Annotated in this window: 50 protein-coding genes and 2 pseudogenes; 16 read left to right on the top strand and 36 right to left on the bottom strand. The window is 71.5% G+C overall.

Annotated elements, in window-relative coordinates; genetic code table 11:
- Positions 1-362: 362 nt before the first annotated feature.
- The 4 genes from J2S22_RS27865 to J2S22_RS27850 form a co-directional block, all read right to left on the bottom strand.
- A complete protein-coding gene (locus tag J2S22_RS27865; RefSeq protein WP_272779799.1) occupies positions 363-809 on the bottom strand; it encodes a biotin/lipoyl-containing protein in 447 nt (148 codons plus the stop codon).
- 28 nt (positions 810-837) lie between these two features.
- Positions 838-1,203 (bottom strand): hypothetical protein, encoded by a 366-nt coding sequence (locus tag J2S22_RS27860; RefSeq protein ID WP_272779798.1) that lies wholly within the window; start codon positions 1,201-1,203, stop codon positions 838-840.
- Between the two features lie 64 nt (positions 1,204-1,267).
- The gene (locus J2S22_RS27855) at positions 1,268-2,830 is read right to left on the bottom strand and encodes an acyl-CoA carboxylase subunit beta (RefSeq protein WP_370878256.1); all 1,563 of its coding nucleotides are present in this window, start codon (positions 2,828-2,830) and stop codon (positions 1,268-1,270) included.
- A 227-nt stretch (positions 2,831-3,057) separates the two neighbouring features.
- Positions 3,058-5,382 (bottom strand): xanthine dehydrogenase family protein molybdopterin-binding subunit, encoded by a 2,325-nt coding sequence (locus J2S22_RS27850; protein WP_272779797.1) that lies wholly within the window; start codon positions 5,380-5,382, stop codon positions 3,058-3,060.
- Between the two features lie 553 nt (positions 5,383-5,935).
- Here J2S22_RS27850 and J2S22_RS27845 point away from each other — a divergent pair.
- The 3 genes from J2S22_RS27845 (at position 5,936) to J2S22_RS27835 (ending at position 7,895) form a co-directional block, all read left to right on the top strand.
- Positions 5,936-6,505, top strand: a complete 570-nt coding sequence (locus J2S22_RS27845) for a sigma-70 family RNA polymerase sigma factor (protein WP_272779796.1) — start codon at positions 5,936-5,938, stop codon at positions 6,503-6,505.
- Complete coding sequence (locus J2S22_RS27840; protein ID WP_272779795.1) at positions 6,502-7,191, top strand: hypothetical protein; 690 nt, start codon at positions 6,502-6,504, stop codon at positions 7,189-7,191. The genes J2S22_RS27845 and J2S22_RS27840 overlap by 4 nt, the downstream gene beginning before the upstream one ends.
- A gap of 317 nt (positions 7,192-7,508) precedes the next feature.
- Positions 7,509-7,895, top strand: a complete 387-nt coding sequence (locus J2S22_RS27835) for a TIGR03809 family protein (protein WP_272779794.1) — start codon at positions 7,509-7,511, stop codon at positions 7,893-7,895.
- On the opposite strand, the gene J2S22_RS27830 is transcribed toward J2S22_RS27835, so the two are convergent.
- The 8 genes from J2S22_RS27830 to meaB all read right to left on the bottom strand — a co-directional run bounded on the left by J2S22_RS27830 (position 7,862) and on the right by meaB (position 13,826).
- Complete coding sequence (locus J2S22_RS27830; RefSeq protein WP_272779793.1) at positions 7,862-8,068, bottom strand: hypothetical protein; 207 nt, start codon at positions 8,066-8,068, stop codon at positions 7,862-7,864. The genes J2S22_RS27835 and J2S22_RS27830 overlap by 34 nt on opposite strands.
- A gap of 92 nt (positions 8,069-8,160) precedes the next feature.
- On the bottom strand, positions 8,161-8,823 hold the full coding sequence (locus J2S22_RS27825; RefSeq protein ID WP_272779792.1) for a TIGR04282 family arsenosugar biosynthesis glycosyltransferase: 663 nt from the start codon (positions 8,821-8,823) through the stop codon (positions 8,161-8,163).
- A complete protein-coding gene (locus tag J2S22_RS27820) occupies positions 8,816-9,511 on the bottom strand; it encodes a TIGR04283 family arsenosugar biosynthesis glycosyltransferase (RefSeq protein ID WP_272779791.1) in 696 nt (231 codons plus the stop codon). The genes J2S22_RS27825 and J2S22_RS27820 overlap by 8 nt, the downstream gene beginning before the upstream one ends.
- On the bottom strand, positions 9,508-10,518 hold the full coding sequence (gene arsS, locus J2S22_RS27815; RefSeq protein WP_272779790.1) for an arsenosugar biosynthesis radical SAM (seleno)protein ArsS: 1,011 nt from the start codon (positions 10,516-10,518) through the stop codon (positions 9,508-9,510). The genes J2S22_RS27820 and arsS overlap by 4 nt, the downstream gene beginning before the upstream one ends.
- Before the next feature lie 124 nt (positions 10,519-10,642).
- A complete protein-coding gene (locus J2S22_RS27810; RefSeq protein ID WP_272779789.1) occupies positions 10,643-11,392 on the bottom strand; it encodes a DUF3750 domain-containing protein in 750 nt (249 codons plus the stop codon).
- A gap of 231 nt (positions 11,393-11,623) precedes the next feature.
- Positions 11,624-11,824 (bottom strand): CsbD family protein, encoded by a 201-nt coding sequence (locus J2S22_RS27805; protein WP_272779788.1) that lies wholly within the window; start codon positions 11,822-11,824, stop codon positions 11,624-11,626.
- A gap of 261 nt (positions 11,825-12,085) precedes the next feature.
- Entirely contained in the window at positions 12,086-12,727 is a 642-nt protein-coding gene (locus J2S22_RS27800; RefSeq protein ID WP_272779787.1) for a pyroglutamyl-peptidase I, read from the bottom strand.
- Between the two features lie 94 nt (positions 12,728-12,821).
- Positions 12,822-13,826 carry a methylmalonyl Co-A mutase-associated GTPase MeaB gene (meaB, locus tag J2S22_RS27795; RefSeq protein WP_272779786.1) on the bottom strand — a complete coding sequence of 335 codons (1,005 nt, stop codon included), beginning with the start codon at positions 13,824-13,826 and terminating at the stop codon, positions 12,822-12,824.
- Between the two features lie 306 nt (positions 13,827-14,132).
- Here meaB and J2S22_RS27790 point away from each other — a divergent pair, with 306 nt between their 5' ends.
- Positions 14,133-16,379 carry an SGNH/GDSL hydrolase family protein gene (locus J2S22_RS27790; RefSeq protein ID WP_272779785.1) on the top strand — a complete coding sequence of 749 codons (2,247 nt, stop codon included), beginning with the start codon at positions 14,133-14,135 and terminating at the stop codon, positions 16,377-16,379.
- A gap of 87 nt (positions 16,380-16,466) precedes the next feature.
- On the opposite strand, the gene J2S22_RS27785 is transcribed toward J2S22_RS27790, so the two are convergent.
- The 6 genes from J2S22_RS27785 to pstS (J2S22_RS27760) form a co-directional block, all read right to left on the bottom strand.
- Positions 16,467-17,123, bottom strand: coding sequence for a hypothetical protein (locus tag J2S22_RS27785; RefSeq protein ID WP_272779784.1), 657 nt, complete (start codon positions 17,121-17,123; stop codon positions 16,467-16,469).
- A gap of 78 nt (positions 17,124-17,201) precedes the next feature.
- Entirely contained in the window at positions 17,202-18,263 is a 1,062-nt protein-coding gene (gene pstS / locus J2S22_RS27780) for a phosphate ABC transporter substrate-binding protein PstS (RefSeq protein WP_272779783.1), read from the bottom strand.
- 20 nt (positions 18,264-18,283) lie between these two features.
- Complete coding sequence (gene pstB, locus J2S22_RS27775; RefSeq protein WP_272779782.1) at positions 18,284-19,114, bottom strand: phosphate ABC transporter ATP-binding protein PstB; 831 nt, start codon at positions 19,112-19,114, stop codon at positions 18,284-18,286.
- A 9-nt stretch (positions 19,115-19,123) separates the two neighbouring features.
- Complete coding sequence (gene pstA / locus J2S22_RS27770; protein ID WP_272779781.1) at positions 19,124-20,032, bottom strand: phosphate ABC transporter permease PstA; 909 nt, start codon at positions 20,030-20,032, stop codon at positions 19,124-19,126.
- Complete coding sequence (pstC, locus tag J2S22_RS27765) at positions 20,029-21,006, bottom strand: phosphate ABC transporter permease subunit PstC (protein ID WP_272779780.1); 978 nt, start codon at positions 21,004-21,006, stop codon at positions 20,029-20,031. Before pstC ends, pstA begins: the two co-directional genes overlap by 4 nt.
- Before the next feature lie 99 nt (positions 21,007-21,105).
- On the bottom strand, positions 21,106-22,143 hold the full coding sequence (pstS, locus tag J2S22_RS27760) for a phosphate ABC transporter substrate-binding protein PstS (protein WP_272779779.1): 1,038 nt from the start codon (positions 22,141-22,143) through the stop codon (positions 21,106-21,108).
- 802 nt (positions 22,144-22,945) lie between these two features.
- On the opposite strand from pstS (J2S22_RS27760), the gene J2S22_RS27755 reads away from it, so the two are divergent.
- Together J2S22_RS27755 and J2S22_RS27750 are read left to right on the top strand one after the other, a co-directional pair.
- Positions 22,946-23,767, top strand: a complete 822-nt coding sequence (locus tag J2S22_RS27755) for a hypothetical protein (RefSeq protein WP_272779778.1) — start codon at positions 22,946-22,948, stop codon at positions 23,765-23,767.
- 61 nt (positions 23,768-23,828) lie between these two features.
- A complete protein-coding gene (locus J2S22_RS27750) occupies positions 23,829-24,416 on the top strand; it encodes a Uma2 family endonuclease (RefSeq protein ID WP_272779777.1) in 588 nt (195 codons plus the stop codon).
- Positions 24,417-24,420: 4 nt separating this feature from the next.
- On the opposite strand, the gene J2S22_RS27745 is transcribed toward J2S22_RS27750, so the two are convergent.
- The 10 genes and pseudogenes from J2S22_RS27745 to J2S22_RS27700 form a co-directional block, all read right to left on the bottom strand.
- A complete protein-coding gene (locus J2S22_RS27745) occupies positions 24,421-24,768 on the bottom strand; it encodes a HepT-like ribonuclease domain-containing protein (RefSeq protein ID WP_272779776.1) in 348 nt (115 codons plus the stop codon).
- Positions 24,769-24,956: 188 nt separating this feature from the next.
- A pseudogene (locus tag J2S22_RS27740) lies at positions 24,957-25,067 on the bottom strand (nucleotidyltransferase domain-containing protein); the annotation flags it as partial.
- 56 nt (positions 25,068-25,123) lie between these two features.
- The gene (locus J2S22_RS27735) at positions 25,124-25,900 is read right to left on the bottom strand and encodes a DUF3298 and DUF4163 domain-containing protein (protein ID WP_272779775.1); all 777 of its coding nucleotides are present in this window, start codon (positions 25,898-25,900) and stop codon (positions 25,124-25,126) included.
- A 321-nt stretch (positions 25,901-26,221) separates the two neighbouring features.
- Positions 26,222-26,785, bottom strand: a complete 564-nt coding sequence (locus J2S22_RS27730; protein WP_272779774.1) for a hypothetical protein — start codon at positions 26,783-26,785, stop codon at positions 26,222-26,224.
- A 4-nt stretch (positions 26,786-26,789) separates the two neighbouring features.
- Positions 26,790-28,958, bottom strand: coding sequence for a methylmalonyl-CoA mutase (gene scpA / locus J2S22_RS27725; protein WP_272779773.1), 2,169 nt, complete (start codon positions 28,956-28,958; stop codon positions 26,790-26,792).
- A gap of 259 nt (positions 28,959-29,217) precedes the next feature.
- Entirely contained in the window at positions 29,218-31,101 is a 1,884-nt protein-coding gene (locus J2S22_RS27720) for a methylmalonyl-CoA mutase family protein (protein WP_272779772.1), read from the bottom strand.
- A 173-nt stretch (positions 31,102-31,274) separates the two neighbouring features.
- Positions 31,275-31,775 carry a 2-amino-4-hydroxy-6-hydroxymethyldihydropteridine diphosphokinase gene (folK, locus tag J2S22_RS27715; RefSeq protein WP_272779771.1) on the bottom strand — a complete coding sequence of 167 codons (501 nt, stop codon included), beginning with the start codon at positions 31,773-31,775 and terminating at the stop codon, positions 31,275-31,277.
- Positions 31,768-32,145, bottom strand: coding sequence for a dihydroneopterin aldolase (folB, locus tag J2S22_RS27710; RefSeq protein WP_272779770.1), 378 nt, complete (start codon positions 32,143-32,145; stop codon positions 31,768-31,770). The genes folK and folB overlap by 8 nt, the downstream gene beginning before the upstream one ends.
- The gene (gene folP, locus J2S22_RS27705) at positions 32,142-32,981 is read right to left on the bottom strand and encodes a dihydropteroate synthase (RefSeq protein WP_370878255.1); all 840 of its coding nucleotides are present in this window, start codon (positions 32,979-32,981) and stop codon (positions 32,142-32,144) included. Before folP ends, folB begins: the two co-directional genes overlap by 4 nt.
- Positions 32,982-33,162: 181 nt before the next feature.
- Positions 33,163-33,570: a DUF4332 domain-containing protein gene (locus J2S22_RS27700; protein ID WP_272779769.1), complete on the bottom strand. Its 408-nt coding sequence runs from the start codon at positions 33,568-33,570 to the stop codon at positions 33,163-33,165.
- A gap of 423 nt (positions 33,571-33,993) precedes the next feature.
- Between J2S22_RS27700 and J2S22_RS27695 the strand changes: the two genes are divergently transcribed.
- Positions 33,994-35,673: a helicase HerA-like domain-containing protein gene (locus tag J2S22_RS27695; RefSeq protein ID WP_272779768.1), complete on the top strand. Its 1,680-nt coding sequence runs from the start codon at positions 33,994-33,996 to the stop codon at positions 35,671-35,673.
- 30 nt (positions 35,674-35,703) lie between these two features.
- The gene (locus tag J2S22_RS27690) at positions 35,704-37,086 is read left to right on the top strand and encodes a M20/M25/M40 family metallo-hydrolase (RefSeq protein WP_272779767.1); all 1,383 of its coding nucleotides are present in this window, start codon (positions 35,704-35,706) and stop codon (positions 37,084-37,086) included.
- A gap of 6 nt (positions 37,087-37,092) precedes the next feature.
- Here J2S22_RS27690 and J2S22_RS27685 read toward each other — a convergent pair.
- Together J2S22_RS27685 and J2S22_RS27680 are read right to left on the bottom strand one after the other, a co-directional pair.
- Positions 37,093-37,263: pseudogene (locus J2S22_RS27685) on the bottom strand (type II toxin-antitoxin system HicA family toxin); the annotation flags it as partial.
- Positions 37,264-37,297: 34 nt separating this feature from the next.
- Positions 37,298-37,483 carry a type II toxin-antitoxin system HicB family antitoxin gene (locus J2S22_RS27680; RefSeq protein ID WP_272779766.1) on the bottom strand — a complete coding sequence of 62 codons (186 nt, stop codon included), beginning with the start codon at positions 37,481-37,483 and terminating at the stop codon, positions 37,298-37,300.
- 227 nt (positions 37,484-37,710) lie between these two features.
- Here J2S22_RS27680 and J2S22_RS27675 point away from each other — a divergent pair, with 227 nt between their 5' ends.
- Both J2S22_RS27675 and J2S22_RS27670 read left to right on the top strand, forming a co-directional pair.
- A complete protein-coding gene (locus J2S22_RS27675) occupies positions 37,711-38,103 on the top strand; it encodes a CidA/LrgA family protein (RefSeq protein WP_272779765.1) in 393 nt (130 codons plus the stop codon).
- Positions 38,100-38,816, top strand: coding sequence for an LrgB family protein (locus J2S22_RS27670; RefSeq protein WP_272779764.1), 717 nt, complete (start codon positions 38,100-38,102; stop codon positions 38,814-38,816). The genes J2S22_RS27675 and J2S22_RS27670 overlap by 4 nt, the downstream gene beginning before the upstream one ends.
- A gap of 12 nt (positions 38,817-38,828) precedes the next feature.
- Here the strand turns inward: J2S22_RS27670 and J2S22_RS27665 are convergent, their stop codons facing one another.
- The 3 genes from J2S22_RS27665 to J2S22_RS27655 form a co-directional block, all read right to left on the bottom strand.
- Positions 38,829-39,500 (bottom strand): haloacid dehalogenase type II, encoded by a 672-nt coding sequence (locus tag J2S22_RS27665; protein WP_272779763.1) that lies wholly within the window; start codon positions 39,498-39,500, stop codon positions 38,829-38,831.
- A gap of 90 nt (positions 39,501-39,590) precedes the next feature.
- Complete coding sequence (locus tag J2S22_RS27660) at positions 39,591-41,108, bottom strand: ArnT family glycosyltransferase (protein ID WP_284701435.1); 1,518 nt, start codon at positions 41,106-41,108, stop codon at positions 39,591-39,593.
- A 266-nt stretch (positions 41,109-41,374) separates the two neighbouring features.
- On the bottom strand, positions 41,375-41,977 hold the full coding sequence (locus J2S22_RS27655) for a superoxide dismutase (RefSeq protein WP_272779761.1): 603 nt from the start codon (positions 41,975-41,977) through the stop codon (positions 41,375-41,377).
- Positions 41,978-42,339: 362 nt separating this feature from the next.
- On the opposite strand from J2S22_RS27655, the gene J2S22_RS27650 reads away from it, so the two are divergent.
- Positions 42,340-43,413: a hypothetical protein gene (locus tag J2S22_RS27650; RefSeq protein ID WP_307155899.1), complete on the top strand. Its 1,074-nt coding sequence runs from the start codon at positions 42,340-42,342 to the stop codon at positions 43,411-43,413.
- A 267-nt stretch (positions 43,414-43,680) separates the two neighbouring features.
- Here J2S22_RS27650 and J2S22_RS27645 read toward each other — a convergent pair whose 3' ends face one another.
- Positions 43,681-44,613 (bottom strand): lactate/malate family dehydrogenase, encoded by a 933-nt coding sequence (locus J2S22_RS27645; RefSeq protein ID WP_272780737.1) that lies wholly within the window; start codon positions 44,611-44,613, stop codon positions 43,681-43,683.
- A 395-nt stretch (positions 44,614-45,008) separates the two neighbouring features.
- Between J2S22_RS27645 and J2S22_RS27640 the strand changes: the two genes are divergently transcribed.
- Positions 45,009-45,971: a YheT family hydrolase gene (locus J2S22_RS27640; RefSeq protein WP_307155898.1), complete on the top strand. Its 963-nt coding sequence runs from the start codon at positions 45,009-45,011 to the stop codon at positions 45,969-45,971.
- A gap of 865 nt (positions 45,972-46,836) precedes the next feature.
- Entirely contained in the window at positions 46,837-48,987 is a 2,151-nt protein-coding gene (locus J2S22_RS27635; protein WP_272780735.1) for a methyl-accepting chemotaxis protein, read from the top strand.
- 187 nt (positions 48,988-49,174) lie between these two features.
- On the opposite strand, the gene J2S22_RS27630 is transcribed toward J2S22_RS27635, so the two are convergent.
- Entirely contained in the window at positions 49,175-50,098 is a 924-nt protein-coding gene (locus tag J2S22_RS27630) for a TRAP transporter substrate-binding protein (protein WP_272780734.1), read from the bottom strand.
- 247 nt (positions 50,099-50,345) lie between these two features.
- Between J2S22_RS27630 and J2S22_RS27625 the strand changes: the two genes are divergently transcribed.
- On the top strand, positions 50,346-51,350 hold the full coding sequence (locus tag J2S22_RS27625) for a tripartite tricarboxylate transporter substrate-binding protein (protein ID WP_272780733.1): 1,005 nt from the start codon (positions 50,346-50,348) through the stop codon (positions 51,348-51,350).
- Positions 51,351-51,602: 252 nt separating this feature from the next.
- On the opposite strand, the gene J2S22_RS27620 is transcribed toward J2S22_RS27625, so the two are convergent.
- A complete protein-coding gene (locus J2S22_RS27620) occupies positions 51,603-53,714 on the bottom strand; it encodes a S9 family peptidase (RefSeq protein ID WP_272780732.1) in 2,112 nt (703 codons plus the stop codon).
- 551 nt (positions 53,715-54,265) lie between these two features.
- Between J2S22_RS27620 and J2S22_RS27615 the strand changes: the two genes are divergently transcribed.
- Both J2S22_RS27615 and J2S22_RS27610 read left to right on the top strand, forming a co-directional pair.
- Positions 54,266-54,679 carry a Ros/MucR family transcriptional regulator gene (locus J2S22_RS27615; protein ID WP_111360147.1) on the top strand — a complete coding sequence of 138 codons (414 nt, stop codon included), beginning with the start codon at positions 54,266-54,268 and terminating at the stop codon, positions 54,677-54,679.
- Between the two features lie 558 nt (positions 54,680-55,237).
- A complete protein-coding gene (locus J2S22_RS27610; RefSeq protein ID WP_307155897.1) occupies positions 55,238-55,876 on the top strand; it encodes a DUF6456 domain-containing protein in 639 nt (212 codons plus the stop codon).
- Positions 55,877-55,976: the final 100 nt, after the last annotated feature.

Below are 55,976 nucleotides of genomic sequence, written 5' to 3'. Positions count from 1 at the left end.
CGTCGTGCTTCGCGAAGGCGACGGCTTTGCATAGTCCGGTCATTCCGGGCCGGCGCGGAGCGCCGGACCCGGAATCCAGCCCAGAATGCCGAGTTCGGAGCTGGATTCCGGGTTCGCGCCTTCGGCGCGCCCCGGAATGACGGATTATGCAAAGCCCTCGCCCGCGCGGACGACGACGATCGAGAGGCTGGACCTTCGACCGTGTCTCGGCGCCCATGGGCACGAGGCCGGGCATGGCGAGTCGGCGTCAGCGGCCGTTGGTATGATCGGCCGCATCCCGCAGCGTCCGGCCACACGGCAAAACGGCCGGGCGCGAGGCCCGGCCGTTCGTCGTCCCGCGCGGGGAGGCGCCGCGGACGAAATCAGCTGATCGTCACCAGCGGCTGGTCGGCGTCGACCGCGTCGCCTTCCTTCACGTGGATGCCCGTGACGGTGCCGGCCTTGTGGGCGCCGATCACGGTCTTCATCTTCATCGCCTCGAGCACGACGACCTGGTCGTCGACGTCGACCTTGTCGCCGACGCTCACGCTGACCTCGAGCACGACACCGGCGAGCGGCGCCAGCCGGTCGTCCGCCCCGCCCGACGGAGCGCCGCCCTTGGAGGCGGGCGCCGCCGCGGCGGGCGCCGGAGCGGCCGCGGGCGGCGGAGCCGCCGGAGCCGGGGCCGGTGCGGGCCGCGGCGCGGCGACCGGTGCGTGGGCGACGGGCGCCGGAATCGGGGCGGGCGTGTACGCGCCGGCCTCGGTGATGTCCTCGACGACGACGTCGAAAACCCGGCCGTCGACAGTGATCCGCAGGTGTCTCATCATGATTGGTCTCGTCCCGAACGGCGCGATGTCAGTGGTGGTTGGCTTTGTGGGGGGCATGCGACGCGTGGTGCCGCGTCCGGATCTGCGAGGTCCAGCCGGAGCCGGGCCGCGCCTCGCCGATATAGACGACGCGATGCGCGCCGAAGGCGGCCGCCGCGATCGCCGCGATCACGGCGAGGTCGTCGGCGCCGACGCCGGGACCGAGGATCGGACCGGCCGGCGCCGGCGCCGGGACGGCCGGCGCGTGGGCGACGGCCGGAACCGCAGGCGCGTCCGCCTGGCGGCGGGTCATGAGCCTGACCGTGACGACCGCTGTCAGGGCGGCCACCACGGCGCTCACCAGGAAAGAGCCGTAGAGCTGGAGGAGAAGGCCCCCGAGCATCTCCTGAGTCATGTCCGAAGGACTCCGTTTGGCTGCGGCATGCTGGTCGGTGTCGTTGCGATCGGTGGTCGGAGCGTCAGAGCGGGATGAGGCCGTGCTTCTTCGGCGGCCGCAGCTCGCGCTTGGTGAGCAGCTTGCGGAGCGACAGCGAGACGGTGGCGCGGGTCATCTCCGGCTCGATGATGTCGGTGATGTAGCCCTTCGACGCGGCCAGATAGGGCGAGGCGAACTCGTTGCGGTAGAGCTCGACGAACTCCTTGCGCTTCGCCCGCTTGGCGGCGGGGTCCTCGATCGCCTTCAGCTCCTTGCTGTAGAGGATGTTGACGGCGCCCTCGCCGCCCATAACGGCGATCTGGGCGGTCGGCCAAGCGAACACCACGTCGGCGCCCATCTCCTGGCTGCACATGGCGAGGTAGGACCCGCCATAGGCCTTGCGCGTCACGATCGTGATCTTCGGCACCGTCGCGCTGGAATAGGCGAACAGCATCTTGGCGCCGTGCCGGATGATGCCACCGCGCTCCTGCTCGATGCCGGGCAGGAAGCCGGGCACGTCGACGAAGGTGACGATCGGGATGTTGAAGGCGTTGCAGAAGCGGATGAAGCGGGCGCCCTTGTCGGACGAGTCGATGTCGAGGCAGCCCGCCTTCTCCATCGAGTTGTTGGCGAGCACGCCGACGATCACGCCCTGCACGCGGCCGAAGCCGACGATCAGGTTCTTGGCGAACTGGGCGTGGATCTCGAACAGGTCGCCGTCGTCGAGCACGCGGCGCACGATGGCGTGCATGTCCATCGGATCGGAGGCGTCGGAGCGCACCAGCGCGTCCATGCCGGCATCCGGGTCGAGGTCGAGCTCCGGGGTCGGATCGTGCGGCGGATCCTCGGTGTTGTTGCTCGGGAAGAACGACAGGAGCTTGCGGGTGAGCTCGACCGCGTGGGCGTCGTCGTCGGCGAGCAGGTGCACGTTGCCGCTCACCGCGGCGTGCATCTCGGCGCCGCCGACGTCGTCCATGCTCACGTCGCGGCCGGACACCGACTTGATCACCTGCGGGCCGGTGATGAACATCTGGGCGTTCTGCCGCGTCATGATGATGAAGTCCATCAGCGCGGGAGAGTAGGAGGCGCCGCCGGCGCACGGGCCGGCGATGATGGCGATCTGCGGCACCACGCCGGAGAGCACCACGTTGCGGTAGAACACCTCGCCGTAGCCCGAGAGCGCGTCGATGCCCTCCTGGATGCGGGCGCCGCCCGAGTCTTTGAAGCCGACCAGCGGCACGCCGTTCTTCTCGGCGTAGTCCATGGCCCAGACGATCTTCTGCCCGTGCATCTTGCCGAGCGTGCCGCCGACCACGGTGAAGTCCTGGCTGAACGCCGCGACCTGACGGCCGGCGACGAAGCCGGTGCCGACCACGACGCCGTCGGCCGGGATGTTGACCTCCGACATGCCGAACGCCGTGCAGGCGTGCCTGGCGTGGGCGCCGTATTCCTGGAAGGTGCCGTCCTGCAGCAGGGCGGCCAGCCGCTCACGCGCCGTCATCAGCCCCTTCGCGTGGCGCTCGGCCGTCTTCTTGGCGCCGCCGGCGGCCATCACGGCGTCGCGGCGCTTCGTCAGCGTGGACCGTAGTTCCTCGTCGAGCGGCATGCTCGCCCCCTTCTCCACCGATGCCTGATGGATGACGCGTGTCGTGCAGTCCACCGGATCGAACGCGGCCTTCGCTCCAGTCACCCCGCGACCGCAGCCGGAGCGACTACATCATAAGCCCGCGTTCTCGTCGAATCTCCCCGGCCTCCGCGGCACCTCTGCATCAGCGCCAAAAACCAAGCCAAATCAATAAGCACTGATCCGGAGTGGACCGCGGTGGGCAGCCGCTATGACGCAGCGTCACGCATGGCCCGCCATACCTTTTCGGGGGTCGCCGGCATGGTGACCGGGGCCGCGCCGACGCGGGCGAGCGCGTCGGCGACGGCACTCGTGATCGACGACAATGCACCGACCGTGCCGGACTCGCCCGCGCCCTTGACGCCGAGCGGATTGGTCGCGGTCGGCACCTCGTTCTCGCCGAGCACGAAGGGCGGGAGGTCGCCGGCGCGCGGCATGCAGGAGTCGGTGAAGGAGCCGGTGACGAGCTGGCCTTCGGCGTCGTAGACGATGGCCTCCATCAGGGCCTGGCCGGCGCCCTGGGCGATGCCGCCGTGGATCTGCCCCTCGACCAGCAGCGGGTTGATCATCCGCCCGACGTCGTCGACCGCCACATGGCGGACCAGCCGGACGACGCCGGTCTCCCGGTCGATCTCCACCTCGCTGACGTGACAGCCGTTCGGATAGGTGCGCACGCCGCCGTCCGATGTGTGCTGCTCGAACAGGCCGGGCTCGACGCCCGGCGGCAGACGCGCCGGCGAGAACGATGCGCGGGCGACATCCGACAGCGCGACGCTGCGGTCGGTGCCCGCCACCGTGAAGCGGCCGGCGGCGAAGTCCAGATCGGCCGGGTCGGCCTCCAGCAGCGCGGCCGCGATCCGCTTCGCCTTGGCGATGATCTTGTCGGCGGCCGCGACGATGGCGCTGCCCGCCGTCACGGTCGAGCGCGAGCCGAACGTGCCGGTTCCGATGTCGACCTCGGCGGTGTCGCCGAAGCGGAGCTCGATCTGGTCCGGCGGCAGGCCGAGCCGGTCGGCGACGATCTGGCGGAACGTCGTCTGGTGGCCCTGGCCGTGGTCGTGGGTGCCGACCGACACGGTGACCGAGCCGCCCGGGTCGAAGCGGATGTCGGCGTGCTCGATCAGCCCGGCATTGGAGGCCTCGACCGTGCTCGACACCCCGATGCCGCGCAGCTGTCCCCGCGCCCGGGACTCCTCCAGCCGCCGCGTGAAGCCGTCGATGTCGGCGAGCGCCAGCGCGTCCTCGATGTTCTTGCCGAAGTCGCCGCAGTCGTAGGTGTAGACGAGCGCCGTCCTGTGCGGCATCGCCTCCGCCGGAATCGTGTTGCGCCGGCGCAGCGCCACCGGATCGAGCCCGAGCTCGCGGGCGGCGGCGTCCATCATGGTCTCGATCACATAGGCGGCCTCCGGCCGGCCGGCGCCGCGATAGGGGCCGGTCGTCATCGTGTTGGACAGCACGCCCGTGACCTCGACCCGGATCGCCGGGATCACATAGGTGCCGGCCAGCACGCCGAGATTGTTGATCGGCGGCCCGGCGGTGCGGTCGGCGCCGTAATAGGCGCCGAGATTGGCGAAGGTCTTCACCCGGAGCGCGAGGACGCGGCCGTCGGCGTCGAGGGCGATCTCGGCGTCGGTGATGTTGTCGCGGTGGTGCTCGTCGGAGAGAAACGTCTCGCTGCGGTCGGCGCTCCAGCGCACCGGCCGGCCGGTGAGCTTCGCCGCCAGGCAGGCCAGCGCGTATTCGGGCGCGATCTGGCCGCGCGCCCCGAAGCCGCCGCCGACATTCTCCGAGATCACCCGCAGCCGTGCCTCCGGAATGTGCAGGATCTCGCCGGCGAGGATCCGGCGCAGCGTGTGCGGCGCCTGGGTGGTGCAGCGGAGCGTCAGCCGGCCGCCGCGCGGGTCGTGCTCGGCGAGGCAGCCGCGCGGCTCCATCGGGTTGGCGAGCACCCGGCTGATGGTCAGCCGCCGGCGGACCACCCGGGCGGCGCCGGCGATTCCCCGTTCGGTCGCCTCGGCATCGCCGAGCGCATGACAGAAGGCGTCGTTGCCGGGACAGCCGTCGTGCACGGCGGGAGCGTCCGGGGCGATCGCGGCGGCGAGGCTCGGCACCGCCGGGAGCGGCGCGTAGTCGACCGCGATCGCCTCGGCCGCGTCCTTGGCCTGGTTCAGGGTCTCGGCGACCACGAAGGCGACCGCCTCGCCGACATGGCGGACCCGGTCGGTCGCCAGCATCGGCTGCGGCGTGACGAAGGCCGGCGACCCGTCGCGGCGGCTGCGGCGGGTGTGCGGAACCTGGGTGCCGAGCGCCGCCGCGGCCGGATCCCGCCCGGTCAGCACCAGGACCACCCCCGGCATGGCCCGGGCCGCCTCGACGTCGATCGCGAGAATGTCGGCGTGGGCGTGCGGCGAGCGCAGCACCACGGCCCGCAGCTCCCCCGCGACCGCCACGTCGCCGACATAGCGGCCCTGGCCGCGCAGCAGGTAGGGGTCCTCCTCGCGCCGGACCGGCTGCCCGATTCCGTACTCGCCCATGCGCCGCGACTCCCCCCGTGCCGTTTTCTCGGGGCCGATCATCCCCGAATGGCGTGATGTGATAAAGCGCCGTTACGGTGGGCCGCGCCGGTGCGGGAGGGCCGTCGGCGCCGTGCCGGAATCGGGCCGGACGTGCTAAGGATCGTGGGCGGGACGTGCGGCCGTGGACGGACATTGTCATCCGGCGGAGCGGGAAATCCGCGCGGCGATCGAACCGGCGGGCGTCGCGGCGCCACCACGCCGTGGTGGCGCGACGTTCGGCTGGAGCGGCGTTCGGCCGGGATCTGCTTTCGGCGACGATGGACCGCACCCGATCGTCCGCTCTTCGCCGCGCCGGCGGGGCCGGGCGGCCGCTCGCGGGCGGCGGCGGAGCCCCGCTTTCGCGGGACTGATCCAGGTTTGGGACGACACCGGTGAAAATCGTTCTGGCCAGCTCCTCCGGAGTGTTGCAAATCAGCCGCACTCGCCCGGCATCGACGCGGTGGCTCCGTTCCATGCCCAACGAGTTTGAACCCGTGCCTTTTTCCGCGCGACTACCCACACGAGCCGACCGTTGAAAGCCGATCCAAGTCATTCGGACGCCGACCTGATCGCTCGGATCGCCGACGGCGACCGGCTCGCCATGCAGGTTCTGTTCTCCCGGCACCATGTGCGGGTCTACCGGTTCGTTCTGCGGATCGTGGGCAGCCAGACGGTGGCGGAGGACCTGATCGGCGAGGTGTTTCTCGACGTGTGGCGGCAGGCGGACCGGTTCGAAGGACGCAGCGCCGTGTCGACGTGGCTCCTCGCCATCGCGCGGTTCAAGGCGTTGTCGGCGGTGCGTCGCAGGAGCGACGAGGCGCTGGACGACGAGGCGGCAGCGGCGATCGAGGATCCGTCCGACGATCCCGAGATCGCCATGCAGAAGAAGGACAAGGGTGCGGTGTTGCGGCAGTGCCTGCAGTCGCTGAGCCCGGAGCACCGGGAGATCATCGATCTCGTCTACTACCACGAGAAGTCCGTGGAGGAGGTGGCGAGCATCGTCGGCATCCCGGAGAACACCGTCAAGACGCGCATGTTCTATGCGCGCAAGAAGCTGGGCGAGCTGCTGAAGGCGGCCGGTGTCGAGCGAGGTTGGCCATGATGACGACGGACAGACGAGGTCTCGACCGCGCCGCGCTCGAAGAGATGCTGCCGTGGCACGCCGCCGGCACGCTGAGCCGGGACGAGTCCGAGGCGGTCGAGGCGGCGCTGGCCCGCGACCCCGAGCTCGCCCATCGCTACGAGCTGGTCCGCGAGGAGCTCGCCGAGACCATCCACCTCAACGAGAGCCTCGGCGCTCCTTCCGCCCGCGCCATGGACCGGGTGCTGGCCGCCATCGCGGCGGAGGACGGCCCGGCCCGCAAGCCCCGCGCCGGCGGCTTTCTCGCCCGCCGGCTGACCGACTTCTTCGAGGCGCTGTCGCCGCGGGCGGTCGCCTGGGCGGGCGCCGCCGCCGCGATCGTCATCGTCGCGCAGGCGAGCGTCATCGCCGGGCTGAGCCTCGGCCCGCAGGAGGGCGGCCGGCTGGAGATGGCCTCCTACGACGGCGCCGCCGCCGAGGCGCCCGCCACCTACGCGCTGATCCGCTTCCAGCCGCAGGCGAGCGCCGGTGACGTCGCCCGGGTGCTGGAGGCCCGCAAGGTCTCGATCGTCGACGGGCCGAAGCCGGGCGGCCTCTTCCGGATCCGCCTCGCCGATCACGTGCTCACCGAGGACGAGCTCGGCCGCCTGCTCGCCGCCCTGCAGGCCGAGAAGGGCGTGGTCGGCTTCGTCGCCAAGTCGCAGTAGGCGCGCCTCGCGCCCGGGGCCCGCGTCCGCCGTCCCTCTGCCGCTCCGAACTGTCCGCGGATCGCGGCCCCGCTCCCTCCCAGCTTTTCCGATCTGATCATGTCCGGTTGCGCATCCGGCTGACCCTCAGCCTGCGCGGGCGGGAGTGTTGCCTATCTGCACCACTTTCTGGTGCCGAATCGCCACTGTGGAAAATACTATCGCACTGGACAAAGATACCGCCATAAAGTCGCCATTGCGGCGCGTTGCGATTCGGTCGCCTTCCTGTACGCGTTTCCAAGCCTTCAGGATCGTCACAGAGGACGGGGCGACCCCCTATGCACTCGATGATTCCGCGCGCCATATCGGCCGCGATCAGCCGCAGGGGCCTGATGCTGGCCGAGCGGCGCCGAGCCCACTTGGTCGAGCTCTACAAGACGGGCCGCTGGAAGCGCTACTTCGACGAGCACGAGTTCCTGTCGCGCATGCGCGAGGCCGTGCACGAGGTCGAGCTCTGGACCGCCGCGATGGCGCCGTGGGACGAGCCGTCCGCCGCGCCGCCGGACACCTCCGCGCCGGCCGCGGCCGCCGGGCCGGAGTTCCGCATCGCGGCCGCCGCCGAGCCGGCACCCGGCGCCGCGGCGCACGGGGTGGTCGTGCCGGCCGGCGTGCTAGGCGAGATCGCCCCGGATCAGTCGCGCGGCGCGTCGGGCGTGCTGTCGTAGCGGGCCTCCTCGAGCCACGCCTCCGCCTTCCACCAGACGTGCTCCAGCCCGCACAGCGGGCAGCGCGACAGGATCAGCGTCTCGGGCAGGCGCGAATAGGTCGCCTCCTCGATCTCGATCCCGGTCGACACCGGCTGCCCGCGATAGGGGCAGCGGGCCATGACGATCTTCACGGCCGCCTCCGTGGCGGCGGCGCGTGCGCGATGACGGGTGGCGAGGTGCTGGTCACGGGAACGGGGGCGCTGCTTTTGGGCTGTGGCCCACACTATCGCGCCGCAGGGCAGGCCGCCGCGTCGGTGCCACTACGTAGGTCGGGCTCCGGCAGGATCGGCCCGCGCGACAGCCGGACGAGATCCGCGGGGCGATCGACGTCCCACAGCCGCGCCGGCTCGCGCCACGACAGTCCGGCGCGGGCGAGGCGCCGGCGCGTCTCCGCCATCACCGCGGCGGTGCCCCAGGTCATGCCGGCGAAGGGCGCCGGCTCGGGGCGGCGCAGGCCGATCAGCACATAGCCGCCGTCCTCGGCCGGGATCGCCACCGCGTCGATGCCGTCGCGCAGCGTCGCGGCGCAGGCGGCGAGATGCGCCGGCGTGAGCGCCGGGCAGTCGGTGCCGATCACCAGCGCCGGGCCGGAGGCCGCCGCGACCGCCGCCAGCATGCGGGTGCCGAGATCGCCGTCGGGCTGGCAGGCGAGCGTCAGCCGGTGGCCGCGGGCGAGGTCCGCGAAGCTCGGATGCGTGGCGTCCGGCGTCGCCCACAGCGCGAGCGGGCCGGTGCCGGCGGCCGCCGCGGTCCGCACGGCCTGGGCGGTGAGGCGCGCCTGCAGGGCCGCGGCACCCTCCGGCCCGAGCGCCGGGATCAGCCGCGTCTTGGCGAGCCCGGCGACCGGCGCCTTGGCCAGGATCGCGATCGCGACCGGCTCAGCCACGGCGGGCGGGCTCCCGGCCATAGGCGCGGGCGAGCCGCGCCGGCGGGGCGCCGAGCCAGTAGGCGAGGCGCAGCCGCCACATCAGGAGCACGGTGCGCAGCACGCCGTGCGTCTCCCAGCGCCGGCCCGACGTGATCACGCGCGCCCGCAGGCAGGCGGGGCGGGCGACGCGCTTGAGCGCGCGCGACATCGCGACGTCCTCCATCAGGGCGATCGGCGGGAAGCCACCGAGCCGCTCGAACGCGTCACGCCGCACGAAGATCGCCTGGTCGCCGGTGGCGATGCCGGTCAGGCGCGAGCGGAGATTCATCATCGTGGCGATCACGGCGAGCAGCGGATGCGATCCGGAGATGATCACGTCGAAGCGGCCCCACACGCGCCCCGGCCGGTCGAGCGCCGTGGCGATCAGCCGGTCGGCGTCGTCGGGAAGCCGCGTGTCGGCGTGCAGGAACAGGAGCACGTCGCCGCGGGCGGCCGCCGCGCCGGCGTTCATCTGCAGCGCGCGGCCGCGCGGCGCGGCGATCAGGCGGTCGGCCCGCGGGGCGGCGCGCGTCGCGGTCGTGTCGCGGCTGCCGCCGTCGACGACGATCACCTCGGCGCCGCGGGCCCGGAGCGGCGCCAGCCGGTCGAGCGTCGCGACGATGCCGGCCTCCTCGTCGAGCACCGGGACGACGACGGACAGCATCATTCGGCCGCGACCGCCGCGACAGCGGCGCCGGTCGGCTCCAGCGCGCCGCCGCAGCTCGAGCCCTGGCCGGCCGTGCAGCCGTAGCAGTGGCCGGCGACCCGGATCGGATGGTTCTGGAAGCCGTCGTCGAGCAGGTCGCGCAGATGCGCGCGGCCGTCCGGCGGCGCCGCGCCGGCCCGGCGGGCGAGCGGCAGGTCGAGCATCTGGTTGAAGTCGCAGTCGTAGAGGAAGCCCCGCCAGTCGACCGAGACGAGGTCGCGGCACATGACGGTGGACAGGTTGTCGTCGCGGTGGGCGGCGCGCAGCAGGTCGAGATAGGGCGCCAGCCGGCCGTGGCGCGCCAGGACCGCGCCGAAGCGCTGGATCGGCATGTTGGCGAGCACGAACAGCCGGTCGAACGCGATGCCGTGCCGGTCGCCGAGCATGCGGCGATAGTCGCGCTCCAGCCCGTGCTGGGGCGGCGGCAGCGTGGCGCCCTGCGGATTGAAGACGAGGTTCAGGACCAGCCCGTCGCCGCGGCCGTAGCCGAGGGCGTTGAGCCGCCGCAGCGCCGCGATCGACGCCGCGAACACGCCCCTGCCGCGCTGGCGGTCGACATTGTCCTCGAGGTAGCACGGCAGCGAGGCGACGATCTCGACCCGCTCTCCGGCGAGGAAGTCCGCCAGGTCCTCGTGTCCCGGCTCCTCCAGGATCGTGAGGTTGCAGCGGTCCATCACGCCGACGCCGCGGGCGCGGGCGCCGCGCACCAGGCGGCGGAACTGCGGGTGCAGCTCCGGCGCGCCGCCGGTGACGTCCAGGGTCGCGATGTCGCGTCGCTCCAGCACGGCGAGCACCAGGTCGATCGTCTCGTCGCTCATCGCCTCGGTGCGCGACGGGCCGGCGGCGACGTGGCAGTGGACGCAGGACTGGTTGCAGCGATAGCCGAGATTGACCTGCAGCGTCGCGACGCCGCGGCGGTCGATCGGCGGGAACGCCATGGTGTGGAGCAGGGCCGAGCCGTCGCGCATGGACCGTCTTGCGTGCAGGTGAAACTTGCGTGCAGGTGGAACCGGCGGTGAGCCTCGCACAGTCGCGCCGGGGCGTCATCCGGCGACTTGTCGCCCCGCGGGGGCGCCGCGGCGCGACGGGGCGTCAGCGGCCGGCGGCCGCGGCGCTGGGCAGCGGATCGAGACCGATGCGGCCGTAGCCCGGCAGCTTGAGGGCGGGACGGCGGACGTCGAGCCCGACGACGAGGCCGAGCAGGTTCAGCTCGAGCCCTTCGACCCAGCCGGCCTTGACCCCGACCACGCCCCAGGCGCTCGCCTCGACGCCGGTGCCGCTGTCGCTCGGCCCCACATAGGCGCCGGGGCGGAAGTCGCGGCCGATGGCGTTCGCCGGCAGCAGCGCCGCGAGCTCGGGGACGGCGCGCAGCACGCTCGCCACGAAGGTGTTGCTGTTGGGGCCCGGCCACACCCGGTAGTCGCCGGCATTGGCCCACTGATAGCCGCGGATCGCCGCGCGGATCTTCGGGATCAGCGCCTCGGCCGCCTCGCCCGAGACGTCGGCGACGACGATCGGCGGATTGCCGTACCAGCGGCCGTCCGGCGCCCAGCCGTTCATCCGCACCGGATTGCCCCAGCCGACCACGTCCCAGCGCGACCAGCTTCTCGCGTCCTTCTCCTTCAGGACGACCCAGCTGTGCACGGCGACGACGCCCTTCCAGCCGCCGGTGCGGCCGGTCAGGACGAGCACGCGCGCGTCCGGATGGGCGGCGGCCGGCGGCAGGCTGCCGATGCTCGACCAGTCGGCGTCGCGCCAGCTGCGCGGCGTCTCGCCGGCGGCGTGGAGGACGGCCCGCACGGCGAGCGGCAGCAGGAAGACGGCGAGGACGGCGAGGATCATCAATCGGCGACGGCGGCGCGGCCGGCGGGCCTTCGCCGGCGGCTCGGGGGAGGGCGGTTCGGACGGTGACGGTGCTGACGGGGACGGTGGGCTCATGGCGGCGTCATCATAGATGGGATTGCGTCGCCAGTTTGCCACCCGGCGCGAAAACAAGGGCGTCCGGGGCGGGAGCCCCGGACGCCCTTGCGTCCATTCGGACGTGACGCAGACGTGATGTGGACGTGATCGTGATCAGGAGTGACGGCCGAGCCAGTCGTCGACGTCCTTCTTCACCTGGTCGCGGGTGTAGCCGTAGCGGTCCTGCAGCTTGCCCTCGAGCTGGTCGCGCTTGCCGTCGATCGCGGTGAGGTCGTCGTCGGTCAGCTTGCCCCACTGCTCCTTGATCTTGCCCTGCACCTGCTTCCAGTTGCCTTCGATGCGATCCCAGTTCATGGCGGTACCTCCGTTGACGCTGATGCCGAGGTAACCCGGGCGTCGGGGCGCGGTTCCGCATGCCGGCGCGGCGATTGGCCGGCCCGCCGGGCTCTTGATCCCGCGCCGGCGCGACCTGGAGCGGCCTTCGGTTGGGATGAGTCCGACTCGATTCCGCTCGTCCCCGCGGAGGCGGGGACCCAGGGCCGCAGGTCGCGGCGCCCTGGGGTTCCGCTTCCGCGGGACTGAGCGGAGTGTGGGCCGACTTCAGTGGAAACCGCTCTAACGGGAGCGTGCTGCGGCGACGATCAGCTGCTCGAGCGCGGCGACGAGACGGGCCCGCTCTCGCGCGACGTGACGACGACGTGACGCTACCCGTCCGCCGCGGCCGAGACGATGCAGCGGCGGCACGTGCACGAACACGACGCGGCGCGGTCCGCCCGGCCGGTCGGCGGCTTCCAGGGCCCGCCAGTAAGAATAGTTGCACAGATAGCCGCCGGCGTTGCGCGACACTGCCGGCGCGATCCCGGCCTGCCGCAGCGCCGCGGCGAGACGCGCCACCGGAAAGCGGCCGCGGGACAGGAACGGCGCGCCGGGCGCGATGCTCGTCACGGGGCTGCGCGCTCCGCCCGCATCGGGAAACAGCACGGTGTTGCGGTTGCGGGCGACGAGCTCCAGCCGGACGCGGTCGGCCCGCGTCGCGACGCCGAGCAGCACGATCACGTCCGGCGTCTCGCGGGCCAGCAGGGCGGGGAGGTCGCGGTCGACCGCATCCCAGCGCGTCTCGAACACGTGACCGACGATCCGCACCCCGGCGAGCGCCGGCCGCCGCCTCCTGATCAGATCGCGCACGAGATCCGCCGTCGGATTGTGGGCCGCGCCGGGAAAGCGTCCGAAGCCGGTGAGGAGGAGGGTTCGCGTCATCGGGACCACGGAGTCCGAGACAGACGGCCTTCGGCCCTGGGACGCCTCGCGGTGGCCGTCGACGGCGCACATCGTGTCGCGCCGCCCGTCGTCGTCACCACCCGAGCGACGCGAAGATCTGATCGACCGCGACGGCCGGCGAGAGGCGGCCGTCGGCGACGTCGGATTCGATCCGCGGCAGCTCGGCGGCGAGCGCCGGGTCGGAGGCGATGCGGGTCCGCATGCGGTCCTCCACCATCGACCACATCCACTTGACCTGCTGGTCGCGGCGGCGCGCCGCGAGCTCGCCGGTCTTCGTCATGGTGTCGCGGTGCTCCACCACCTTGTTCCACAGCGCCGCGAGGCCGTCGCCCGTGTAGGCCGAGTAGGTGACGACCGGCACCTGCCAGTTCGGCGAGCGCGGCGACAGGATGTGCAGGGCGGCCCGGTACTCGGCCGCCGCGGTGCGGGCGCGCGGGAGATTGTCGCCGTCCGCCTTGTTCACCGCGATCATGTCGGCGAGCTCGACCAGGCCCTTCTTGATGCCCTGCAGCTCGTCGCCGGCGCCGGGCAGCATCAGGGCGAGGAACATGTCGGTCATGTCGGCGACCGCCGTCTCCGACTGGCCGATGCCGACCGTCTCGACCAGCATCACGTCGTAGCCGGCCGCCTCGCAGATCAGCATGGTCTCGCGCGTCTTCGCCGCGACGCCGCCGAGCGTGCCGGCCGAGGGCGACGGCCGGATGAAGGCGTTCGGGTCGGCCGAGAGCCGCGCCATCCGGGTCTTGTCGCCGAGGATCGAGCCGCCGGTGCGGGCCGAGGAGGGGTCGACCGCCAGCACCGCGACCTTGTGGCCGAGGCCGGTCAGGTAGCTGCCCAGCGCGTCGATGGTGGTGGACTTGCCCACCCCGGGCGCGCCGGTGATGCCGACCCGCATCGCCTTGCCGGTGGCCGGCAGCAGCTCCTGCACCAGGGTGCGGGCGGCGCGCTGGTGGTCGGGGCGCTTGGATTCGGCCAGCGTGATGGCGCGGGCCAGCAGGGCGCGCTCGCCGGCCCGGACGCCGGCGACGAGGCGGTCGATGTCGGAAGCCGACGAGGCGAAAGCGGGGCGCGGACTCATGCCTCCCTGTGTAGAGCAGGACGGGCCGCGGAGGAACGCCCGCCGGCTCGACCGGGCCATGCGCCGGTCGCCGCACCCGCCCCGGGCGGCGGCGGGCGGAGGCCCGTTTCGCTGTCCGCGATAATGAGCCATCACGGCGTGCCGCAGGGGCGGGCAGCCGGCGCCGCGCCGGCCGGCCGCGCGGGACTGTTCACGAGAAGAAACAATGGTTTACGGTTGTGGTTAACGAAGAATGAACTTTCCGCTCCTCACCGGCGACCAAACGGATATCATTGGCGAAATTCCGGCGCCGGAGGGGGGACACTCATGCGCTCCAGTGCGGTTCTGCGCTTCGAGACGATTCTGCGCTTCGACACGGTTCTGCGCGCCAAGGCGGTTCTGCGCTCCAAGACGGTTCTGGCCTCCAGAATGGCCGTGGCCGGCGCGGTCGCGGCGACCGCCCTCGTCCTGTCGGCGCCGTTCGGGACGGCGGCCGCCGCCGACCTCGTCTGGGAGGTCGAGAACCCCTTCCGCTTCTTCAAGCGCACCAGCGCCTTCGATCTGCACGAGCGGGCCTACAAGGCGGTGCGCGGCGCCGCCGAGGATCCGGTCCCCGGCAACATCGTCTGGCGCACCGAGCGCCGGCTCAACGATCCGGACTGCCGCGACCGCTCGTCCCCGACCTCCTGCGCCGCCACGGCCGGCCGTGGCTACGAGAAGAGCCGGCTCGGCTGGGCCGCCCAGACCCTCGATTTCACCTGCTACGACCGCGACGCGCGGCCGCGCCGCTATCCGACCGTGTGCGAGCGCCAGTACTCCTGGGGCCGCGCCAAGGAAGACACCATCCTGCCCGACGCCCATACCGTGATCGTGCGGCTCGCCCCCGAGCATCTCGCGACCGCGACGGGCGACTGCACCTGGACGTGGCAGCCGCGCCGCGGCGGCGCCGGCGAGACGGTCCGCCAGGCCTGCGGCCGTCCGTTCGTGATCAAGCGGGTGCCGTTCTCGACCAGCCGCGCCGCCTCGGGCGCTTCGGTCGCGGTCAGGCTGCCGGACGGGCGCGAGCTCGCCGATCCGAACGTCGTCGTCGAGGACGTGCTGGTCGTCGCCATGGGCGACAGCTTCGCCTCCGGCGAGAGCAATCCGGACCGTCCGGTCGTGTTCAGCGCCGGCCGCGAGATGGTCTACGACCCGGTCAACACCCGCGACGACGTGGCGACCCGCTCGATGCGGGCGCCCGTCTACGGCGTCGCCTCGGCGCCCGAGGGCACCAACCCGAAGGCGCTGCCCAAGCGCCTGATGGAGGACGAGGTCAAGGGCCTGATCTTCCGCCCGACCTCGGCCGAGTTCCAGGCCGCCTTCGACAGGAGCCGCGCCCAGTGGCTCTCCGCCGACTGCCACCGCTCGCAGTACGGTTACCCGTTCCGGGTCGGCATCCAGCTCGCGCTGGAGAACCGCCACCGCGCCGTCAGCTTCGTCAGCCTCGCCTGCTCGGGCTCCGACACGGTCGAGGGCCTGTTCGGCCCGCGCGAGCCGCGCGAGCAGACCACCGGCCCGAACGCCCAGAAGAGCGTCGTGCCGCAGCTCGACCAGCTCACCGAGCTGATCTGCCGGCCGGGCGCCCCGCGCTCGCGCGACGTCACCTACACGCTGCCGACCTACTCGATCGGCTCGACGTCGATCTCGTCGCAGACCTTCACCAAGTTCTGGTGCCCGCCGGAGAGCCGCAAGCGGCCGATCGACCTGGTGCTGCTGTCGATCGGCGGCAACGACGTCGGCTTCGGCGCCCTGGTCGCCTACGGCATCACCGAGAGCGCCGCCGACCTCGCGCCGATCGCCGGCCTGGTCGGCCGCACGCTGCGCTTCGAACCGCCGGTGGCCCGCGCCTATCTCGACGTGCTCGACCGCCGCATGAAGGCCGTCAAGGACGCCTTCGTCGACGGCTTCGGGATCGATCCGTCGACCGTGCTGCACAACGCCTACGAGCCGGTGGAGTTCGACGAGTCCGGCCGCGTCTGCGGCCTCCAGCCGACCCTCGGCCTCGACGTGCATCCCAAGCTCCAGTACAGCCAGGCCCGCGTCCAGCAGGTGTCCGACTTCACCCGCGAGCTGCGCGCCCGCCAGGAGTGCATCGCCGACGCCCGCAAGCGGCCCGGCTGCCCGCGGCTCGCCACCGGGGCCGGCACCGGCTTCCGCTTCGTCACCGAGCACACCAACCTGTTCGCCAAGCGCGGCGTCTGCGCCCGCGATCCGCAGCGCGCGCTCGCCGACCAGGTCAACATGGCGATGCCGCGCCTGTCGCTGCGCACCGACGACTTCCAGCCCTACTCGCCGGCGGCGGCGCTGCCCTACGGCAAGCGCTGGCGGCTGATCCACAGCCCTAACGACGCGTTCCTGACCGCCAACACCCACCGCGAGGGCATCTCGCCCTTCGACATCCTGCAGCCCGCCTACGCGGCGCTCTATTCCGGCGCCTTCCACCCGACCGCCGAAGGCCACGCCATCGTCGCCGATACCGTGGTCCGCCACGCCCGCGACATCGTCGACCGCCGCGCGATCGTGGATGCGCGGTAGGGGGAGGCAGTCGCCGACAGCGGGCGATGCGGCCGTCGGCCGTTTCTCACTCCCGAGCCTGCGGCGCGGTCCGCCGGCTCGCCGGTGTCAGCGGGCGCGCGGCTCCCGCAGGAACGCCCGGCACGCGCTGCGCTGCAGGAACGCCGCGAAACGTCGCTTCTGCCAGGGCATCTCCAGGCGCAGCCGCAGGCCGGTCTTGCTGCGCGCCTTGAACACGCCGGACCAGTCGAGCAGCGGCTTGGCGTCGTCGAGCGTCAGCACCACGGGCGGCAGGCCCTCGCGGGCGAGCAGCCAGCTCATGATCAGCGTGCCGGTGCGATGGTTGCCCTCGACGAACAGCTCGGGCGTGCTGAGCATCCGGATGTAGACGCCGGCGGCGCGCCGCCACGGGGATTCGTGGGCGTGCAGCGCGTGCCACTCGACGATATCGCGGACGCCGCCCTCGGAGCGCTCGTAGAAGCGGTGCTCGGTGGCGGCGAGATGCCCGGCCGCCTCGGCCCGAACGGTCGTGTCGGTGCCGCACAGCACCAGCGCGTTGAGCTCGAGCCAGTCGCGCGATCGACCGAACGAGAAGAGATCGACCTCGTCGGCGACGAGGCGGTCGACGGCGGCGTAGCCCGCCATCATCCGGTCGATCCAGCCCTCGTCGGGATTCTCGCGCGGATCCCGCAGCGAGAGGTTCAGGCGGGCGAACGCGTGCGCGACGACGCGCAGCGAGGCCTCGATCGCCGCGAGGTCGAGCACTACACCGGTATCCGGCGCGCAAGGCACCGGACCGGCCAGGTCGAGAGCGTCCGAAATGGGAGGCTGCTCCGGTTCTGTCTATTGCGAGAGGGCGCCGAGCGCGTCGCGACCGAGCGAGACGATGTCGGCGGTCAGCGGAACATAGCCCAGCTCGCGCGCCAGGGCCTGCCCCTGCTGGCCCAGGCCCCAGGCGACGAAGTCGCGGGCCGCCCGGCCCTTGGCGGCGTCGCGTGGCTCGCGGTAGAGGAACAGCCAGCTGTAGGAGACGATCGGATAGGCGTTGGCTGCCGTCGGGTCGACCACCGAGGCCTCGAGCTCGCCCGTCTGGCCCGAGCGGGCGGAGAGCGCGAGCTGCGCCGCCTCGGCGGACGGCGCGACGACGCTGCCGGACCGGTTCTGCAGCGCCGCGACCGGAAGGCCGAGGCGCTTGGCGAAGCCGTACTCGACATAGCCGATCGAGCCTTCGCTCATCTTGATGCGCGCCGCGACGCCTTCGTTGCCGGCGGCCAGCATGGCCCGGCCCGGCCACGACACCATCTTGCCGGCGACCAGGCCGGCGCTCCGCCACGCCGGATCGGCGGCGGCGAGGTGGCGCGTGAAGGCAGCCGTGGTGCCGCTCGAGTCGCGCCGCGTGACCAGCGCGATGTCGCGGGGCGGCAGTTTGAGGTCCGGATTGGCGGCCTTGATGCGCGGATCGTCCCAGCGCGTGACCGTGCCGGCGAAGATGCCGACATAGACGTCGCGCGGCAGCTTCAGTGCGCCGCCGAGGCCCGGCAGGTTGTAGGCGAGCACGATCATGCCGGCCGTGACCGGCACCGCCACGGCGCCGCCCGGCACCTTGGCGGCGTCGGCCGCCGACAGCACCTCGTCGCTGGCCCCGAAGTCGACCGTGCCGGCGAGGAAGCGCTTTACGCCCTCGCCGGAGCCGACCGACTGGTACGTCACGGCGGCGCCGCGTTCTGCCTTGTAGGCGGCGATCCATCGCTCGTAGAGCGGCGCCGGGAAGGTGGCGCCGGCGCCGGCGACGGCCGGGCCGGAGGAGCCGGTGGCGGATTGCTGGGCGAGGCCGGCGGCCGGTGCGACGGCCACGGCCATCCCCACGGCCGCGGCGACGATCATCGTGCGACGTGACGCACCCATGGGAGCCTCCCTCGCGGAGATCAGCTGAACTTGCCGCCGATGTAGTCCTTGGTGAGCTGCTCGCGCGGGTCCTCGAACACCCGCGCCGTCTCGTCCATCTCGACCAGGTAGCCGGTGCGGCCGCCCTTGGAGATGTCGACGGCGAAGAACGCCGTGATGTCGGCGACGCGGGTCGCCTGCTGCATGTTGTGGGTGACCAGCGCGATCGTGTAGTCCTTGCGCAGCTCCAGCATCAGCTCCTCGATGCGCCGCGTGGCGATCGGGTCGAGGGCGGAGCAGGGCTCGTCCATCAGGAGCACGGTCGGTTCGGTGGCGACCGCGCGGGCGATGCACAGGCGCTGCTGCTGGCCGCCCGAGAGCGACAGGCCGCTCGCCTTGAGCTTGTCCTTCACCTCGTCCCACAGGGCGGCACGCCGGAGGGCGTGCTCGACGCGACCGGCCACGTCGCCCTTGAACTTGTTCAGCCGAAGACCGAAGGCGACGTTGTCGAAGATGCTCATCGCGAACGGGTTCGGTTGCTGGAACACCATGCCGATGTAGCGACGCACCACGACCGGGTCGACCGACTTGTCGTAGATGTCCTGGCCGAGGAACTGGACGTTGCCCTCCAGCTTAAACCCGTCGATCAGGTCGTTCATGCGGTTGAGGCTGCGCAGCACCGTGCTCTTGCCGCAGCCGGACGGGCCGATGAATCCGGTGATCTTGCCTTTCTGGATGGGCACATGGCTGTCGCGGACGGCGAGGAATTGACCGTACATGATCTTCTCGACACGGCAGTCGATGGCGATGTCGTTGCTGCCGGCCCGTACGGCCGAGGGACCCGGATCCTGGATGGCTTCCACGGCGCTCATGATCACCTCCTAGTACTTCGGTCGACCGAGTAGACGGCTCAGCAAGTTGAACACCAGAACGATCAGCACGAGGACGAGCGACGCGGCCCAGGCGAGCTGGATCTGGTTCTCGAACGGCATGCTGGAGAAGTTGAAGATGAGGATCGACAGCGACGCGGTCGGCTCGCTGACCCGGCTCAGCCAGTAGTTGCTGAACAGCGCCGTGAACAGGAGGGGCGCCGACTCGCCGGCGACACGCGCGACCCCGAGCATCACGCCCGTGACGATGCCGGGCAGGGCGGTCGGAAGCACCACCTTCCAGATCATCTGGGTCTGCGTGCAGCCGATGCCGAGCGCCGCATCCTTCATCTTGCGAGGGACCATCTTCATCGCCTCCTCGGCGGTGAGGATCACGGTCGGCAGCATCAGCAGCGACAGGGCGATGCCGCCGGCCAGCGCCGAGTAGGTGCCCATCGCCAGCACCACGACGGCGTAGACGAAGACGCCCGCGAGGATCGACGGGAAGCCGGTCAGCACCTTGGAGAGGAAGCGGGCGGCTCGGCCGAGCCGGGCGTCGGGCCCGAGCTCGGAGAGGTAGACGGCGGCGAGCACGCCGAACGGGATGCTGATCGCGGCGGCGATGCCGACCATCACCAGGGTGCCGACGATGGCGTTGCCGAAGCCGCCGCCCGTCTCGAAGCCGGCCGGCGGCAGGTCGGTCAACAGTTCGAGCGAGAGGCGTGAGCCGCCCTCGACGATGAGCATGTAGAGCACCGAGACGAGCGGCACGGCGGCCAACAGGGCGATCAGCCAAGCGCCGCCGGTCAGGAGTACGTTGGCGACGGCACGGCCGTCCGACCACGAATGGGCGAGGTCGGGCGTGGAGGTATCGCCGGAGATCGGCGGGACGCGTCCGGTTTGGGCGGCGAGGTCGGTCATGCCTTACCCGAGATTTTCCGCTGCGTGATGGTGAGCAGGCCGATGCCGGCGATGTTGACGAGGAGCGTGATGGCGAGGAGGACGAGCGCCGCGTACATCAGCGCCTCGACCTCGACCGGGCCGGCCTCGGGGAAGTGCGAGGCGAGCAGCGCGGCGAGCGTCTCGGCGGGAGCGAACAGCGACAGGGTGAGCTGGTTCGAGTTGCCGATCAGCATGGCGAGGGCCATCGTCTCGCCGAGCGCCCGGCCGAAGCCCAGCACCATGGCCGAGAAGATGCCGCCGGCGGCGGTCGGGACCATCACCTTGAGGATCACCTCCCACTTGGTGGCGCCCATGCCGAACGCCGCTTCCTTGGTGCGGTAGGGCACGGCATTGAGCGCGTCCTGGGAGATCGCCGCGACGGTCGGCAGCACCATGATGGCGAGCACGATGGCGGCGGGCAGCAGGCCGGGGCCGGACAGCGAGGTGCCGAAGAACGGGATGAAGCCGAGGGTCTCGTTGAGCCAGTTGGCGGCCGGGCGGATCGCCGGGATGACGACAAAGATGCCCCACAGGCCGAACACCACGCTCGGGATCGCGGCCAGCATCTCGACGATCAGGCGGAACAGAAAGGCGAGCCGGGCCGGCAGGAAGCCCTGAGTCAGGAAGATCGCGACGGTCAGCCCGAAGAAGCCGCCGAGCGTCAGCGCCAGCAGCGACGAGTAGAGCGTGCCCCAGATGGCCGGCAGGATGCCGAAACGCTTCTCCTGCACGTTCCAGCTCGACCCGGTGAGGAAGTCGAGATGGTAGTCGCGGATCGCCGGCATGGCCTGGCCGCCGATCTTCCAGACGATGTAGGCGACCAACACCAGGATGAGGGCGGCGGCGAACCAGGCGAGCGCCCGGAAGCCGCGGTCGACGATGTATTCGGGGCCCGACGGGGCCTGGCTGACGGCACCGCGCGGGGCGGCGAGGGCGAAAGGATGGTCCGACATGCTCGACATCCAGGCGTGCGGCGGGATCGATGGGCGTTGCGGCTCGCGCCTGCGTCCGGCAGCCCGCCGGATCGCGGGCCGCCGGGGCGCGTGCGACGGTTACTGGATGTCCTTGGCGGCGGCGCGGATCTTCTCGATCACCGGGGCCGGGAGCGGGATGTAGCCCATGCTGTCGGCGATCGTCTGGCCCTTGGTCACGGCGTACTCGACCAGGTTGCGCAGCACCTCGGCCTTCTTCGGATCCTGCTTCTTGTAGAACAGGAGCCAGGTGAAGGTCGCGATCGGGTAGGACTCGGCGCCCTCCGGATCCTCGATCCAGCCGCGGAGGTCGGGGCCGAGCTTGGCGGCCGCGAGCGTCGCGGCGCCGGACTTGTCGCTCGGCGCGACGTACCGGCCGGCCTTGTTCTGCAACAGCGCCGCGTTGGTCTTGGTCAGCTTGGCGTAGCCGTACTCGATGTAGCCGATCGCGCCGGGCGTCTGCTTCACCGTGGCGGTGACGCCGTCGTTCTTCGGCGCGCCGACGATCTTGTCGCTCTTCGGCCACTCGACCGTGGTGCCGCTGCCGATCGCCTTGGCGAAGTCGGCGTCGATCGCCGAGAGGTGCTTGGTGAACACGAAGGTCGTGCCGCTCGAGTCGGAGCGCCGCACCACCGTGATCGGCAGGTCGGGCAGCTTGAGGTCGGGATTGGCGGCGACGATCTTGGGGTCGTTCCACTTGGTGATCTTGCCGGCGAAGATCTTCGGGTAGACGTCGCGCGGCAGCTTCAGGTTCGGCGGGTTGCCGGGCAGGTTGTAGGCCAGCACGATCTCGCCGGCCGTGATCGGGATCAGCACCACGCCGCCGTCGACCTTGGCGATCTCGGCGTCAGTCATGGCGGCGTCGCTGGCCGCGAAATCCACGGTCTTGTTGACGAAGTCCTGGATGCCGGCGCCCGAGCCCTTCGCCTGGTAGTCGACGATGACCTTGTTGTCCTTGCTGAACTGCTTGAACCAGGCCGAGTAGATCGGGAACGGGAAGCTGGCCCCCGAGCCGATCAGGCGCATCTCCTGCGCCTGTGCGGGCGAGGACACGCCGGCAAGGATCAGGCCGACGGCGAGTGCGGCGGTCGCCGTGACGGAAGCGCGGAAGGATGTCATGTTTGCGGCTCTTTCACTGTCTCGCACAGCGGTCAGGGTGGGCGAGGTGGTGCTCGTCAGACACGTCGGTCGGCCGACATGGCCACGGAGCAACGGCTCCGGAACCCTGTGCGATGCTCGTCTCCGGTCGGGGGCTCCGCCGGTCGTTGCAGCGGCGCCCCTTCCCATGAGCGATAGTTACTGTCCGGTGTATAAAGGCTGGATGACAGTGGCGGCGCCCGCCTGCCTTGGAACGCCGGCAGGACGGCGTTGTCGGGCCGGATCACCGACACGTGAGCGGCCGACCGGCTCTCGGAGGCGCGATCGTCGCCACGGGCCGAATGCCGTCGCGTCCGCAGCCGGTGACACGGACGCTGTCATTGGTCCCTCGGCGGGACGTGGCACGGCGACCTGCGGTGCGTTGTCGGGCAGGCGGCGGCAATGATAACCTCGTGAACGAGATGCCGCGCACCCCCGGCGGCCCGCATCGGCGCGGGAGCGGGCGCGGTGCGGCCGACGAGGCGCCACCATGGACGACCGTGCGGGGTCGGCGGACGCCGACCGGCCCGTCCCGGACCGGCGCAGCGCCGATCCGCCCGAGCCGCGGGACGATCACCCGGCCCGGCGTCGCGGCGCCCGCGAGGCGCGCGCCGGTGATCCGCGCAGCTGGGGCGACGGCCCGATCGCCCGGGCCCGCCGGCCGGCCGAGACGGCGGCGATGGATCGGCCTCAGCGCCGTGCCGGCCTCGCGGTTCATGCGGCCGGCCCGCCCCGTGACGCCCCGCCGGCGTCCGAAGGACCGGCCGACCGGGCGGGGCATTCGATGGCGTACGCCGTGACCGACCCGGCCGAGGCGGCCCGACGCGCCGTCGCAGGACACTTCGCGGCGCGGCTGCGCGGCGCCGCCGATCCGGTCCCGGTGCTGATCGACTGGGCGGGCGCCCTCGCGGCGCGGGCCGGCGACCTCGCGGGCGCGGCGGCGCGGCACCTGCTCGCCGAGGCGGACGTGAAGCTCGCCGCCGCCGGCGCCGTCGCTCCGCTGCCGGCGGACGGCCTGATCGTCTGGGCCGAGGTGACGGCGGCGCTCGCCCGCCGGGCCGAGACGCCGGCCGAGGCCGACCGGCTGTGGCGGCTGGCCGCCGAGCGGTTCTCCGAGGCGGCGCGACGGCAGCCCGGGCGCGGCGACGCGCTGGTCGCCTGGGCCGGCCGTCTCGTCGCGCGCGCCGCGGCGGCCGGCGATCCGGAGGAGGCGGCGCCGCTCCACGCCGAGGCCGACGACGTCTTCGCGCAGGCGCTGCGCGTCGCGCCCGGCGACTACGACGCGCTGTGCGACCGCGCCGCCGCGCTGATCGCCTGGGCCGCGATCACCGACGATCTCGACGAGAGCGACGCGCTGCTCGACCGCGCCGAGACGGTGTGCCGCGCCGCGCTGACCATCGCCCCGACCGAGACCTACACGCTCGCCTGCATCGCGGCGCTGCGCGGCCGCACCGAGGACTGCCGCGAGGCCCTGGAGGCGGCGGCCCTCGCCGCCACCCTGCCGCCGCCCGAGCACCTCGCCGGCGACGAGGATCTCGCCGCCGTGCGCGGCGAGCCGTGGTTTCGCGCGCTGCTCGGCCCCCGGCCGACCGCCGGGGCGCATTGAGGCCGGCTCGCCGTTCGGCAGCGGCAGGCCTATAGTCACCGGGTCGAACGAGGGCTCGCTGATGACCGTCGCCGTCACCCGAGGTGCCGAAGGCTTCCCCCGCCGTGCCTTCACGGTCGACGACATCCGCCTGATGATCGAGGTGGGGCTGATCGGCCCCGAGGAGAATTTCGAGCTCATCGAGGGGGAGATCGTCCCGATGCGGGCGAAGAGCGTCGCGCACGACCGGGTCAAGAACTCTCTCAATCTCGCGTTGGCGCGGGCCGTCGGACCCGGCCTCTATGTCGGGATCGAGGCTACGGTTCAGCTCGCCCGCGACGTTCTCGTCGAGCCGGATCTGTGTGTCATCGCGCAGTCCGTCTACGACGCCGATCCGAAGAGCTTCGCCCAGCCGCGCGCCGAGGACGTGCGGCTGCTGATCGAGGTCGCCGTCAGCAGCACGGCCTACGACCGCAAGGTCAAGGCGCGGCTCTACGCCCGCCACGGCATCCGCGAGTACTGGGTCATCGACGCGGCCGAGCGGGTGACGGTCGTCCACACCGGTCCGGCGGGCGACGGCTGGGCGTCGGTCGTGACCCGCCCGGCCGAGGCGATGCTCGCCTGCGCCGCCGTCCCGGGCTTCGCGTTCCGCCTCGCCGATCTCGGGTGAGTCGTCAGCCCGCGCTCTCGTCCCGCATCACCTGCACTACGAATGCCTTCAGCGGCGGAAGGTCGGCCTCGACCACGGTCCAGACGATCGCCGTGTCGATTCGGTGATAGGCGCGACGCAGGCGGTTGCCGAAACCCACGAGCTTCGGCCACGGGATGTCGGGCGCACGCGCCTTCACATCCGCCGGAAGATGGCGCGACGCTTCGCAGACGATCTCCAGCGCGCGCTCGGTGGCGAACTGGAGGAAGCGATCGGCGGCGTAGTCGTCCCGCGACTTGCCTCGCAGCAGGAACTCGACGTCGGCGATCGCCTGGAGGATGTGGCGGACGCGGTCGGCGACGGTGGGCGGCATGTCAGAACACCGCGATCACGTCGTCGGCGATCCGCTCGGCCATCTGCGGCTCGAGCGACCGGCGCATCGTCACCTGGGTGGGGGATGCCGGTCGCCGCCTCGATCGCCAGCGCCACGCCCGAGAGGTCGAGGAGCGAGAAGGCGGCGTCGGGATCGACCTCGATCAGCACGTCGAGGTCGCTGTCCGGCCGGGCGTCGCCGCGCGCCCGCGAGCCGAAGATGGCGAGCGCCGTCACGCCCTCGGCCCGGATGACCCCGGCCCTGGCGCGCAGCGTCGCGATGATCTCGTCGCGGGTCATGGCCCATCATACTGCCGGTCCTGGGCCGGCGGCCAGCGGCTCCCGCGCAGCGGCGGTCAATCGTCCTTCCTGGGCGGCGGCGGCTCGCCGCCGAACACGGCGCGGCCCTCGGGCGACAGGTACTGTTCGAAGGCGCGCCACGGGATCACCACGGTGTAGAGCCCCTCGGCATAGGCGCCGACCGCATAGGGGGAGAAATGCACCTCGAGGCCGCCGCTCCGGCCGGGCTCGTTCGACGGCGCCGGCACCAGCGGGCCGAGCTTGAGGAGCGAGGGCCGGATCTCCTTCAGCCACTCGTCCTTGGCCGGATCGGCGGCGACCGGCACGTCGCGCGCCTTCTTCTCCTTCGCGACCGCGGCGCGGACCAGCGTCGCCAGCGCCCGCAGGGTCGGGCCGTTGTCGGCCGTCTCGGTGAAGAACGGCCGCACGCTCACCTGCTTCTTGGCCTGCGTGTCCCACAGGATGGTGTCGACCACGGTGTTGGGGTGCGCCCCGCCCGTGAAGGCGTAGTCGCGGCGCAGCACCCCGACATAATGCGAGAAGCGCGACACCTCGGTATAGCTGCGCTCGAAGCCCCAGCTCCGCCCGTCGGAGAAGTCGGACGGGTCCTGCCGCCACGCCTTGTCGGCATCGCGCCGGTTCGCCTCGCCCCATTTTTTCCCCTCGGCCGAGAGGTTCTCGAACAGCCCGGGCGCGCTCTTCAGGCCGGCGTCGACCTCGACCTTGAGGTCGAGATATTTCGTCTGGACCGCCATCACGGTGTCGGCGGCGGCGGGTGCGATGCCGACCAGCAGCGCGACGGCGGCAGCGGTGAGGAGACGGGGGAGGTGCATCGAGGAGGGATCCGGATCACAGGGCCAGGGTGCCGTTCGTCTGCAGCAAGGCCTCGCGCTTGGCAATGAGGCGTTCCACATCGCGTAGAGGGCTTCGGCTCGCGGGCGAACTGGCGCCGGTAGCGCTCAGGAACCTGGCGGGCGAAGCGCCACGGCATCGAAGGCGAGTACACCCCAGGATGAGGACACGTAGCGTGAAGGTATTTTGATGTCGTTTGGCAGATCGATCAGTCTTCGGCAGAAAGTCTTCCGCCACAGGCTTGTTGTTCTTGAGGTTCCATCTATTTCATCTAGTGGCTTATGTTCGCTTAAATAATATATCTATTTAATAGACAATAAGAATTTCATTATTTTTCTTTCATCAAAATATGTTTTTATATAGAAATTTATCGCTTCAATTACCGTGAGACTTTTGTGATTGGTCTCCCCCAGCACGATTTTTGACCAATACCCGAAATATGGTCTGAAATCAGAATAATCCATTATGCGAGATTCAACGAGATCATTGAAGCGCCCAACGTCCGCGAAAAAATTATCAAAGCAGTCCCGAATAACAACGTCTTTGTTGGAAAATTTGCTTATTTTTCGCAGAGCGGAAACGAGCATTGCTTCATTATACTCTATGGTCGGCGCGCCGACCATAGCCTTATGCTCTTCACTTAGGACGAGCAGGCGTTCACGCCAGTCCATCATAAGAAGTGCGTTTCGTACCAATGGTTCTTCGAAGAACTTCGTGATGGAGGTGTTCGCGAATTCCTTTCTCTTCCATTTGTTGGTATTTTCAATCTGCCGCGCCGTGATCAAGAGCGAAAAGGCCGTCGCCGAAAAGCCGACGACCTTGACTAATAAATCCGCTTTATCCAACCAAGTGGCGTGTTCGCTCAATCTGCTACTCCGCCGCGGCGCGCTCGTGGCCGAGGCGGCGGTTGAGCTTCTTCACCAGCTCCTCTGCGGCGTCGGAGATGACGGTGCCGGGCGGGAAGATCGCCTCGGCGCCGGAGGCCTTCAGCGCGTCCCAGTCCTGCGGCGGGATGACGCCGCCGACCACGATCATGATGTCGGGCCGGCCTTCCTCGGCGAGCGCCGCCTTCAGGGCCGGCACCAGGGTCAGGTGGCCGGCGGCCAGCGACGACACGCCGACGATGTGGACGTCGTTCTCCACCGCCTGGCGGGCCGCCTCGCCGGGCGTGGCGAACAGCGGGCCGATGTCGACGTCGAAGCCGAGATCCGCGAAGGCCGAGGCGATCACCTTCTGGCCGCGGTCGTGGCCGTCCTGGCCGACCTTGGCGACCAGGATGCGGGGCCGGCGGCCCTCGTCGCGCTCGAACTGCGCGACCGCCTTCTGCACCCGCTCCACGCTCTGCGCCATGGCGCCGACCTCCCGCTTGTACACGCCCGAGATCGCCCGGATCTCGGCGCGATGGCGCCCGAACACCTTCTCCAGGGCGAGCGAGATCTCGCCGACCGTCGCCTTCTTGCGCGCGGCGTCGATGGCCAGCGCCAGCAGGTTGCCCTTGGCCGGGTCGGCCGCCGCGTGGGTGAGGGCGTCGAGCGCCGCCTCCACGGCCTGCGGGTCGCGCTCCTTGCGCAGCCGCTCCAGCTTCTCGATCTGCATGGTGCGGACGGCCGAGTTGTCGACCTTCAGCACGTCCAGGGTCGCCTCGTGCTCCGGCTTGTACTTGTTGACGCCGATCACCGACTGCACGCCGGAATCGATGCGCGCCTGGGTCTTGGCCGAGGCCTCCTCGATGCGCAGCTTGGGGATGCCGGCCTCGATGGCCTTGGCCATGCCGCCGAGCTCCTCGATCTCCTGGATGTGGCCCCAGGCCGTCCTGGCGAGCTCGTAGGTGAGCCGCTCGACGTAGAACGAGCCGCCCCACGGATCGGCGATCCGGCAGGTGCCGCTTTCCTGCTGCAGGAACAGCTGGGTGTTGCGGGCGATGCGGGCGGAAAAATCGGTCGGCAGGGCCAGCGCCTCGTCGAGCGCGTTGGTGTGCAGCGACTGGGTGTGCCCCTGGGTCGCCGCCATCGCCTCGATCGCGGTGCGCACCACGTTGTTGTAGACGTCCTGCGCGGTGAGCGACCAGCCCGAGGTCTGCGAGTGCGTGCGCAGCGGCAGCGACTTCGGGTTCTTCGGGTTGAAGCCCTTCACGATCTTGGCCCACAGGAGGCGGGCGGCCCGCAGCTTGGCCACCTCCATGTAGAAGTTCATGCCGATGGCCCAGAAGAAGCTGAGCCGCGGCGCGAACGCGTCGACCGTCAGGCCGGCCTTCATGCCGGCGCGGATGTACTCGATGCCGTCGGCGAGCGTGTAGGCGAGCTCGAGGTCCTGCGTCGCTCCCGCCTCCTGCATGTGATAGCCGGAGATCGAGATCGAGTTGAACTTCGGCATGTTCGCCGAGGTGAAGGCGAAGATGTCGGAAATGATCCGCATCGAGGGCTGGGGCGGATAGATGTAGGTGTTCCGCACCATGAACTCTTTGAGGATGTCGTTCTGGATCGTGCCGGCGAGCTTCACGGGCGGCACGCCCTGCTCCTCGGCGGCGACGATGTAGAGCGCCATGATCGGCAGCACGGCGCCGTTCATGGTCATCGACACGCTCATCTGGTCGAGCGGGATGCCGGAGAACAGCGTGCGCATGTCGTAGATCGAGTCGATCGCGACGCCCGCCATCCCGACGTCGCCGGTCACGCGCGGGTGATCCGAGTCGTAGCCGCGGTGGGTGGCGAGGTCGAAGGCGACCGACAGGCCCTTCTGGCCGGCCGCGAGATTGCGGCGGTAGAAGGCGTTGGAGTCCTCGGCGGTCGAGAAGCCGGCGTACTGCCGCACCGTCCACGGCTGCGTCACGTACATGGCCGGGTAGGGCCCGCGCAGGAACGGCGGCACGCCCGGATAGGTGTCGAGGAAGTCGAGCCCGGCGAGGTCGGCCGATCCGTAGGCCGGCTTCACGGCGATCCCCTCCGGCGTCATCCAGGGCGGCGCGGCGGTTCCGGCCGGGGCCGGCGGATCGGCGGTGTCGGCGAACGCGACCGTGGCGAAATCCGGAATCCTCGTCATGTTCGAGCCTCGTGCGAGATGCGACCCGCCGGCCGCCAAATCAGTCCCCGGAGATCGGTCCCCGGCATCGGGGCTCCGGGATCGGTCCCGGAGATCGGCCGTCCGAGAGGGCCTTCCGGGAGTGTAGCGCGCCGATCCGTCGTTCGGCCACCTGTCGTTGCGTCCGTCGCCACGTGCTGCGTCGTCATGTCGTCGACAGTCGCCGCGACCGCGGCGCGGTGCGGGCTCGCGCTCCGCACGGCGCCGTGTCGTCGCGTGCTCAGGCGGTTCCGGCGAGCGTCTGCGCCTCTTGCAGGGTCGCGAGCACGTCGCAGCCCATGAAGATCGCATGGCCGATGCCGGCGGCCTTGAACTCCTGTTCGCGCTCGCCGGGACGTCCGGCGAGATAGATGTGCGGGCAGCCCGCCGCGGTCAGCGCCTTGGCGGCCTCGACCGCCTCGGCGGCGTAGCCGTCGTCGGACGAGCACAGACACGCGAGCGTCGCGCCGGAGGCCTTGTACGCGGCGGCGAGCGCCGCGAGGTCGGTCTTGCCGTCGGCGAAGAAGCCGTCGTTGCTCACCGCCTGGATGCCGCCCGCCTCGAAGAAGTTCTTGGTGAAGGTGGCGCGCGCCGTGAAGCCGGCGAGCCTGCCCAGATTGGCCAGGAACACCTTCGGCCGCGAGCCGGTCTTCGCCAGCGCCGCGTCGGAGGCGTCGCGCAGCGCCTCGAAGGCGGCGGCGGTGCGCATCGGCGCGAGCGGCGTCAGCGTCACGCCCGCCGGCAGCGGCGCCACGGCGGGCGGGGCGACGTCGAGCACGGCCGGAGCGGCCTCCGCGATGTTGGGGAACTCGCTCACGCCGGTGATCGGATCGCGCCGGCCGGCCGCGGCCTTTTCGCGCGCCGCCCGGACACCGGCCACCTTCTTCTGCAGGAGCCCCTGGGTCAGCGCGGCCCAGATGCCGCCGGCGCTCTCGATCTCCTGGAACAGCGTCCAGGCGGTGTCGCAGAGCTGCCCGGTCAGCGCCTCGATGCCGCCGGCCCCGGCGGCCGGATCGGTGACCTTGGCGAGATACGACTCCTCCAGCAGGATCAGCTGGGTGTTGCGGGCGATGCGGCGCGCGGCGCGGTCGGGCAGGCCGAGCGGCGCCGTCCACGGCAGCACGGTCAGCGCGTCGGCACCGCCGACGCCGGCCGAGAACACCGCGACGGTCGCGCGCAGCATGTTCACGGCGGGATCGCGCTTCGTCATCATGCGCCACGCCGTCTCGGCCGAGACGACGATGTGGGCCGGGGCGAGGCCGCAGGCCGTCTCGACCCGCGCCCACAGCTTCCGCAGCGCGCGGATCTTCGCGATGGTGAGGAACTGGTCGGCGTCGGCCGCGACCCGGAACGACACGGTCTTGCGCGCCGCGTCGAGCGGGATGCCTTCGGCCTCGAGCGCCCGCACATAGGCGAGCGCGACGCTGAGCATGAAGGCGAGCTCCTGCGCCTCCGAGCCGCCGGCGTCGTGCACGACGCGGCCGTCGGCCACCGCGAACGGTCCCTTGAAGCCGCGCGCGGCGAGGTCGCGCACCCGCACGACGAATTCCTTCGTCATGTCGGGCCAGGCGATGCGCGCCGATCCGAACGCCGCCATCGCGCCGATCGGGTCGATGCCGAAACGGATGTCGAGCGCCGCCGGCGAGAGCCCGCGCGCCGCGACCAGATCGGCGAGCCGCTGCGGCGCCTCGCGGGCCTGCGGCGAGAGCTGCAGCTCGAGCGCGATGGCGTCGAGCCGGATCTCGTCGAGCACCTTGGCGAGCGTGTCGGCGTCGGCCGCGATGCCGTAGCCGCGGGCGCCGAGGCTGCCGGCGAACACCAGCGAGAGGCCCGTCGCGCCGTTCTCCAGATCGTGCAGCGCCTCCGCATTGGCCGCCTTCGGATCGGGATGGTCGACCCGCTGCAGCACCAGCCATGGCGCGCCGCTGGCGCGCGCCGCCACCGGATGGGCGGTGCGGGCGCTCGGATACAGCGGCTCGATGCGCAGCCCGTCATAGGTCTTGGAGACGAGCCGTTTCTCGAAGGGCGCGCCTTTCAGCGTGCCCTCGACGAGCGCGAGCCACTGCTCGCGGGTGGCCGGCGGAAACTCGCCGGCGAGCGTGAGGTCTTCGGCGGTCTGGGTCATGGCGCGGAAGATGCCACGACTGGACCGTTTCGCCAAGGAATCGATCGCCTCCGCATGGCTGGACCCATGCCGTTAGTTGGTCTGGGCAGCAGCGCATAAGTATAGGTCCGGATGCTGATGGCGTCGGTAAGCATTCACGCCGCCCCGGCCTCCGGCAATCTACGGAGTTCTGATCATTTGCTCGGCAGCCGCACGATGCCGCCGGCGTCGATACGGGCCGCGAGATCGCGGACTCTCGTGTCGCCGATCAGACGATCCGGTGCGATCTCGGCGAGCGGCACCAGCACGAAGGCGCGCTCCACCGCACGCGGATGCGGCAGCGCGAGATCGGGAGCGTCCATCACGACCTCGCCGGCCGCGTCGCGGTACGAGACGATGTCGATGTCGACGGTCCGCGGGCCCCAGCGCCGTTCGCGGCCGCGGTCGCGGCCGAGCGCCGTCTCGACCGTGCGGGCGAGGGCGAGCAGGTCGCGCGGCGTGCGAGTCGTCGCGACGACGGCGCAGAGATTGACGAAGTCCGGCTGGTCGGGGTCGCCCCACGGCGGCGTCCGGTAGTCGGCGGAGCGCGCGACGAGCCGCACCGTGCCGTCGGCGCACAGGAGGTCGAGCGCGCGGGCGAGCGTCGCGCGCGGCTCGCCCAGATTGCCGCCGAGCGACAGGACGGCGTCAGCCATGCCGCCGGCGCAGGATCGACACGCCGACATCCGTGAAGGTCGCCGGGATCGGCGCGTGCGGCTTGTGCACCGTGACCCGCACCTCCTCGACCCGCGGGAACGTCGCGAGGATCGCCTCGCACACGGCGCCCCCCGCCGCCTCGACGAGCCGGAAGCGCTTCGCCGCGAAGGCGCGCGTGGCGCAGTCCACCACCTGGTCGTACGACACCGTGGTCGAGTGCTTGTCGGTGCGCGACGCCTCGGAGAGGTCGGCCAGCAGGGTGAGGTCGAGCAGGAAGGTCTGGCCGACGGTGCGCTCGTGCTCCATCACGCCGTGATAGGCGTGGACCGCGAGGCCGGTGACGAAGACGGTATCGAGGGCGGAGGTCATCGGGCGTTCCGGATGGCGGCGGCGACTCTGAGCGCCTGGACGGTCTCGGCGACGTCGTGGGCCCGCACGATGGCGGCCCCGTCGAGCACGGCGAGCAGATGGGCGGCGATCGACCCGCCGAGCCGCCGGTCGGGCGGGGCGGGCGACACCGAGTCGATGAAGCGCTTGCGCGAGGCGCCGACCAGCAGGGGCCGGCCGAAGGCGAGGAAGCGCGCCGTCGCCGCGAGCGTCGCGAGGCTCTGCGCCGGCGTCTTGCCGAAGCCGATGCCGGGATCGAGCACGATCTGCCCGGCCGCGACGCCGGCCTCCGCCGCGACGGCGAGCGAGCGGGCGAAGAAGGCCTCGACGTCGGCGACGATGTCGATCGTCGGATCGGCCGCGTCGCGGTTGTGCATGACGACGATCGGCACGCCCCGCGCGGCGGCGAGCGCCGCGATGCCGGGATCGCGCTGCAGCCCCCACACGTCGTTGAGGATGGTCGCGCCGTGGTCGAGCGCCCATTCGGCCACCGCGGCCTTCATGGTGTCGATCGACACCGGCACGCCGAGCGCCGCGACCGCCGGCAGCACCGGCGCGAGGCGGGCGATCTCGTCGGCCGCCGAGACGGGCGTCGCGCCGCCATAGGGGCGCGTCGACTCGGCCCCGACATCGACGATGTCGGCCCCGGCCGCGACCATGTCCCGCGCCTGCGCGATCGCCGCGTCCGGATCCAGGAACCGGCCACCGTCCGAGAAGGAGTCCGGCGTCACGTTGAGCACGCCCATCACCAGCGGCCGTCCGGCACGCAGGAGATCGGCGAGGCTCGCGGGAGCGGTCGGGGCGGGGACCGGGATCATGCGCAGGGGCTTTGCGCGACGCCGGGGCGGAGTCAAGCGCCGCGGCGGTTCTCCGTCGCGGCCGTCTCCGTTGCCTGCATGGAGCGGCAGCGGAATGCGGGGCCACCGCTCCCGCATGCCGCTGCGCTGAATGCGGGCTACGACGTCACGCGGGCTGCATGCGGGCTGCTGCGACCGGACCTCAGTAGCTGATCTTGACCGGCAGATCCTTGGCGGTCTCGATCCAGCGCTCGATCGCCTTCTCGGTGGGCAGCGTGCGCACCAGCTTGCGGTGGCGGTTCACCTCGGCCATGCGCTTCGCCAGGTTGGCCGGGTTGCGGTATTTCAGCTCGCGCACCGTGTCGACGCCGGCCGCCTCGAGCAGCTCGGCATAATCCTCGCCGACCCCCTTGATCCGCATCTTGTCGGCGAAGTTGGCGATGCGCAGCAGGCACTGCGGCGTCAGCCCGGTACGCTCGGCGAGCAGCTTGCGCCCCTTCGGGTCCTTGGCGGCCTCGAGCAGCCGGCTGGTGGTGCGGATGCCGGCCGCCTTCAGGGCGGCGGCGACGCCCGGCACGATGCCGTCGAGCTCCGCGATCGAGTATCTCATGGCGCGGCCCCGCGCGCCGGCACCCGGCAGCGGACCTGCGGCCTCCTGCAGCGGATCTGGGTGTGGTTCGAGCCTCGCTCCGGCCTCTGCGCGGCATCGCACATCGCGCCGGACCAGGCAGCGATTCGGCTGGCAACGAAAACCATGGCCCCCTCTCGCCCCGGCCTTGTCGGTCATCATTCTGACATCCCGGGATCGAAACACAATGCGGCCCGGATTGCCAAGGCGATGTTGAAGGCCTGTGTTGCGATCCCGCAACGACCACCGCGGCTCGCCGCTATGCGACATTCGGGCGAGCCATGTCGGACACCGCGCCGCTCGCGCCGGTAAGCTGCACTCAGTATAAGCCTGAAGCGATCAGACGGGTCCGGCGGCGCGCGGCCGGCGGGCCGCGGCGGCGGCGGAGGCGATCGGGAGGCGACCATGGGCACCCTGGATCAGGACGGAAAAATCCTCGTCGGCAGGAGCGACAAGCCGGAATACCTCACCCTCGCGCTCGGCAACCGGCACGGGCTGATCACCGGCGCCACCGGCACCGGCAAGACCGTCACGCTGCAGGTGCTGGCGGAAGGCTTCTCGCGCGCCGGCGTTCCGGTGTTCGCCGCCGACATCAAGGGCGACCTGTCGGGCGTCGCGGCGCGCGGCGAGGCCAGGCCCGCCTTCGTCGAGCGGGCGAGACTGATGGGCTACGACTACGCGCCCGATCAGTTCCCCGTGGTCTTCTGGGACCTGTTCGGCGAGCAGGGCCATCCGATCCGCGCCACCGTGCACGAGCTGGGCCCGCTGCTGCTCGCCCGCATGCTCGACCTCAACGACGTCCAGGAGGGCGTGATCAACATCGCCTTCAAGGTGATGGACGAGGCGGACGGCACCGCCGACGGGGTCGCCCGCGATCTCGTCGATCTCGGCAATCTGCGCGAGCTGCTCGCCTTCCTGGGCCAGAACGCCAAGGACATCGGCAACCGCTACGGCAACGTGGCGCCGGCCACCATCGGTGCGGTGCAGCGCCAGCTCCTGGTGATCGAGAACCAGGGCGGCGAGAAGTTCTTCGGCCTGCCCGACCTCGACCTCGCCGACTTCATGGCGGTCGACGCGCAGGGTCGCGGCCGCATCAACATCCTGGCCGCCGACAGGCTGATGCAGAGCCCCAGGCTCTACGCCACTTTCCTCTTGTGGCTGATCGCCGAGCTGTTCGAGCGGCTGCCCGAGGTCGGCGACCTCGACAAGCCGAAGCTCGTCTTCTTCTTCGACGAGGCGCATCTCCTGTTCAACGAGGCCCCGAAGGCGCTGCTCGACCGCATCGAGCAGGTGGTGCGGCTGATCCGCTCCAAGGGCGTCGGCATCTATTTCGTCACCCAGAACCCGCTCGACGTGCCCGACACCGTGCTGGCCCAGCTCGGCAACCGGGTGCAGCACGCGCTGCGCGCCTTCACGCCGCGCGACCAGAAGGCGGTGCGCTCCGCCGCCGAGACGTTCCGGCCGAACCCGAAGCTCGACACCGCGGCGGTGATCACCGAGCTCGGCAAGGGCGAGGCGCTGGTGTCGTTCCTGGAGGGCAACGGCACGCCCTCGATGGTCGAGCGCGCCCTGATCCGGCCGCCGGCGGCGCGCGTCGGCCCGCTCACCCCGCAGGAGCGCCAGGCGATGCTGGCGGCGAGCCCGCTGCGCGGCCGCTACGACAGGGCACAGCCGCACCGGCCGCTGACCGATCTCCTCGCCGGCGGCGCCGCGCCGTCGGGCGAGGGCGAGGCGGCGCCGCGCAACGGCTCCGGCCGCAACGGCGGCGGCCGGGACGGGCGCACCGGCAACGGCGCGCCGGCGGAGCAGCCCGGGCTCGGCAGCCGCATCCTCGGCGGCATCGGCGCCTTCTTCGCCCATCCGGCGGTGCGCCAGTTCGGCCGCTCGGTCGCCGCCGTGGTGGCCCGCACCGCCACCCAGGAGGCGATGAAGCGCATCGGCATGTCGCCGTCGTCGCGGCGCAGCTACGCCCGCACGAGCCGCAGCCGCACCCCCTACGGGCTGCTCGACGACGGCGGCGCCGAGACCGGCACGGCCGCCGAGCGCGGCCTGTTCGGCACCCCGCAGCGCCCGCCGCGCCGCTGATCCGTCTTCTCGACCAGGGACTCCTTCGGAATGACCGTTCTCGACCAGGTTCTCGCCCGCATCGACGCCGACCTCGACGCCAGCCTCGACCGCCTCTTCGCCTTCCTGCGCATCCCGTCGATCTCGACCGACCCGAGCCATGCGGCCGACTGCCGGGCCGCCGCCGCGCATCTCGCCGCCGACCTGCGCGGCCTCGGCATCGCGGCCGACCTGTCGGAGACGGCCGGGCATCCGGTGGTGCTCGGCTGCGGCGGCGGCGGCGACGCCCGCGGCGTGCTGTTCTACGGCCACTACGACGTCCAGCCGGTCGATCCGCTCGACCTCTGGGACAGCCCGCCCTTCGAGCCGCGCCTGAAGACGCTGGCGGACGGCCGCCGGGCGATCGTCGCCCGCGGCGCCTCCGACGACAAGGGCCAGGTGATGACCTTCGTCGAGGCGTGCCGCGCCTTCGTCGCCGTCACCGGCGCGCTGCCGCTGCCCGTCACCATGCTGATCGAGGGCGAGGAGGAGTGCGGCTCCAAGAGCCTGCCGGACTGGATCGAGCAGAACCGCGGCGCGCTCTCGGCCGACCTCGCGCTCGTCTGCGACACCGGCATGTGGGACGCCTCCACGCCCGCCATCACCACGGCGCTGCGCGGCCTGCTCTACGAGGAGGTCGAGATCACGGCGGCCGACCGCGACCTGCATTCGGGTCTCTACGGCGGTCCCGCCCGCAACCCGATCCGGGTGCTGACGAGCATCCTCGGCGGGCTTCACGATGCCGACGGCCGCGTCACCATCCCGGGCTTCTACGACGGCATCACGGATCCGCCCGCCGACGTGCTGGCCGCCTGGCGCAGCCTCGATCTGACGCCCGACAACTTCCTGAAGCCGGTCGGCCTCGCCGAGCCGGCCGGCGAGCGCAGCCGCACCGTCATCGAGCAGCTGTTCTGCCGGCCGTCCTGCGACATCAACGGCATCTGGGGCGGCTACACGGGCGCCGGCTCGAAGACCGTGATCCCGGCGAAGGCGTTCGCCAAGGTGTCGTTCCGCCTGGTCGCCGGCCAGGATCCGGACACCATCCGCCAGGCGTTCCGCGCCTTCGTGCGTGAGAAGCTGCCGTCCGACTGCACGGCGCGGTTCGAGGACCACACCGGCGCGCCGGCCGTCGCCGTGCCGTGGGACCTGAAGCAGCTCGCCGCCGCGCGAAAGGCGCTCACCGAGGAGTGGGGCCGCGACGCGCTGCTGGTCGGCTCCGGCGCCTCGATCCCGATCGTCGCCGACTTCAAGCGGCTCGTCGGCATGGACACGCTGCTGATCGGCTTCGCCCTCGACGACGACCGCATCCACTCGCCCAACGAGAAGTACGACCTCGTGTCGTTCCACAAGGGCATCCGCAGCTGGGCCCGGATTCTGTCGGCGCTGGCGGGGTAGGAGTGCTCATCGCATGTCGGCCTCGGACGAGCCGGCCGCTTTCAGAAGGTGCTTGAGCAGCCCGAGCTTCAGCGGCTGATTGCCGTGAACCGATATCGAGAGCCGGACGATGATGCCCGGCTTTCCATAGACGTGATGACCTCCGTGAATCCGTAGATGCATCCAGCCGTGCCGCTCGGGAAGGCGGCAAGCTCACGGCCGGAGAGCGGCGTCACAAGGCGATTTCCACGACCTTGGGATTGCCGCCGGCCTTCGGAATCTCGACGTCCACCGACAGGCAGCCTTCGATCGCCTCGTGCAGGTTCTGCATGAGCTCTTCGATTGTCTCGCCCTGCGTCGCGCAGCCGGAAATGGCCGGCACCTCCGCCCAGAAGCCGCCCTCGTCCGCCTCGTGCACGACGGCCTTGATCTTCGTCGCGCGCCTCTCGTTCGGTGGCTTCCTACTGTACGAGCCTCCGGAGAGGCTGCAACCCGGGATCGGGATAGCCGTCTGCAGGTCCGACGGGGCCGTGCATGTCGCTCCGCAACCCGGCAATGCCTCGCCTCTGCCGCGCTTGCGTCGAACAGGCCGACCGGCGAGATTGCGCCCCCTCTTTCGATCCCGACCACACGGCGCGAGGTGCCATGCTGCAAGGCTTCGTCATTCTGCTCGGCTGCCAGCTCCTGGGGGAGGCGTTCGTGCGGGCCTTCGTGCTTCCCGTGCCGGGCCCGGTGGTCGGCATGGTCCTGCTGGCCGTGCTGATGCTCGCCCGCATGCCGCTGCCCTCCGAGGTCGGCGACGTGTCGGGCGGCCTCCTGAAGCATCTCTCGCTGCTGTTCGTTCCGGCCGGCGTCGGCATCGTCCAGCATCTCGGCCGGGTCGGCGACGAGGGCTTTCGCATCCTGATCGTCCTGGTGCTCTCCACCGTGGTGACGCTCGCCGTCACGGCCGTGGTGTTCGCCGGCGTCGCCCGGCTGATGGGCGTCGCGGCCGACCGCGGCGAGCCGGAGACCGGGGCCGTGGAGGACGAGCCGTGAGCCTCGTCGATCTCTGGGTCTATCTCTCCGGCGGGCCGCTGCTGTGGCTCACCACCACGCTCGTCGCCTATGTGGCGGCGGACGCGATCTTCGTCGCCTGCGGCCGGCGGCCGCTCGCCAATCCGGTGCTGATCGCCATCCTGATGGTGTCGGCCGTGCTGGTGGTCACCGGCACGCCGTTCCCGGCCTATTTCGCCGGGGCGCAGTTCGTTCATTTCCTGCTCGGCCCGGCCACCGTGGCGCTCGCCGTGCCGCTGGTGCGCTACCTGCCGCAGGTGCGGCGGCTGCTGGTGCCCATGGTGGTGGCGCTGGTCGTCGGCTCGGTGACGGCGATCGTCTCGGCCGTGCTGCTCGCGCGCGCCTTCGGGCTCGACGCCTCGACGGCCCGGGCGCTGGCGCCGAAGAGCGCGACGACCCCGATCGCCATGGGCACGGCCGAGGCGATCGGCGCCGATCCGGCCCTCACGGCCGTGCTGGTGATCCTCACCGGCATCGTCGGCGCCATCGTGGTGACGCCGCTGATGAACGCGCTCGGCCTGACGAACTACGCGGCGCGCGGCTTCGCGGCCGGCCTCGCCTCGCACGGCATCGGCACGGCGCGCGCCTTCCAGGTCGATCCGCTGGCCGGCACCTTCGCCGGCATCGCGCTCGGCCTCAACGGCCTGCTGACCGCCGTGCTGGTGCCGATACTGCTGCCGTTCCTGCTGAAGTGACGCACCCGGCCGTCAGGCCGGGTCGGCGATCCTCGGTCCCGGCAGCTCGGCGAGCGTCGTCAGGACGCATCGCGGCGCGAGGTCGTGATACTCCTCGGGCAGCCCGGCCCGGTTGATCCAGGCGGTGCGGAAGCCGTAGGCGGCGGCGCCCATCACGTCCCAGCGGTTCGACGAGACGAACGCGACCTCGGCCGGCGCCACCGCGAAGGTGTCGATCACCAGCCGGTAGACCTCCGGCCGCGGCTTGTAGACGCCGACCGACTCGACCGACAGCACGGCGTCGAGACAGGGCCCGAGCCCGGCCGCCTCGACCGCGCTCGCCAGCATGCGGAACGTGCCGTTGGACAGGATCGCGGTGCGCTTGCCGGCGGCCTTCAGGGCCTGCAGCGTCTCGCGCGCGTCCGGATAGGCGTCGAGCACCCGGTAGGCGTCGAGGAGACGCGGCCGCATCGCCGGGTCCACCGACGGAAACCGCGCGAGCGAGAAATCGAGCGCCCGCTCGGTCAGCGTCCAGAAGTCGACGAAGCGCCCCGCGAGCGACAGCGTCCAGGTGTATTCGAGCTGCTTGGTGCGCCACAGGTCGGAGAGCCGGTCGGCCTCGGGGCCGATCGCGTCGCGATGGCGCGCGATCGCCGCATGGACGTCGAACAGGGTGCCGTAGGCATCGAACACGAACACGGGCATGGCCGTTCCCCTTCGCGGATGCGACATCCTGACGAAATCGCCGCCGCGCGCAAGATCATGCCCGGGAGCGGGACCGCGGGTCCGCTCCGCTCACGGCGGCATCGGCGTCAGCAGCGTGTCGATCGTGCGGCCGCGGATGTCGTAGACGCGCGCGTAGACGACGCCGTCGCGCACCACCTCGGCGAGCACGGGCGCGTCCAGCTTGGCGCAGTAGAACTCGTTCAGCGAGATCGCGAACTCGCCGCCCTGCGGCTGCCAGTCGGTCGGATAGTTCCGGCCGAGCTCGACCCGCACCGGCCGCTGCGGCCCGCAGATCGCGATGTGGCGCTTGTGCTTCGGCGTCGCCAGCTCGCCGCGCGCCGCGAGCACGTCGCGCAGCGCCAGCGACGCCTGCTTCATCGACAGGCCCCAGTAGTCGCGCATGTAGCGGCCGTCGGCGCCCTGCAGCCCGCCGGCGGTCGCGTTGAAATACGTGTACTGGTACGGGTGGATGCGGATCATCGTGACGACCGGGTGGGCGAGCGTCACGGCCAGCACGGCCGCCGCGATCGCGGTCCGGCGTCCCTCGCTCGCCGCCACCCGGTTCGCCAGCAGCGCGCCGACCAGCCCGCCCAGCACGGCGGCGGGCGGCAGCACGAAGACGAAGTGGCGCAGCCCGTTGTACATGGCCGGCCGGGTCAGCACCGTGAAGGCGATCGGGAACACCACCGAGACGGCCAGGAACACCAGGCTGGCGCGCCGGTTCAGCGGCCGGTCGGCATGCGCCGCGGAGGCCAGCGCGGCGACCACGCCGGCGATGCCGAGCGCCCAGAAGATCTCGGGCGTGGTGAGCGCGAACAGCTCCGGCACGTAGCGCCGCGGCATGTCGACGACCCACAGGAGCTCGCCCTCGAACAGCTCGCGCCACGGCTTCTCGAAGAAGTGCGAGAAGTAGAGCAGCGCCTTCACCGGGTTGAGCGGCGACACCACCGACCACGGCCAGATCAGCGCCATCAGGGCGTAGGCGACGACCACGGCCGGCAGCAGGCGGAGCAGGAACTCGCCGGCCCGCCACAGCGCCGGGCGAACGCCCTGGCGGCGCGCCTCGGCGACGACGATCAGCAGGAAGGCGGCGGCGGTCGGCACCGCGGCGAGCGCCCCCATCACGCGCGTGCCGAAGGAGAGGCCGAGGCCGAGGCCGAGCAGCGCCGTGGTCGGCACGGTCGGGTGCGGATACTCGGAGAAGGCGCGCACAAAGCCGAGCGTCGCGGCCAGCATCGCCACCGCGAACGGCACGTCCTTCGGGTTGATGAACATGTGCCCGACATAGAGCGGGCAGGTGGCGAGCAGCGCCACGCCGACGAAGCCGGCGAGCGGGCCGCCGAGCCGGCGGGCGATCCGCCAGGTCATCGCCAGGCCGGCGATGCCGATGATCGCGCCGACCAGCCGGCGCGTCTCGAAGATCGGGAACGGCAGCACCTTGGCGGCGAGCGCCGCCAGCATGTCGAAGCCGCCGCCATAGGCGTAGAGATTGACGAAGGAGAGGGCGCGCCGGTCGGTGAAGCCGGAGCCGTAGAGCCTGAGCAGCAGGCCGCCGTACTCGGCGTGGGCGTAGTCGTCCCAGCCCATGCCGAAGTCGCGGAAGGTGGCGAGCGAGACGGCGCAGACCACCACCAGCACGACGACGGCGGCGATGTCGGCCGGATGCAGGGCGCGGGGCCCGGCCCGGCGGACGGGGGCGTCGGAGATCACGACGGGCATCGGCGGGCCGGCATCGGGAGGGCTCGGGGCGGGCGGGACGGCGACCCATCCGTCGGCCGCGAGGCCCGGATGCGTCGGCGCCGGCGCTCGCGTCACCCGCGAGGCCGGCGCCGGATCATCTCACATCCGTACGGTCACTTGGAAGCGGCGGCGTAGAGCTCCGCCACGTAGTCCCAGTTCACCAGGCTGTCGAGGAACGCCTTGAGGTAGTCGGGACGGCGGTTGCGGTAGTCGATGTAGTAGGAGTGCTCCCACACGTCGCAGCCGAGGATCGGGGTGGCGCCGTGCACCAGCGGGCTCTCGCCGTTCGGCGTCTTGGTGACGACGATCTTGCCGTCCTTGACGGCGAGCCAGGCCCAGCCGGAGCCGAACTGGGTGACGCCGGCCTGGACGAAGTCCTCCTTCATCTTGGCCACCGAGCCGAGGTCGGAGACGATCGCCTTCTCCAGCGCGCCCGGGATCTTGTCGCCGCCGCCGCCGGGCTTCATCCACTTCCAGAAATGCGTGTGGTTGTAGTGCTGCCCGGCATTGTTGAAGAGCCCCTGGTTCTTGCCGAACGAGCCCTTGACGACCTCCTCGAGCGACTTGCCTTCCCACTCGCTGCCCTTGAGCAGGGTGTTGCCCGTGTTCACATAGGCGGCGTGGTGCTTGTCGTGGTGATACTCGAGCGTCTCGCGCGACATGTAGGGCGCGAGCGCGTCGTGGGCGTAGGGCAGATCCGGCAGCGAAAACGACATCGCGTTGCTCCTCGAGGGTTCGGATGGAATCGGGGGTGACCATTCGGGTCTTGAGAACGGCGTCCGACCCCTCTCAGGTAGAGATCGCCGGACCTCCGCGCAACCTCGCCCTGGTGCCAGGATGCCGCCGGTCGTGCGCGGGACCACCTCGCCGGAGCCCCGGGCGGGCCATCCAGATGACAGCGCTGCCGCCAAAATGGTTGTGATGCGTCAAAGGCCTGGGTAATCTCCGCGCGGAACCGGACGAGTGGCTCGCGTTTCTTCCGACGGGCGTCCGTCCGGCCGAATCCGGCGAGACGGGGCCGCCGCGGGCGGCGCCGGCGACGTGGCCGTGCTTCCGGGTTGGCGTAGAGGGCGAAGCGATGGTCGTGGTCCTGTTGTCGGTCGGCGGGCTGCTGGCGGTGGTCGGTCTGGGCTGCGTGGCCTATGGGATTCCCTACAACGAGTTCGGGATCGGCAACACGCTCATCGAGACCGGCACCACCGCCGTCTCGGCCGGCCTGCTGCTGATCGCCCTGTCCTTCGTGCTGCGCGAGCTGATCGCGATCCGCGCCGCGCTCGGCGCCGGCGCCGGCGCCGCCCTGGGCGCCGCCGCGGCGCCCGCCGAGCGGCCCGCGCCGCGCTCGCGCCCGGTCGAGCCGCCGCTCGCGCCGCCGCCCGAGCCGCCCTCCGCCGCGGTCGCGGCCGAGCGGCTGCGCGCCGCGCCGTCGCGCCCCTCTTATCCGACCCCGACCGGGCAGCCGCCGGAGCGCGGCGACCTGCCGCCGCAGCCGCCGCTGCGGGCGCCGCCGACTCCGCCGCCGCTGCGCCGCGCCGATCTCGAGCCCGCCGGCGAGCCGCCGGGCTGGCGGCCGCCCGTGGTGGCGCCGCCGCCGGGCAGCGACATCGGCCTGCCGGACTCGCTGCGCGCGCCGCGCCCCGCGGCCGATCGGCGCGATGGCCCGCCGCCGCTGGCCGGCCCCGAGCCGGCGCCGCCCGAGCCCGACTGGACCCGCGACCCGCTCGGCGAGCCGCTGCCGGGCGGCGAGCGCAAGCGCTTCTTCGCCTGGACCCGCCGCCGCCAGACCGTCAGCTCCGACGCCGAGGCGCCGCACGCCGAGACGGCGCCGCCGCCCTTCGAGCGGCCCGAGCGCGGCCTCGATCGCGGTTCAGACCGTGGCCCGGAGCGCGGCTCGGATCGCGGCCCCGAGCGTGGCGCCGAGCGCGCGCCGCCGCCGCCGCTGGCACCGCCGCCGCTCGCCCGGCCGGCGCCGGAGCCGCCCGCCGCGGCCGAGGAGGAGCCCGCCCCGGTCACGGTGCTGAAGTCGGGCGTCATCGACGGGATGGGCTACACGCTCTACACCGACGGCTCGATCGACGCCGCCTTCGAGCACGGCACCCTGCGCTTCGACTCGATCGAGGACCTGCGCCGCCACCTCGAGCAGAGCAACGGCTAGGCGCGGGTGCGTGACTCGGCGGGTGGGAGTGCATTCAGGCTCCAGGCCCACGCTCCCGGACTCCATTTGCCCGGACTCCGCGTGCCCCGGACAAGGCGCGTCAGGCCGCAGGCCTGATGCGCCGCAGAGCCGGGGCCCAGGGGCGGCGCGGCAAGGGGGCTCGGACCGCCTCGTCCTGTCGCCCTGGGTCCCGGCTCGCGGTGCGTCGCACCGCGTCCGGGACACGAGCCTCTCCCGGCCGACGTCTGCAGGTCTTCCGCGCCGCCCCTACAGCCCCGCCAGCGTCATCAGCTCGCGCACATGCGCGTGCGAGGTCTCGAACGCCGCCTGCTCGTCGGCGTCGAAGCGGCAGGCGATGATCTTCTGCACGCCGCGCCGGCCGATCACGCAGGGCACGCTCATCACGGCGCCGTCGACGCCGTACTCGCCCTCCAGCAGGGTGCCGACCGGCAGCACCGAGCGCTCGTTGCCGGCGATCGCCCGGACGATGCGGAACACGCTCGCGGCGATGCCGTGATTGGTGTTGCCCTTGCCGGCGAAGATGTCGAGGCCGATCTGCAGCACCCGGGCCCGCACCGCGGCGCGGTCGATCGGCGCGACGCCGTTGAGCGCGCAATAGGCCTCGACGTCGATCCCGCAGACGTTGCACAGGCTCCACGGGATGAAGCCGGTGTGGCTGTGGTCGCCGAGCACGTAGCCGAAGATGTTCTTCGGATCGATGCCGACATGGTCGGAGACGATGCGCATGAAGCGCGCCGTGTCGACGATGGTGCCGAGCGAGATCACCCGCTCCTTCGGGAACGACGAGTGCGCCACCGCCACCTGCGCCATCACGTCGACCGGGTTGGTCACCATCAGCACGATGGCGCCCGGCGAGGTCGCCTCCACCCGGGCGATCAGCTCGCGGATCACGCCGGCATTGACCTCCACCAGCGTGTCGCGGCTCTCGCCCTGCTTGAGCTGGGCCCCGGCCGTGATCACCACGATGTCGCTGTTCACCGTCTCGGGCCAGCCGCCGGCGATCAGCCGGGGGTTCTTGGCGTAGATGAACGAGGTGGTGTGGGCGAAGTCCCAGATCTCCGCCTGCGCCTTCTCGGCGTTGCGGTCGACCGCGACGATCTCGCTCGCCGCGGTGGAGGCGAGCAGATGCCCCACCACCTCGGTGCCGACGGCGCCCATGCCGATGACCGATATCTTCAACGGAGCCCCCTGGAGGCCGGGCGGGCGGCCCGCGCCGCCGCGCCGGATGCTCGGCGCCCCGCGCGGCCTTCGGTCCGTGCGGCGCAACCTGTGGACACCGGTGACGATACGCCTGCGCCCCGGAAATTTCAGCGCGTAGTTGCGGGCCGCGACGGAAGGAGGTGTCGTCGCGGGCGGCGCGGCGCCTCGTTCGATTGCGCGACGGGTCCGGCGGCGTACAGTGCGCCCGCAATGTGCGCTCCTGAATCGTCTCCGTCGAACAGGCACCGGTCTCCGCTCGGTCCCGCGCGAGCGGGCCTCCAGGTGCCACACGAGGAGCCGCCCCCGGGCCCCCGCTTGCGCCGCGACGAGCGGACCGCGAGCCCCGCACATCGTCAGCGAAGGCGGATGCGATGATGAATCACCGCGCGCCCTGGTGGCTTCCCGGCGGCAATGCCCAGACCATCTGGCCGGCGCTGTTCTCCGCCCCGCGCGCCGACGCGATGCCCGCCTACCGGCGCGAGCGCTGGACGACGCCGGACGGCGACTTCGTCGACGTCGATCACCTGCCGGGCCCGCCCGATGCGCCGTGGCTGGTGCTCTTCCACGGGCTGGAGAGCAGCTCGGCGAGCCGCTACGCGGTGGCCTTCGCGCTCGCGGCGCGGGCGCGCGGCTGGCGGTTCAGCGTGCCGCATTTCCGCGGCTGCTCGGGCGAGCCGAACCTGGCGCCGCGCAGCTATCACTCCGGCGACTTCGAGGAGATCGGCTGGATGCTATCCCGGCTGCGCGCCGCCGCCGGCGCGCCGCTGCTCGCCGCCGGCGTCTCGCTCGGCGGCAATGCGCTGCTGCGCTTCGCCGAGGAGGCGGGGAACAGCGCGGCGACGGTGGTGCGGGCGGTGGCAGCCGTGTCGGCGCCGCTCGATCTCGCCGCGGCCGGGGCGGCGATCGACCGCGGCTTCAACCGGCTCGTCTATGCGCGCATGTTCCTGCGCAGCATGAAGCCTCGCGCGCTCGCGGCGCTCGCCCGTCATCCCGGCCTGTTCGACCGCGAGCGTCTCGTCGCCGCTCGCATGCTGCGCGACTTCGACGACTGTTTCACGGCGCCGCTGCACGGCTTTTCGGGCGTCGACGACTACTGGCGGCGCGCCTCGGCGAAGCCGCATCTCAACACGATCCGGGTGCCGACCCTGGTGCTCAACGCCCGCAACGATCCCTTCGTGCCCGGCTGGTCGCTGCCGACCCGCGACGCGGTCGGCCCGCACGTGACGCTGTGGCAGCCCGCGGAGGGCGGCCATGTCGGCTTCGCGACCGGCGCCTTCCCGGGCCACGTGCACGCGATGCCGGCGGCGGTGTGCGACTGGCTCGCCGCGGCGGCGTGAGAAAAGGCGGGCGAGCTCGACCTGTCGCGCGGCGGGACGTCGCAGCACCAAGGCGCGCGCGACGTGATCCGCGCCGGAGACGCCGCCGTAACCACGGTATCGAACCGAACAGGAGACCACCGATGTTCGACTCCATCACCGTCGCCGCCCCGATCCTGCTCCCGCTGATGTCCTTCGGCGTCGTCTTCTATCTGATCCTGCGCGGCAGCCCGGCCCGCCGCGTCGCCACGCGCCGCTCGTAAGGGCGTCGCGTGGGCGCGCCCTCCGGGGAGGGCCCCATCAGCTCTTCCCGGAGGGATCGTGATAACGACCGTGACCCGGCGGACGCCTCGCGTCGCCGGGTGACGTCGGCATTCTCGGCGACGACCGTCTTTCTTTGTCATGGCCGGGCTCGTTCCCAAAGGCGCCGAGCTCAGGTTCGAAGCCTTTCCTCGGTCATGCTCCGCGAAGGCGGAGCACCCGGTACGCCGCAGCAGTTCGACTGAAACTGCGAACGCCCGTGGATACGGGGTCGTCCGCCTGCGCGGACGACGACCACCGAGAGGCGGTGCCTTCACTCCTAACTTTGCGCCGAGGGGGCTCGTCCAGGCCATCCTCGTGCGTCTCTGGTGAATGCATCCTCGCCGGCTCGATCTAGGCGCATCCCCCGGATCAGCGAATCCACCTTATAAGAAGCGCCTAAGCCTCTGTGTTTCTACGCAACGCGAGCGGTCGCGTCGTTAACGCTCGATAGACGGCCATCACGCATCTTTTATGAGAGTTTTCTGCTTGCCGGTTCGTCGCCGCGGGCCTTGCCTGCGGCCGCGGCCGCAGCGGTGCACGTTCCCCGTGACATCGCGACCGAGGCTCCCGAGGATCCCGCCCCATGCGCTCGAACCTTCCGGTGTCGAACACCGAGCATGTGCTTCCCGACGGCACCCTGATCGTGTCGAAGACCGACCGGAAGGGGAAGATCACCTACGTCAACGACCAGTTCGTCGCCGCCTCGGGCTTTTCGGAGGCCGAGCTGATGGGCCAGCCGCACAACATCGTGCGGCATCCGGACATGCCGGCCGAGGCCTACGCCAATCTGTGGGACACGATCGCGGCCGGCAAGCCGTGGGCCGGCGCGGTGAAGAACCGGCGCAAGAACGGCGACTTCTACTGGGTGATGGCGAGCGTCACGCCGATCTGGGAGAACGATCAGATCGCGGGCTTCCAGTCGGTGCGCACCAAGCTCACCGCCGAGCAGCGCGCCGACGCCGAGCGCGCCTATGCGCAGATCCGCGCCAAGACACGGTGCGACTTCACGCTCGCCGCCGGCCTTCTGCGCGAGCGCAGCCTGTGGGATCGGCTCTCGCTGTTCACCGGCACCATGAAGGCGCGGCTCGTCACGCTGGTCGCCGTGCTGGTCGGCTTCATCCTGCTGGTCGGCGTCGGCAGCCTGTATGCCGCCCGCGACACCACCGCGATGATGCAGTCGCTGTACGACGACCGCGTCGTGCCGCTGCAGCAGCTCTTCACCGTCAACGACCGGCTCAGGGACGACATGATCGCCCTCCACGACGCGATCGCGCGATCGCGCGCCGGGCAGGCGCCGGGCGACGTCGCCGGCCGCATCGCCGCCAACCGCAACGCGATCGACACGGTCTGGAAGGCCTATCTCGCGACCTACCTGACTCCCGAGGAGAAGGAGGTCGCCGACACCTACGCGCCCAAGCAGCAGCGTTTCCTCGAGGCCGGCATCGCGCCGGCGCTGGCGCTCCTGTCGGCGGGCAGGCAGGACGAGCTCGGAGCGTCGCTGATCGGCACGGTCGAGCCGCTCTACGCCGCCGCCAAGAGCGACCTCGACCGGCTGGTCGCCATCCAGGGCAAGGAGGCCAAGCTGCTGCTCGACGCCTCCGATCGCGACTACACCCTCGCGCTCGCCTTCATGGCCGCGATGCTCGCGATCGGGCTCGTCTACGGCGGCTGGCTGGGGCTGCGCACCATCCAGGCGACGCTGCGCCCGCTCGGGCGGCTCAACGCCGCCATGGACCGCATCGCCCGTGGCGACTTCACCGGCCGCATCGTGATCAAGCGCGACGACGAGATCGGCCAGGCGCTGCGCAACATCCAGGCCATGCAGTCCAAGCTCGCCTTCGACCGCGAGTTCCAGGCCGACACCGAGCGCCGGGTGACGGTGCAGCGCCGGCACGAGATCCACAAGATCGCCGACGGGTTCGAGGCGGCACTCGGCCAGATCATCGAGACCGTGTCGTCGACGTCCGCCGATCTCGAGAGCTCCGCCCACACGCTCACCGCGACGGCGCAGCGCACCGAGGAGATCACGACGACGGTGGCGAGCGCCTCGGAGGAGGCGGCCGTCAACGTCCAGTCGGTCGCCTCGGCGAGCGAGCAGATGGCGGCCTCGGTGCACGAGATCAATCGACAGGTGCAGGAGTCGAGCCGCATCGCCGACGGGGCCGTGCAGCAGGCCGGTCGCACCAATGCGCAGGTCGCCGAGCTGGCCCAGGCGGCGACCCGGATCGGCGACGTGGTCAAGCTGATCACGGCGATCGCCGAGCAGACCAATCTGCTGGCGTTGAACGCGACCATCGAGGCGGCGCGGGCCGGCGAGGCCGGCAAGGGCTTCGCGGTCGTCGCCTCCGAGGTGAAGGCGCTCGCCGCCCAGACCGCCAAGGCGACCGGCGACATCGCCAGCCAGATCGCCGGCATGCAGACGGCGACGGGCGAGTCCGTCGCCGCCATCAAGGAGATCTCGGGCACCATCGGCCGCCTGTCGGAGATCGCGACCGGCATCTCGGCCGCCGTCGAGGAGCAGGGCGCCGCGACCCAGGAGATCTCGCGCAACGCCCAGCAGGCGGCGCAGGGCACCCTGCAGGTCAGCGCCCATGTCGGCGACGTCCAGCGCGGCGCCAGCGAGACCGGCACGGCCTCCGAGCAGGTGCTCACCGCGGCGCAGGCGCTGGCCGAGAACGGCGCCCGCCTGAAGGCCGAGGTCGTCCGCTTCCTCGGCACGGTGCGGGCCGCCTGAGCGGCGGGTGGGCCGCTCGCGCAGGAGTGCGGGCCGAAGCCGCGCGTCCCCGCGACGTCTCCCGACGTCGTCGCCGGGCTCGTCCCGGCGACCCATCTCTTCGCAGCAAAGCGCCTTGTCGGTGAAGGTGATGGGTGCGCGGGTCGAGCCCGCGCATGACGCTTCTGTCCCCGGCCTGCGCGCCGCGTCAGCGCCCGATCAGCCGCATCGCCTCGGTGCCGTAACGCTCCCGCGCCTCGGCGAGCAGGGGGGCCACCGCGTCGACGAAGGTCGCGTGCTCGGCCTCGGTCGGCGTGATCAGCTCGCAGCCGGCCGCGGCGATCGCCTCGCGGGCGTCGTCGTCCTCCTCGCCGGTCGCCACCCGCTGCGCCGCCACGGCTTCCGCGACCGCCTCGCGCATCGTCTCCTGCAGCTCCCGCGGCCAGGCGTCGAACTGGGCCCGGCAGAAGAACACCGGGCGCGAGACGTAGAAGTGGTTGGTCACCGTGTGGAAGCGGTGGAAGTCGTGGACGTGATACGTCACCGTGTTGGCGAGCGGGTTCTCCTGCGCGTCGAGCGTGCCCGCCTTGATGCGGGTGATCGCCTCGGTGAGATCGAGCCGCAGGGGCGTCGCGCCGAGCAGCGCGAAGGTCTTCGCCTGGACCTCGCTTGGAAGGACCCGGATGCTCATGCCGGCGAGGTCGGCGGCGGTGCGCACCGGCCGCAGGCGGTTGGAGATCTGGCGGAAGCCGTTCTCGAACCAGCCGAGGATGCGGTAGTCGACCGTCTCCTCGATCTTGCCGGCCAGGAAGGCGCCGAGCGCGCCGTCCATGGCGCCACGCGCCTGCGCGTTGCTGGCGAACACGAAGGGCAGGTCGACGACGCCGAGCACCGGCACCCGGTCGGTCAGGTAGCTCGACGACTGGTAGCCGACGCTCAGCACGCCCGACTCGACCAGCCACAGGATGTCCTCGGCCCGATAGCCGAGATCCATGATGTTCCAGACGTAGCGCACCCTGACGGCGTCGCCGAACCGCGCCTCGACGCGGTCGCCGACGAGCTTCAGGGCCTTGCTGAAGCAGGTGGTGGACGGTCCGTAGCCGCCCATCCGGATCTCGATCGGTTTGCTCATGGGGACTTTCGCGTCTGCGTTTCCGGATCGCCGCGTTTCTTCCGGCGCGGCTTGCCGGCGCGAGCTTAACGGGGCGCAGGGCGGGTGTCGAATGCGCGATCGCGGCATCGGCCGCGTGGGGGACCGCGCCTGGCCTGCGACAACCGCGGCGGTACGACGGCGCTTGTGTTTCGGGCCGGGGGACGCCACAGTGCGGCGCTTCAACTCGGCATACAAAGCCGCAGACAAGAACAGTCGAGGAAACGGAATGAAGAGGGTCTTGCTGGCCGCGGCCTGGGCCGCGGCGGCGGCGCTTGGCGCGCTGCCGACGTCTTTCGTGCTGCCCACGAGCCAGGCGCTCGCGCAGTCCTACCCGACGCGGCCCGTCACCATGGTGGTGCCGCTCGGTCCGGGCGGATCCACCGACGTGATCGCCCGCGTCGTCGCCGAGGGCATGCGGGCGGCGCTCGGCCAGCCCGTGATCGTCGAGAACACGACGGGCGCCGGCGGCACGGTCGGGGTCGGGCGGGTCGCCCGCGCCGCGCCGGACGGCTACACGTTCGGCATCGGCCATTCCGGCACCAACGTGGTCAACGGCGCCATCTACCCGCTGCAGTACGACCTGATGGCCGACTTCGAGCCGATCGGCCTGATCTCCACCCAGCCGTTCTTCATCGTCGCGCGCAAGACCATGCCGGCCAAGAACCTCGCCGAGCTGGTCGCGTGGATCAAGGAGAACCCCGGCAAGGTCTCCGAGGGCACCTCGGGGGTCGGCACGCCGAGCCACATCTCCGGCGTGCTGCTGCAGAACACGCTCGGCGTGAAGTGGACCATGGTGCCGTATCGCGGCGCCGGCCAGTCGATGCAGGATCTGATCGCCGGCAACACCGACATCCAGCTCGACACGCCGGCCACCTCGATGCCGCACATCCAGTCCGGCCTGATCAAGGTCTACGCGGTGACCAACAAGGAGCGGCTGAAGGTGGCGCCCGACGTGCCGACCACCGACGAGGCCGGCCTGCCGGGCTTCTACTACACGTTCTGGCACGCGCTGTGGGCCCCCAAGGGCACGCCCAAGGAGGCGATCGACAGGCTCAACGCCGCGCTGCGCACCGCGCTCGCCGACCCGGCGACCAGGAAGAAGCTCGAGGACCTCGCCCAGGTGATCTTCCCGCCCGACCAGCAGACGCCGGCCGCGCTCGCCGCCTACCAGAAGGCCGAGATCGACAAGTGGTGGCCGATCGTCAAGTCCGCCGGCATCAGGGCGGAGTGAGGTGACGGGCGACTGTCGCGCCGTCTGACCCGTCAGGCCCGGTTCGCCGCACGGCTGTCAGGCCGAGCGTCGAGGCCGCCGCAGGCGCCTTCACCCTCTCCCTGAGGAAGAGGGTCGGGGCGCGCGAAGCGCGCACCGGGGTGAGGGGTTACGGCGCCAGTTGGCGGGCCTCGGCACCCCCTCACCCGGATCTCGCGCTCTCGCGCGTGATCCGACCTCTCCCCGGCGGGGAGAGGTGAAGAACAGCGCCCGCTACTCCCGTCCCGCCACCGCGATGGCGAAGGCGTAGGAGAGGGCGACCTCGCGCAGGCGCTCGAAGCGGCCGGCGGCGCCGCCGTGGCCGGCGTCGAGATTGGTCCGCAGCAGCACGAGGTCGTCGTTGGTCTTCAGGCGGCGCAGCCGCGCCACCCACTTGGCCGGCTCCCAGTAGGTGACGCGCGGATCGGTCAGCCCGGCGAGCGCCAGGATGGCCGGATAGGCTTGGCGTCCGACGTTGTCGTAGGGCGAGTAGGACCGGATCGTGTGGAACGCCGCCTCGTCACGGATCGGATCGCCCCACTCCGGCCACTCGGGCGGGGTGAGCGGCAGCGTCTCGTCCAGCATGGTGTTGAGCACGTCGACGAACGGCACCTCGGCAATGAGGCCCGCGAACAGATCCGGCCGCATGTTGGCGAGGGCGCCGATCAGCATGCCGCCGGCCGAGCCGCCATGCGCGACGACGCGGTCGGGCGCCACGATCTTCTCGCGCACCAGATGCTCGGTGGCCGAGATCACGTCCCTGAAGGTGTTCGGCTTGTTGGCGAGCTTGCCCTCGCGGTACCAGCGCCAGCCCTTCTCGGTGCCGCCGCGCGCGTGGACGATGGCGTAGACGAAGCCGCGGTCGACCAGCGACAGCCGGCTGGTCGAGAACGCCGCCGGCGTCGACATGCCGTAGGAGCCGTAGGCGTAGACCAGCGCCGGCGCGGTGCCGTCGAGCGGCGTGTCGCGGCGGGCGAGCAGCGACACCGGCACGGTCTCGCCGTCGTGCGCCGGCGCCAGCAGGCGGCGCGTCACGTAGGCGGCCGGATCGTGGCCGCTCGGCACCTCCTGGCGCTTGCGCAGCACCCGGGCCCGGGTGGCGCAGTCGTAGTCCCAGGTCTCGGTCGGCGTCGTCATCGACGAGTAGTTGAAGCGCAGCGTGTCGGTCTCGAACTCGTAGCCGCCGGCCATGCCGAGCGAGTAGGCCTCCTCGTCGAAGGCGATCACGTGCTCGTCGCCGGTGGCGAGCCGGCGCACCACGATGCGCGGCAGGCCGTCGACCCGCTCCAGCCGCACCAGCCAGTCGCGCGTCACGGCGAAGCCGAGCACGAACACGCCGGGCCGGTGCGGGACGAGGTCGCGCCAGTGGGCGCGGCCCGGCGTCGCCAGTGGCGCCACCGCGATCTTGAAGTCCTCGGCGTCGTCGGCATTGGTGCGGACGAACAGCACCGGGCCGCCCTCGTGGTCGGGATGGTGCTCGACGTCGTAGCGCAGCTGCTTCTCGCGCGGCGTCACCAGGGTCGGCGTCGCGTCGGCGGCCTCGAGGTCGATCAGCCAGGCCTCGGCCGACTCGTGGTCGTGCACCGAGATCTCGGCGAAGCGGCGCGACTGCAGGCCGGCGATCGAGACGAAGAAGCCCGGATCGGCGGTGTGGAACACCTCCACGTCCGCCTCGGCCGGCGTGCCGAGCCGGTGGCGGAACACCCGGGTGGGCCGGTGCTGCTCGTCGAGCTTCACGTAGTAGAAGGCGCGCGAGTCCGCCGTCCAGACGACGCCGCCGGAGGCCTCCGGCACCACGTCCGGCAGGTCGGTGCCGGCGACGACGTCGCGCACCCGGGTGGTGAAGAATTCCGAGCCGCGGTCGTCGGCGCTCCAGGCGATCAGCCGGTGGTCGGGCGAGTGCTCGCCGCCGCCCAGGCTGAAGAACGCCTTGCCGGCGGCGAGCGCGTCGCCGTCGAGCAGAATCTCCTCGGGCCCGCCGTCGCGCGGGATGCGGCAGAGCAGCGGGTGCTCGCCGCCCTCGCGGTGGCGCGAATAGTAGGCGAACGGGCCGTCCGGCACCGGCACGCCGGCGTCGTCCTCCTTGATCCGGCCCTTCATCTCGGCGAACAGCGTCTCCTGCAGGGCGGCGGTCGGGGCGAGCGCCGCCTCGGCATGGGCGTTCTCGGCCTCCAGCACGGCCCGGATCGCCGGATCCAGCACGCTCGGGTCGCGCATCACGGCCTGCCAGTTGGGGGCGCGCAGCCAGGCGTACTCGTCGGTCAGGGTGACGCCGTGGTGCACCGAGACGCTCGGGCGCTCCTCGACGCGGGGCGGGGCAGGGGGGCGGGAGACGCGGTCCAGCATCGGTGGCTCTCGGTGGTTCGGGCGACGCGATCGGCCGGCCCTGGCGGGTGCGGGTCCGGCCCGGTCGGGCGCGGAAGACTTGCCCCAATGTAGGCGGCGGGCGGGCGGGTGCAAATCGCAGGTGGTCGACTGTCGAACCGCGGGTTCGCTCAAGTCGAGGACAGGGCCCGCGCGCCGGCGCCCGGATCCGCCGCGGCCTGCCGGGGTTGCGCCACAAAAACAAGCCTCTGTGGTGCCGGGTGCGGGGCATGTCGCGGTTCGCGACGGCCCCGGGGGCGCGCTCCCGGCATGCGAGGCATGCCGATTTGAACGTACAAAGCTGTACTTTCCCTTGTCGATCCGTCGAATAGTCGGCCGCTTCTGTTTTCGAGTTCACGCGCACATCTACAGCGGGCGAATCTCTTCTTGCTTTCCCGAGCAATGGCGATACATAGGAAGAGTTCTCGCGAGTCGGCCGGGATGTCGTCTGGCCTCACGGCTCGGCCGGGCCCCGAGGGGCGGGAGATCCGGGCGGGAGCGATCGGGTCATTCCAAAGAGAAATGAAACTAAGATGGGCGAGAGCGCGCAGAACTATATTGAGCTGACCGCCGACATCGTCTCGGCCTATGTCAGCAACAACAGCATATCGGCAGGTGATATTCCCAGCCTGATCAACCAGATTCACTCGGCGTTGCTGCGGGTCTCGGGCGGGCAGAGCGACGCCCCGGTGGAACCGCTGAAGCCGGCGGTCTCGGTCAAGAAGTCGATCACGCCGGAATACATCGTCTGCCTCGAGGACGGCAAAAAGTTCAAGTCGCTGAAGCGGCACCTCCGGACCCAGTACAACATGACCCCGGAGCAGTACCGCGACAAATGGGGCCTGCCGCCGGACTATCCGATGGTGGCGCCGAACTACGCGGCGGCCCGGTCCCAACTCGCCAAGCAGATGGGCCTCGGTCAGCAGCGCCGCCGCCGGGCGAAGTGAGCCGGACGGCCCGCGGGTCCCCCAGGGACCCGGTAGGGCCGTCCCGGTGCCGCAACGCGGCGCCCGGTCCTCCGGCGCGCCGGAGGCCGGCTGCACGCATCGACGTGTTCGCGCCCGCCGGGTCCTTGCCCGGCGGGCTTTCTCGTCGGGCGGGGCTTTTTCGACTCCGGCCTCCCGAGGCCCGGCCCCCCGAGGCCCGGCCCGGGCCGATACCTGATACCAACGGCCCTGAACCCGACCCGTCGTCCTGAGGTGCCCGGCGCAGCCGGGCCTCGAAGGATGCGGCCCGGCCGATGCCTGACTGAAGTCCTATCGTGGCCGCGGGATCGGCCGCGGCATCCCCGCCGCGCCGCACGCGATTCCGCCCGCGACGGCGCATGCCCGGCCGGTCACGCCGGCCCCGCGGGTGAAATCCTTCGGGGCGGCTTGACGGCGGCCCGCGAAAAGGTAAAAATTCCTATATCGGGTCTCTGGAGAGGTCGCCATGGGGAATCGGGAACTGTCCTTCGCTTCGCCGGACCGGGGTGTCGCCGCCCCCGCTGCCACCCGGGGGCCGGCATGAGCCGCCCCGCCCGCCGGGGCCGCGCCCGGGGCGCCGCCGCTCCGCTCGCGGCGGCGGACGCCGCCGCGGTCGGGCCGTTCCGGGCCCGGCGGCTGGCGCTCGCCCGCCGGCCGGACCCCGACGCGGCGGCCGGCGCCGGGCCGGCCGCCACCGTGGTCGTCAACGAGGCCGAGAGCCCGCTCGCCTGGCTCGCCCGCCGCAAGGGCCGCGACGGCCGGCCGATGATCGAGCCGGTGCAGGTCCTGGCCGGCGAGCGGCTGCGCGCCGATTTCACCTTCGCCCAGATCGGGCCGCGCCTGTCGGTCGACTGGTCGGCGCCGCTCGCCCCGGGCAGCGCCGGCGGCGGCGGGCCGGCCGGCATGACCGACGCCGTCCTGGCGGCGCGCCAGCGGCTCGCCGCGGCGCTGCGGGCGGCCGGCACCGAGTTCGCCGGCCTCCTGGTCGACGTCTGCTGCTTCCTCAAGGGGCTGGAGGACGTCGAGCGCGAGCGCGGCTGGCCGCCGCGCTCCGCCAAGGTGGTGCTGCAGCTCGGCCTCGACCGGCTCGCCCGCCACTACGGCCTCGCCGCCGAGGCCCGCGGCCGCGCCGGCGCCCCGCTGCGGGCCTGGCAGGCCGACGCGGCGGTCGGCGGGTAGCGGTCAGCGAGTAGCGAGTAGCGAGTAGCGAGTAGCGAGTAGCGAGTAGCGAGTAGCGAGTAGCGAGTAGCGAGTAGCGAGTAGCGAGTAGCGAGTAGCG

It is taken from the genome of Rhodoplanes tepidamans (assembly GCF_030813915.1).
Classification (GTDB): Bacteria; Pseudomonadota; Alphaproteobacteria; order Rhizobiales; family Xanthobacteraceae; genus Rhodoplanes; species Rhodoplanes tepidamans.
Note: the sequence above shows the minus strand (reverse complement) of the source record. Positions and strands in the feature narration are given on the sequence as shown.

Excerpts from the sequence above, each read along its gene's own strand:
- J2S22_RS27820 (WP_272779791.1), bottom strand. The coding sequence starts at position 9,511 with ATGATGCTGTCCGTCGTCGTCCCGGTGCTCGACGAGGAGGCCGGCATC.
- J2S22_RS27865 (WP_272779799.1), bottom strand. The coding sequence starts at position 809 with ATGATGAGACACCTGCGGATCACTGTCGACGGCCGGGTTTTCGACGTC.
- J2S22_RS27720 (WP_272779772.1), bottom strand. The coding sequence starts at position 31,101 with ATGACCCAGACCGCCGAAGACCTCACGCTCGCCGGCGAGTTTCCGCCG.
- J2S22_RS27805 (WP_272779788.1), bottom strand. The coding sequence starts at position 11,824 with ATGAACTGGGATCGCATCGAAGGCAACTGGAAGCAGGTGCAGGGCAAG.
- J2S22_RS27810 (WP_272779789.1), bottom strand. The coding sequence starts at position 11,392 with ATGATCCTCGCCGTCCTCGCCGTCTTCCTGCTGCCGCTCGCCGTGCGG.
- meaB (WP_272779786.1), bottom strand. The coding sequence starts at position 13,826 with ATGAGTCCGCGCCCCGCTTTCGCCTCGTCGGCTTCCGACATCGACCGC.
- J2S22_RS27660 (WP_284701435.1), bottom strand. The coding sequence starts at position 41,108 with ATGGGCTGGGACGACTACGCCCACGCCGAGTACGGCGGCCTGCTGCTC.
- J2S22_RS27855 (WP_370878256.1), bottom strand. The coding sequence starts at position 2,830 with ATGCCGCTCGACGAGGAACTACGGTCCACGCTGACGAAGCGCCGCGAC.
- J2S22_RS27630 (WP_272780734.1), bottom strand. The coding sequence starts at position 50,098 with ATGAGCAAACCGATCGAGATCCGGATGGGCGGCTACGGACCGTCCACC.
- pstB (WP_272779782.1), bottom strand. The coding sequence starts at position 19,114 with ATGAGCGCCGTGGAAGCCATCCAGGATCCGGGTCCCTCGGCCGTACGG.
- arsS (WP_272779790.1), bottom strand. The coding sequence starts at position 10,518 with ATGCGCGACGGCTCGGCCCTGCTCCACACCATGGCGTTCCCGCCGATC.
- J2S22_RS27665 (WP_272779763.1), bottom strand. The coding sequence starts at position 39,500 with ATGCCCGTGTTCGTGTTCGATGCCTACGGCACCCTGTTCGACGTCCAT.
- J2S22_RS27650 (WP_307155899.1), top strand. The coding sequence starts at position 42,340 with ATGGTCGTGGTCCTGTTGTCGGTCGGCGGGCTGCTGGCGGTGGTCGGT.
- folK (WP_272779771.1), bottom strand. The coding sequence starts at position 31,775 with ATGGCTGACGCCGTCCTGTCGCTCGGCGGCAATCTGGGCGAGCCGCGC.
- J2S22_RS27620 (WP_272780732.1), bottom strand. The coding sequence starts at position 53,714 with ATGCTGGACCGCGTCTCCCGCCCCCCTGCCCCGCCCCGCGTCGAGGAG.
- J2S22_RS27695 (WP_272779768.1), top strand. The coding sequence starts at position 33,994 with ATGGGCACCCTGGATCAGGACGGAAAAATCCTCGTCGGCAGGAGCGAC.
- J2S22_RS27735 (WP_272779775.1), bottom strand. The coding sequence starts at position 25,900 with ATGCACCTCCCCCGTCTCCTCACCGCTGCCGCCGTCGCGCTGCTGGTC.
- J2S22_RS27610 (WP_307155897.1), top strand. The coding sequence starts at position 55,238 with ATGAGCCGCCCCGCCCGCCGGGGCCGCGCCCGGGGCGCCGCCGCTCCG.
- J2S22_RS27700 (WP_272779769.1), bottom strand. The coding sequence starts at position 33,570 with ATGAGATACTCGATCGCGGAGCTCGACGGCATCGTGCCGGGCGTCGCC.
- J2S22_RS27840 (WP_272779795.1), top strand. The coding sequence starts at position 6,502 with ATGATGACGACGGACAGACGAGGTCTCGACCGCGCCGCGCTCGAAGAG.
- J2S22_RS27755 (WP_272779778.1), top strand. The coding sequence starts at position 22,946 with ATGGCGTACGCCGTGACCGACCCGGCCGAGGCGGCCCGACGCGCCGTC.
- J2S22_RS27800 (WP_272779787.1), bottom strand. The coding sequence starts at position 12,727 with ATGACGCGAACCCTCCTCCTCACCGGCTTCGGACGCTTTCCCGGCGCG.
- J2S22_RS27675 (WP_272779765.1), top strand. The coding sequence starts at position 37,711 with ATGCTGCAAGGCTTCGTCATTCTGCTCGGCTGCCAGCTCCTGGGGGAG.
- J2S22_RS27790 (WP_272779785.1), top strand. The coding sequence starts at position 14,133 with ATGCGCTCCAGTGCGGTTCTGCGCTTCGAGACGATTCTGCGCTTCGAC.
- folP (WP_370878255.1), bottom strand. The coding sequence starts at position 32,981 with ATGATCCCGGTCCCCGCCCCGACCGCTCCCGCGAGCCTCGCCGATCTC.
- pstS (WP_272779783.1), bottom strand. The coding sequence starts at position 18,263 with ATGGGTGCGTCACGTCGCACGATGATCGTCGCCGCGGCCGTGGGGATG.
- pstS (WP_272779779.1), bottom strand. The coding sequence starts at position 22,143 with ATGACATCCTTCCGCGCTTCCGTCACGGCGACCGCCGCACTCGCCGTC.
- J2S22_RS27640 (WP_307155898.1), top strand. The coding sequence starts at position 45,009 with ATGAATCACCGCGCGCCCTGGTGGCTTCCCGGCGGCAATGCCCAGACC.
- J2S22_RS27655 (WP_272779761.1), bottom strand. The coding sequence starts at position 41,977 with ATGTCGTTTTCGCTGCCGGATCTGCCCTACGCCCACGACGCGCTCGCG.
- J2S22_RS27635 (WP_272780735.1), top strand. The coding sequence starts at position 46,837 with ATGCGCTCGAACCTTCCGGTGTCGAACACCGAGCATGTGCTTCCCGAC.
- J2S22_RS27615 (WP_111360147.1), top strand. The coding sequence starts at position 54,266 with ATGGGCGAGAGCGCGCAGAACTATATTGAGCTGACCGCCGACATCGTC.
- J2S22_RS27835 (WP_272779794.1), top strand. The coding sequence starts at position 7,509 with ATGCACTCGATGATTCCGCGCGCCATATCGGCCGCGATCAGCCGCAGG.
- J2S22_RS27745 (WP_272779776.1), bottom strand. The coding sequence starts at position 24,768 with ATGCCGCCCACCGTCGCCGACCGCGTCCGCCACATCCTCCAGGCGATC.
- J2S22_RS27850 (WP_272779797.1), bottom strand. The coding sequence starts at position 5,382 with ATGGGCGAGTACGGAATCGGGCAGCCGGTCCGGCGCGAGGAGGACCCC.
- pstA (WP_272779781.1), bottom strand. The coding sequence starts at position 20,032 with ATGACCGACCTCGCCGCCCAAACCGGACGCGTCCCGCCGATCTCCGGC.
- J2S22_RS27625 (WP_272780733.1), top strand. The coding sequence starts at position 50,346 with ATGAAGAGGGTCTTGCTGGCCGCGGCCTGGGCCGCGGCGGCGGCGCTT.
- scpA (WP_272779773.1), bottom strand. The coding sequence starts at position 28,958 with ATGACGAGGATTCCGGATTTCGCCACGGTCGCGTTCGCCGACACCGCC.
- J2S22_RS27750 (WP_272779777.1), top strand. The coding sequence starts at position 23,829 with ATGACCGTCGCCGTCACCCGAGGTGCCGAAGGCTTCCCCCGCCGTGCC.
- pstC (WP_272779780.1), bottom strand. The coding sequence starts at position 21,006 with ATGTCGGACCATCCTTTCGCCCTCGCCGCCCCGCGCGGTGCCGTCAGC.
- J2S22_RS27860 (WP_272779798.1), bottom strand. The coding sequence starts at position 1,203 with ATGACTCAGGAGATGCTCGGGGGCCTTCTCCTCCAGCTCTACGGCTCT.
- J2S22_RS27690 (WP_272779767.1), top strand. The coding sequence starts at position 35,704 with ATGACCGTTCTCGACCAGGTTCTCGCCCGCATCGACGCCGACCTCGAC.
- folB (WP_272779770.1), bottom strand. The coding sequence starts at position 32,145 with ATGACCTCCGCCCTCGATACCGTCTTCGTCACCGGCCTCGCGGTCCAC.